Origin of the sequence: Niastella vici (assembly GCF_002077945.1) — a bacterium.
Classification (GTDB): domain Bacteria; phylum Bacteroidota; class Bacteroidia; order Chitinophagales; family Chitinophagaceae; genus Niastella; species Niastella vici.
In genome coordinates this window covers 1-57,671 of sequence record NZ_LVYD01000056.1, presented here as the reverse complement: position 1 = coordinate 57,671, position 57,671 = coordinate 1, and the positions used below count along the sequence as shown (strand labels likewise).

58 protein-coding genes and 1 tRNA gene (1 of these 59 running past the window's edge) are annotated in these 57,671 nt (G+C 44.4%); 33 read left to right on the top strand and 26 right to left on the bottom strand.

What is annotated here, in order from left to right:
• Positions 1-333: the end of an efflux RND transporter periplasmic adaptor subunit gene (locus A3860_RS23320; protein ID WP_081150501.1), read on the top strand. 837 nt of this gene lie to the left of the window's left edge; the window shows 333 of its 1,170 coding nt (coding positions 838-1,170); the start codon falls outside the window, past its left edge; its stop codon occupies positions 331-333.
• A gap of 130 nt (positions 334-463) precedes the next feature.
• On the opposite strand, the gene A3860_RS23315 is transcribed toward A3860_RS23320, so the two are convergent.
• The 7 genes from A3860_RS23315 to A3860_RS23285 form a co-directional block, all read right to left on the bottom strand.
• Positions 464-775, bottom strand: a complete 312-nt coding sequence (locus A3860_RS23315) for a hypothetical protein (protein WP_081150499.1) — start codon at positions 773-775, stop codon at positions 464-466.
• A gap of 19 nt (positions 776-794) precedes the next feature.
• On the bottom strand, positions 795-1,418 hold the full coding sequence (locus A3860_RS23310; RefSeq protein WP_081150497.1) for an alpha/beta hydrolase: 624 nt from the start codon (positions 1,416-1,418) through the stop codon (positions 795-797).
• Positions 1,419-1,422: 4 nt separating this feature from the next.
• A complete protein-coding gene (locus tag A3860_RS23305) occupies positions 1,423-2,361 on the bottom strand; it encodes a ring-cleaving dioxygenase (protein ID WP_081150495.1) in 939 nt (312 codons plus the stop codon).
• A 109-nt stretch (positions 2,362-2,470) separates the two neighbouring features.
• Positions 2,471-3,007, bottom strand: a complete 537-nt coding sequence (locus A3860_RS23300) for a YceI family protein (RefSeq protein ID WP_081150493.1) — start codon at positions 3,005-3,007, stop codon at positions 2,471-2,473.
• Positions 3,008-3,205: 198 nt separating this feature from the next.
• Positions 3,206-3,748 (bottom strand): YceI family protein, encoded by a 543-nt coding sequence (locus A3860_RS23295; RefSeq protein WP_081150491.1) that lies wholly within the window; start codon positions 3,746-3,748, stop codon positions 3,206-3,208.
• 192 nt (positions 3,749-3,940) lie between these two features.
• Positions 3,941-4,813 (bottom strand): AraC family transcriptional regulator, encoded by an 873-nt coding sequence (locus A3860_RS23290; RefSeq protein ID WP_081150489.1) that lies wholly within the window; start codon positions 4,811-4,813, stop codon positions 3,941-3,943.
• A 48-nt stretch (positions 4,814-4,861) separates the two neighbouring features.
• Entirely contained in the window at positions 4,862-5,518 is a 657-nt protein-coding gene (locus A3860_RS23285; protein ID WP_081150597.1) for a metal-dependent transcriptional regulator, read from the bottom strand.
• A 121-nt stretch (positions 5,519-5,639) separates the two neighbouring features.
• On the opposite strand from A3860_RS23285, the gene A3860_RS23280 reads away from it, so the two are divergent.
• From A3860_RS23280 to A3860_RS23265, 4 genes are all read left to right on the top strand, one after another.
• Complete coding sequence (locus A3860_RS23280; RefSeq protein WP_081150487.1) at positions 5,640-6,839, top strand: di-heme oxidoredictase family protein; 1,200 nt, start codon at positions 5,640-5,642, stop codon at positions 6,837-6,839.
• A gap of 17 nt (positions 6,840-6,856) precedes the next feature.
• Complete coding sequence (locus tag A3860_RS23275; RefSeq protein WP_081150485.1) at positions 6,857-7,306, top strand: QcrA and Rieske domain-containing protein; 450 nt, start codon at positions 6,857-6,859, stop codon at positions 7,304-7,306.
• Positions 7,303-8,529: a hypothetical protein gene (locus A3860_RS23270; RefSeq protein WP_081150483.1), complete on the top strand. Its 1,227-nt coding sequence runs from the start codon at positions 7,303-7,305 to the stop codon at positions 8,527-8,529. The genes A3860_RS23275 and A3860_RS23270 overlap by 4 nt, the downstream gene beginning before the upstream one ends.
• A gap of 93 nt (positions 8,530-8,622) precedes the next feature.
• Entirely contained in the window at positions 8,623-9,189 is a 567-nt protein-coding gene (locus tag A3860_RS23265; protein ID WP_081150481.1) for a dihydrofolate reductase family protein, read from the top strand.
• Positions 9,190-9,317: 128 nt separating this feature from the next.
• On the opposite strand, the gene A3860_RS23260 is transcribed toward A3860_RS23265, so the two are convergent.
• The 7 genes from A3860_RS23260 to A3860_RS23230 all read right to left on the bottom strand — a co-directional run bounded on the left by A3860_RS23260 (position 9,318) and on the right by A3860_RS23230 (position 17,337).
• Positions 9,318-10,436 carry a vWA domain-containing protein gene (locus A3860_RS23260; RefSeq protein ID WP_081150479.1) on the bottom strand — a complete coding sequence of 373 codons (1,119 nt, stop codon included), beginning with the start codon at positions 10,434-10,436 and terminating at the stop codon, positions 9,318-9,320.
• Positions 10,437-10,568: 132 nt separating this feature from the next.
• Positions 10,569-11,471: an AAA family ATPase gene (locus A3860_RS23255; protein ID WP_081150477.1), complete on the bottom strand. Its 903-nt coding sequence runs from the start codon at positions 11,469-11,471 to the stop codon at positions 10,569-10,571.
• A 108-nt stretch (positions 11,472-11,579) separates the two neighbouring features.
• Positions 11,580-12,413, bottom strand: coding sequence for an FAD binding domain-containing protein (locus tag A3860_RS23250; protein WP_081150475.1), 834 nt, complete (start codon positions 12,411-12,413; stop codon positions 11,580-11,582).
• 24 nt (positions 12,414-12,437) lie between these two features.
• Entirely contained in the window at positions 12,438-14,813 is a 2,376-nt protein-coding gene (locus tag A3860_RS23245; protein ID WP_081150474.1) for a xanthine dehydrogenase family protein molybdopterin-binding subunit, read from the bottom strand.
• A 115-nt stretch (positions 14,814-14,928) separates the two neighbouring features.
• Positions 14,929-15,414, bottom strand: coding sequence for a (2Fe-2S)-binding protein (locus A3860_RS23240; RefSeq protein ID WP_081150472.1), 486 nt, complete (start codon positions 15,412-15,414; stop codon positions 14,929-14,931).
• A 37-nt stretch (positions 15,415-15,451) separates the two neighbouring features.
• Positions 15,452-15,904, bottom strand: coding sequence for a CoxG family protein (locus tag A3860_RS23235; protein ID WP_081150470.1), 453 nt, complete (start codon positions 15,902-15,904; stop codon positions 15,452-15,454).
• Between the two features lie 227 nt (positions 15,905-16,131).
• Positions 16,132-17,337, bottom strand: coding sequence for an exo-beta-N-acetylmuramidase NamZ family protein (locus A3860_RS23230; RefSeq protein ID WP_081150468.1), 1,206 nt, complete (start codon positions 17,335-17,337; stop codon positions 16,132-16,134).
• Between the two features lie 351 nt (positions 17,338-17,688).
• Between A3860_RS23230 and A3860_RS23225 the strand changes: the two genes are divergently transcribed.
• Both A3860_RS23225 and A3860_RS23220 read left to right on the top strand, forming a co-directional pair.
• On the top strand, positions 17,689-18,297 hold the full coding sequence (locus tag A3860_RS23225; RefSeq protein WP_081150467.1) for a Crp/Fnr family transcriptional regulator: 609 nt from the start codon (positions 17,689-17,691) through the stop codon (positions 18,295-18,297).
• Positions 18,298-18,398: 101 nt separating this feature from the next.
• Positions 18,399-19,055, top strand: a complete 657-nt coding sequence (locus A3860_RS23220) for an NADPH-dependent F420 reductase (RefSeq protein WP_081150465.1) — start codon at positions 18,399-18,401, stop codon at positions 19,053-19,055.
• Here A3860_RS23220 and A3860_RS41200 read toward each other — a convergent pair.
• Positions 19,052-19,192, bottom strand: coding sequence for a hypothetical protein (locus tag A3860_RS41200; RefSeq protein WP_158085334.1), 141 nt, complete (start codon positions 19,190-19,192; stop codon positions 19,052-19,054). The two genes, A3860_RS23220 and A3860_RS41200, sit on opposite strands and share 4 nt — an antisense overlap.
• Before the next feature lie 42 nt (positions 19,193-19,234).
• Here A3860_RS41200 and A3860_RS23215 point away from each other — a divergent pair, with 42 nt between their 5' ends.
• The 5 genes from A3860_RS23215 to A3860_RS23195 all read left to right on the top strand — a co-directional run bounded on the left by A3860_RS23215 (position 19,235) and on the right by A3860_RS23195 (position 27,761).
• Positions 19,235-20,872, top strand: a complete 1,638-nt coding sequence (locus tag A3860_RS23215) for a serine hydrolase domain-containing protein (protein ID WP_158085333.1) — start codon at positions 19,235-19,237, stop codon at positions 20,870-20,872.
• A gap of 105 nt (positions 20,873-20,977) precedes the next feature.
• The gene (locus A3860_RS23210; protein ID WP_081150461.1) at positions 20,978-21,490 is read left to right on the top strand and encodes a DUF488 domain-containing protein; all 513 of its coding nucleotides are present in this window, start codon (positions 20,978-20,980) and stop codon (positions 21,488-21,490) included.
• Between the two features lie 311 nt (positions 21,491-21,801).
• Positions 21,802-23,325: a hypothetical protein gene (locus A3860_RS23205; protein WP_081150459.1), complete on the top strand. Its 1,524-nt coding sequence runs from the start codon at positions 21,802-21,804 to the stop codon at positions 23,323-23,325.
• Positions 23,326-23,615: 290 nt separating this feature from the next.
• On the top strand, positions 23,616-26,555 hold the full coding sequence (locus A3860_RS23200) for a M16 family metallopeptidase (RefSeq protein WP_081150457.1): 2,940 nt from the start codon (positions 23,616-23,618) through the stop codon (positions 26,553-26,555).
• Between the two features lie 378 nt (positions 26,556-26,933).
• The gene (locus A3860_RS23195) at positions 26,934-27,761 is read left to right on the top strand and encodes an MBL fold metallo-hydrolase (RefSeq protein WP_081150456.1); all 828 of its coding nucleotides are present in this window, start codon (positions 26,934-26,936) and stop codon (positions 27,759-27,761) included.
• 76 nt (positions 27,762-27,837) lie between these two features.
• Here the strand turns inward: A3860_RS23195 and A3860_RS23190 are convergent, their stop codons facing one another.
• Positions 27,838-28,671 carry an MBL fold metallo-hydrolase gene (locus tag A3860_RS23190; RefSeq protein WP_081150454.1) on the bottom strand — a complete coding sequence of 278 codons (834 nt, stop codon included), beginning with the start codon at positions 28,669-28,671 and terminating at the stop codon, positions 27,838-27,840.
• Between the two features lie 107 nt (positions 28,672-28,778).
• Between A3860_RS23190 and A3860_RS23185 the strand changes: the two genes are divergently transcribed.
• Positions 28,779-29,156, top strand: coding sequence for a winged helix-turn-helix transcriptional regulator (locus A3860_RS23185; protein WP_081150452.1), 378 nt, complete (start codon positions 28,779-28,781; stop codon positions 29,154-29,156).
• A gap of 289 nt (positions 29,157-29,445) precedes the next feature.
• A tRNA-Lys gene (locus tag A3860_RS23180) sits at positions 29,446-29,518 on the top strand.
• Between the two features lie 79 nt (positions 29,519-29,597).
• Here A3860_RS23180 and A3860_RS23175 read toward each other — a convergent pair.
• From A3860_RS23175 to A3860_RS23165, 3 genes are all read right to left on the bottom strand, one after another.
• Positions 29,598-30,038 (bottom strand): hypothetical protein, encoded by a 441-nt coding sequence (locus A3860_RS23175; protein ID WP_081150450.1) that lies wholly within the window; start codon positions 30,036-30,038, stop codon positions 29,598-29,600.
• 15 nt (positions 30,039-30,053) lie between these two features.
• Positions 30,054-30,356 carry a hypothetical protein gene (locus tag A3860_RS23170; RefSeq protein WP_081150448.1) on the bottom strand — a complete coding sequence of 101 codons (303 nt, stop codon included), beginning with the start codon at positions 30,354-30,356 and terminating at the stop codon, positions 30,054-30,056.
• A gap of 336 nt (positions 30,357-30,692) precedes the next feature.
• Positions 30,693-31,763 carry a methyltransferase gene (locus A3860_RS23165; RefSeq protein ID WP_081150446.1) on the bottom strand — a complete coding sequence of 357 codons (1,071 nt, stop codon included), beginning with the start codon at positions 31,761-31,763 and terminating at the stop codon, positions 30,693-30,695.
• Between the two features lie 813 nt (positions 31,764-32,576).
• Between A3860_RS23165 and A3860_RS23160 the strand changes: the two genes are divergently transcribed.
• Entirely contained in the window at positions 32,577-35,591 is a 3,015-nt protein-coding gene (locus A3860_RS23160) for a TolB family protein (protein WP_216823492.1), read from the top strand.
• A 121-nt stretch (positions 35,592-35,712) separates the two neighbouring features.
• Here the strand turns inward: A3860_RS23160 and A3860_RS23155 are convergent, their stop codons facing one another.
• Positions 35,713-36,087: a hypothetical protein gene (locus A3860_RS23155; RefSeq protein WP_081150443.1), complete on the bottom strand. Its 375-nt coding sequence runs from the start codon at positions 36,085-36,087 to the stop codon at positions 35,713-35,715.
• A 251-nt stretch (positions 36,088-36,338) separates the two neighbouring features.
• Between A3860_RS23155 and A3860_RS42305 the strand changes: the two genes are divergently transcribed.
• The 13 genes from A3860_RS42305 to A3860_RS23100 all read left to right on the top strand — a co-directional run bounded on the left by A3860_RS42305 (position 36,339) and on the right by A3860_RS23100 (position 47,723).
• Positions 36,339-36,449 carry a T9SS type A sorting domain-containing protein gene (locus A3860_RS42305; RefSeq protein WP_143774234.1) on the top strand — a complete coding sequence of 37 codons (111 nt, stop codon included), beginning with the start codon at positions 36,339-36,341 and terminating at the stop codon, positions 36,447-36,449.
• A 176-nt stretch (positions 36,450-36,625) separates the two neighbouring features.
• Complete coding sequence (locus A3860_RS23150; protein ID WP_081150441.1) at positions 36,626-36,838, top strand: putative signal transducing protein; 213 nt, start codon at positions 36,626-36,628, stop codon at positions 36,836-36,838.
• Between the two features lie 470 nt (positions 36,839-37,308).
• The gene (locus A3860_RS23145) at positions 37,309-38,433 is read left to right on the top strand and encodes a substrate-binding protein (protein ID WP_081150439.1); all 1,125 of its coding nucleotides are present in this window, start codon (positions 37,309-37,311) and stop codon (positions 38,431-38,433) included.
• A gap of 411 nt (positions 38,434-38,844) precedes the next feature.
• On the top strand, positions 38,845-39,522 hold the full coding sequence (gene aqpZ, locus A3860_RS23140; RefSeq protein ID WP_081150437.1) for an aquaporin Z: 678 nt from the start codon (positions 38,845-38,847) through the stop codon (positions 39,520-39,522).
• Positions 39,523-39,683: 161 nt separating this feature from the next.
• Entirely contained in the window at positions 39,684-39,824 is a 141-nt protein-coding gene (locus A3860_RS40620; protein WP_143774229.1) for a hypothetical protein, read from the top strand.
• Positions 39,825-39,841: 17 nt separating this feature from the next.
• The gene (locus A3860_RS23135) at positions 39,842-40,081 is read left to right on the top strand and encodes a LytTR family DNA-binding domain-containing protein (RefSeq protein ID WP_245843600.1); all 240 of its coding nucleotides are present in this window, start codon (positions 39,842-39,844) and stop codon (positions 40,079-40,081) included.
• Positions 40,078-40,761, top strand: a complete 684-nt coding sequence (locus A3860_RS23130; RefSeq protein ID WP_081150433.1) for a ligand-binding sensor domain-containing protein — start codon at positions 40,078-40,080, stop codon at positions 40,759-40,761. The genes A3860_RS23135 and A3860_RS23130 overlap by 4 nt, the downstream gene beginning before the upstream one ends.
• Positions 40,762-40,769: 8 nt before the next feature.
• Positions 40,770-41,399, top strand: coding sequence for a hypothetical protein (locus A3860_RS23125; RefSeq protein ID WP_143774228.1), 630 nt, complete (start codon positions 40,770-40,772; stop codon positions 41,397-41,399).
• 215 nt (positions 41,400-41,614) lie between these two features.
• A complete protein-coding gene (locus A3860_RS23120) occupies positions 41,615-42,496 on the top strand; it encodes a sensor histidine kinase (RefSeq protein ID WP_081150430.1) in 882 nt (293 codons plus the stop codon).
• 128 nt (positions 42,497-42,624) lie between these two features.
• Positions 42,625-43,518, top strand: a complete 894-nt coding sequence (locus tag A3860_RS23115) for a hypothetical protein (RefSeq protein WP_081150428.1) — start codon at positions 42,625-42,627, stop codon at positions 43,516-43,518.
• A 41-nt stretch (positions 43,519-43,559) separates the two neighbouring features.
• Positions 43,560-44,045 (top strand): hypothetical protein, encoded by a 486-nt coding sequence (locus A3860_RS23110; RefSeq protein ID WP_081150426.1) that lies wholly within the window; start codon positions 43,560-43,562, stop codon positions 44,043-44,045.
• A gap of 159 nt (positions 44,046-44,204) precedes the next feature.
• Complete coding sequence (locus A3860_RS23105; RefSeq protein ID WP_081150424.1) at positions 44,205-45,512, top strand: M43 family zinc metalloprotease; 1,308 nt, start codon at positions 44,205-44,207, stop codon at positions 45,510-45,512.
• Positions 45,513-45,794: 282 nt separating this feature from the next.
• Positions 45,795-47,723 (top strand): gliding motility-associated C-terminal domain-containing protein, encoded by a 1,929-nt coding sequence (locus A3860_RS23100; protein WP_081150423.1) that lies wholly within the window; start codon positions 45,795-45,797, stop codon positions 47,721-47,723.
• 88 nt (positions 47,724-47,811) lie between these two features.
• On the opposite strand, the gene A3860_RS23095 is transcribed toward A3860_RS23100, so the two are convergent.
• Entirely contained in the window at positions 47,812-49,338 is a 1,527-nt protein-coding gene (locus A3860_RS23095; RefSeq protein WP_158085332.1) for an RICIN domain-containing protein, read from the bottom strand.
• A gap of 390 nt (positions 49,339-49,728) precedes the next feature.
• Between A3860_RS23095 and A3860_RS23090 the strand changes: the two genes are divergently transcribed.
• On the top strand, positions 49,729-50,244 hold the full coding sequence (locus A3860_RS23090) for a hypothetical protein (protein ID WP_143774225.1): 516 nt from the start codon (positions 49,729-49,731) through the stop codon (positions 50,242-50,244).
• Positions 50,245-50,248: 4 nt separating this feature from the next.
• Here the strand turns inward: A3860_RS23090 and bluB are convergent, their stop codons facing one another.
• The 5 genes from bluB to A3860_RS23065 all read right to left on the bottom strand — a co-directional run bounded on the left by bluB (position 50,249) and on the right by A3860_RS23065 (position 54,923).
• On the bottom strand, positions 50,249-50,902 hold the full coding sequence (gene bluB / locus A3860_RS23085) for a 5,6-dimethylbenzimidazole synthase (RefSeq protein WP_081150419.1): 654 nt from the start codon (positions 50,900-50,902) through the stop codon (positions 50,249-50,251).
• A 40-nt stretch (positions 50,903-50,942) separates the two neighbouring features.
• On the bottom strand, positions 50,943-52,250 hold the full coding sequence (locus tag A3860_RS23080) for a cobyrinate a,c-diamide synthase (protein WP_081150418.1): 1,308 nt from the start codon (positions 52,248-52,250) through the stop codon (positions 50,943-50,945).
• 97 nt (positions 52,251-52,347) lie between these two features.
• Complete coding sequence (locus tag A3860_RS23075) at positions 52,348-53,355, bottom strand: MlaD family protein (protein ID WP_081150416.1); 1,008 nt, start codon at positions 53,353-53,355, stop codon at positions 52,348-52,350.
• Positions 53,356-53,358: 3 nt separating this feature from the next.
• Complete coding sequence (locus A3860_RS23070) at positions 53,359-54,126, bottom strand: ABC transporter ATP-binding protein (RefSeq protein WP_081150414.1); 768 nt, start codon at positions 54,124-54,126, stop codon at positions 53,359-53,361.
• 14 nt (positions 54,127-54,140) lie between these two features.
• Complete coding sequence (locus A3860_RS23065; RefSeq protein ID WP_081150412.1) at positions 54,141-54,923, bottom strand: MlaE family ABC transporter permease; 783 nt, start codon at positions 54,921-54,923, stop codon at positions 54,141-54,143.
• 273 nt (positions 54,924-55,196) lie between these two features.
• Here A3860_RS23065 and A3860_RS23060 point away from each other — a divergent pair, with 273 nt between their 5' ends.
• Genes A3860_RS23060 through A3860_RS23045 form a run of 4 tightly spaced genes read left to right on the top strand, consistent with a single transcriptional unit; the run spans position 55,197 to position 57,498 of the window.
• On the top strand, positions 55,197-55,577 hold the full coding sequence (locus A3860_RS23060) for a DoxX-like family protein (RefSeq protein ID WP_081150410.1): 381 nt from the start codon (positions 55,197-55,199) through the stop codon (positions 55,575-55,577).
• A gap of 1 nt (position 55,578) precedes the next feature.
• On the top strand, positions 55,579-56,319 hold the full coding sequence (locus A3860_RS23055) for a DUF2071 domain-containing protein (RefSeq protein WP_081150409.1): 741 nt from the start codon (positions 55,579-55,581) through the stop codon (positions 56,317-56,319).
• On the top strand, positions 56,310-57,062 hold the full coding sequence (locus tag A3860_RS23050; protein ID WP_081150407.1) for a class I SAM-dependent methyltransferase: 753 nt from the start codon (positions 56,310-56,312) through the stop codon (positions 57,060-57,062). The genes A3860_RS23055 and A3860_RS23050 overlap by 10 nt, the downstream gene beginning before the upstream one ends.
• Before the next feature lie 22 nt (positions 57,063-57,084).
• Positions 57,085-57,498, top strand: coding sequence for a hypothetical protein (locus A3860_RS23045; protein WP_081150405.1), 414 nt, complete (start codon positions 57,085-57,087; stop codon positions 57,496-57,498).
• The last annotated feature ends 173 nt before the right edge of the window (positions 57,499-57,671 follow it).

Below are 57,671 nucleotides of genomic sequence, written 5' to 3'. Positions count from 1 at the left end.
GCTCTCGACAACCGCCTGCGTTCGCAACGGATTGAAATGGACGTGACCAATGATAATAAAAAATTATTACCGGGAATGGTAGCGAATGTAAGTATACCACTGTCAACCAAGGACAGTACCTATATTCTTCCCAAATCGGCCATCGTAAGCTCGCAGGAACGCGTGTTTGTAATTAAGGTAGTCAATAATAAAGCAGAATGGGTTGATGTAAAGAAGGGCCGCGAAAATGATGGAAAGGTGGAAGTGTTTGGCGAACTGGCTGCCGGCGACCTTATCGTAAAGCAGGGGAGTGAAGAAGTGCGGAATGGTTCAACTGTAACAGTTAAGCAATAGATAGTAAGTTTTTAGTTTGTCGGTTATTAAGTTTTGAAAAAAAGCAAATAAGCCGTGCCACGGTTTGAGAAATCAAGCTGTAGCGCGGCTTTAAAATTGCTGAACCAACTAAGAACTTATAACTAAGGTCTTAGAGTTTTTGTATTCTCTCATGTAACTGTTGCAAAAATTCTGTGTTCTTATCATCGGCATAGGTACCGTATCCATTCACTAAAATACCCTTTGCACCGGAAGGCGCTTCAATGGCATAAACCACTGCTTCGTCAGCGGGATCGGATTCTCCTTCAAAGCGGTACACTTCTATGATCTCAAAATCATCGTGTCCATAATGCTCACCCAGGTGATCGCTGGCAAGGCGGTTGTCGCGGATATTGAAATCGTATGTATAACCGCGTTTCTTTAATTCGGCAACCGCTTCGGTAATGGTATCGTATGCGTACATAACTATGGTTTTTCCAAAGTTACAATTCTTTAAAGATCAATTCATTCACCAGGTTTATCTCATCCTGGCTAATGGTGTGCCCCATATTCTTGTAAATTTTCTTTGTCACCTTTGCGTGCATGCCCGATAAGATCTCAGCCGTGGCATGCACTCTTTCAACCGGTACATGCGGGTCGGGATCACTGGTGCCAATGAAAACGGGTGTTCCGGCAAAATCACCGGCATAATTTTGATCATATATTTTATCGCCTATCAGTCCGCCGGTGAAGGCTACCACCCCGCCATATTTAGTGGCGTTGCGGGTAACAAATTCCAGCGTTAAACAGGCGCCCTGCGAAAAGCCGAGGAAATAGATGTTTTCTGTTTTAATACCGGTGGCCTGCACGTCTGCTACTGTATCTTTCAACACCGCCAGGGCGCTGGATAGCCAGGGTTCATTTTCTTTGGGGGGCGTAAGAAATGAATACGGATACCAGGTATTATTGGTAGCCTGGGGCGCAAACAAAGCGAAGTCGTTTACCGGCAAATAATTCGCAAGCCCCAGAATGTCTTCTGCACTGCCGCCTCGTCCATGTACCATCACCAATGCTTTTGTGGCTTCGCCTGTTTGCTTTCCAGTTTGTATAATTTGTTTTGTATGCATAGTATTACTGTATCAGTTGGGGTAACACTTTTTCAATTGTGGCCCGTTCGGGTTCATACTGCACAGGCAGTTTCAAATGCGTACCCAGTTCATTCACCGGCTCATCGATCGCAAAACCCGGATTATCTGTAGCCAGTTCAAACAACACGCCGCCGGGTTCGCGGAAATACAAAGAGTAAAAATAATTACGGTCTATCTTCGGTGTTATATTATGTCCCTTGCTGACAATTTTTTCACGGAAGTTCATAAGTACTTCCTCATTCTTCACGCGGAAGGCTACGTGGTGGTTGGTGCCACCGGCTACCAGTCCATGGGTTACTTCCGGTTCTTCAACCAGATCAACTATAGCGGCGTTCTCTATGGCATCAGTTACAAAGCGGTACCTGTTACCTTCCTGTTGTAACAATTTATAACCGAAAATATCGGTGAGAATGCTGGCGGTGGGTTTTATATTCCGCAACGTCAGCACAATACTGTGAAATCCTTTTATCGCTACATCCTTGCTTACCTCACTGGTTGCCCAGGGTGTGCGGTTGTCGGCCTTTTTAGGCTCAACCAGTTGTATACGTAAACCGTCCGGGTCTTCAAAACGAAGGATCTGTTCGCCAAACTGTTCGTCTTTTTGTCCGAACCGTACCTGGTATTTCTCAAAATGATCGCTCCAGAAATCGAGACTGCCGGCGGGAACCGCATAGCCGATATCGGTAGCCATACCCGTTCCAACACGTCCCGGTTTTACATGCGTCCAGGGAAAAAAGGTAAGAATGGTACCAGGGGTACCGTTTTCATTACCATAATAGAAATGGTAAGTGCCCGGGTCATCAAAGTTCACCGTTTTCTTTACCAGTCTTAAACCGAGCACTTTTGTATAGAAATCGTAGTTGCGCTGGGCGTCACCGGCTATCGCCGTAATGTGATGTATGCCCAAAATTTTATCTTCCATAATTGTAAATTCTTATATGAAGCTACGATAAGGTTTAATATGTTGTATCACCGGATGAAACACCAGCCTTGTTGAAAGCCGGTGTTTCACCGGTTTGGGATGGTACAACTTAGGCCGCTTGTTTAACCAGCTGTATTTCAGCAGTGATCTTAATATCATCACCTACCACTACATTACCAGCTTCAGTCACTGCACTCCAGGTTAAACCAAATTCTTTTCTGCTCAATTTACCGGTTACGGTAAAACCAGCTTTTGTTTGTCCATATGGGTCAACTACCACACCGCCGTTCTCTACAGTCAACACTACAGGTTTGGTAATGCCTTTAATGGTAAGGTCGCCATGGAGTTTGCCTTCATCACCTTTAACATCCAGTTTGGTTCCTTTGAAGACGATCTGGTTGTGGTTGGCGGCGCTGAAGAAATCTTCTGATTTCAGGTGGCCATCTCTTTGTTCGTTATTGGTATCGATAGAGGAAACGTCGATGGTTACATCTATTGAACCGGGCTGACTGAAATCATTGCCAGCTGTTTCTGCTGTTACATTAAAAGCTCTGAACTGACCGGTAACAGTACTGATCATAAGGTGTTTTACTTTAAAAGTAATTTCACTGTGCATCGGATCGAGGGTCCATTTAACTTGTGCCATTGTTTTTATTTTTTTGATTATTTATTGTTTAATTGACATCACAAATGTCGTCAGGAAACAGGGGCTGGAGAATAGTGATATACTGGAATCTGTTGTACATTTTATGGAAGCCCCACAACTTCCTGAAGAAGAGCCATTAAAAGCGAATGGCGAACAGGACCCCTGCTCGCCACTCATATATGCTATTTAATAATTGTGTTAAGAAAGCTTTAACAATTGCAGGTCACAATGCACCCTTACTTCATCGCTTAATAATAAGCCGTTCTTATCGAACAACTGGTTCCAGGTAATATTGAAATCCTTCCGGTTCAACACGGTATCCATTTCAAATGCGGCCTTTGTATTGCCCAGGGGATCGGCACACATACCTAGGAAAGTGGCATTAAATGTAAAGGGATGCTCAATGCCTTTTACCGTTAATATGCCGGTTACCTCAATACGTTTATCGTTGGTGGTAACTGCGGTTGAGCGAAACTGTATAGTGGGGAATTGCCGGGCATCGAAAAAATCGGGTGAACGCAAATGGTTATCGCGTTCATTATTGCCGGTATTCAGCGAATGGGTATATATAGTAAGCTGAATTTCACTGTTGTTAAAACCAGTACAGTCGCTCAGCAGGGTTCCTTCAAATTCCCTGAACCAGCCTGATACCGACGTGATCAACAGGTATTTGGCATCGAACCTGATGGTTGAGTGAACGGGATCGATGGCCCAGGTTGCTTTATTTACTGTTGTACTCATAATTTCAACTGTCAAAATAACAAAAAATGGGGCCCGCAGGCAATTGATGATCGCAGGATAATGTTGTACAAATCATGGATAAGATTTTGGGGATTTTTAGATTTCGGGATTTCGGGATTTTGAGATTGGAGAATTATAGTGCGGCCCTGATTTTAAATAAATCCCAAAATCTCTAAATCTCTAAATCAGCAATTATTCCTTCTGGTTCCGGCTCCGGAAATCCGAAAAGCTTTCCCCTGAAGCGTTTTTGAAGAACTTGCTGAAATGGGCCGTGTCATCAAATCCCAGCTCATAGGCGATCTCTTTCATGGTAACCCGTGAATACACTGCCTGGCGTTTTGCTTCCAGGATAATGCGTTGCTGAATATGATGACTGGCGGGGGAACCGGTTATTTTTTTCACCACTTCATTCAAATGGTTAGGCGTAACAGCCAGCGCTTCGGCATAATCGGTAACCATTTTCTTTGTGGTGTAATTTTTTTCAACCAGGGCAAAGAATTGTTTTACCAGGTCAATGCTTTTTGATTGTGCTTCAGTTTCGCGTGGTCTTTCGAACTGGCGGGTAAGGTATATGAGAAATATCTTCAGAAAACCACGCAGGATCTCGGCCCTTAAAATAAAAAAGTTATTGTACTCTTTCAGCATTTTGTCAACGGCATCCTGCATTTCGGCACTCATTTCCGCGTTCACTTTTATCATCGGTGAATTGGAAAAGGTATAGAAGAGCCCGGTATTGAACAGCAGATCGTAATTTTCTTCAGCCACACCCAGGAACTCGGCCATGAACGAGATCACATATCCTTCAGTTTCACCGGTAGTGTTCAGCTGATGCACCTGCCCGGGCGTAATGCAATAAACGGTATTGTCTTCCAGCGCATATTTTTCCAGGTCGATCAGGTGTTGGCCTGTTCCTTTTTTTACCCAGATGATCACAAAGTAATTATGCCGGTGCGGGGTTTCATTTTGTTGGAACCGGTTCTGGGCTATCCACTCCATGGTATGTATCTCGAAAGGTACATTTACCACCGATTGGGGTAGCTCCAGCAATGGATTAGTAACGGCCATGGTATTGGTTAACAGGACCCAATAATAAATATTTTTTATGGTATTGATCTACTCGCTGATCAATAAACTGTTGGCTACTTTAAAACTCACCACCACTGCTTTCTTTCCTTTAAGCATCAGGGTATAGTTCTTATCATATTCTTCCACCTCTTTCACTTTCACCGGGTCGCCAAGTGACAGGCCGATCTTGTCGAGGTAATTTAAAAAAGCCGAGGAGTGGTCGGTAACCCCCGTGAATTTGCCCTGGCTGCCGGGCGGTAAAGCCGCCAACAGCACCGATTTGTTAAGGGCAAAATTGCCCTTGGCATCGGGAATGGGGTCGCCATGGGGGTCGGCTTTGGGAAAATCGAGATAGGCATCCAGCTTGTCGATCAGTTCCTGGCTATGGATATGTTCCAGCTGTTCCGCGATCTCATGCACCTCATCCCACCGGAAACCCAGCTTGTCTACGAGGAATACTTCCCACAGGCGGTGTTTGCGAATGATGCCAATGGCCGCCAGCCTTCCCTTTTCGGTAAGCTTGAATCCTTTTGATTTTTGATAGGCTACCAATTTTTTGGCGCTCATCTTTTTAAGCATGTCGGTCACCGAGGCCATGTGGATGCCTAAAACTTGCGCCAGGGCAGAAGTGGCAACCATTTCGCCGTTGGCTTCCTGTAATTTATAGATGGCTTTCAGATAATTTTCTTCGGCAGATGAATGCACGGGCTCCCAATTTTCGGGCAAATTAGGGAAAGATGCACAAAAGTTGCAAAATTAGGCTTGCCTAATTTTTATTGTTTTATTGATCTAATTATATATTTTTGGGCAACTTTAATTCTTCTGTATGACAAAGAAATGGGTGGTGATGGGCTCGCTCGTTACTATTATACTGGCTGCGCTGGCTTGTGATAAAGTGCTTACAAAACAGCCGGCTAATGATGCAATCCTCGACGGGCCGGTGGAAGGGCTCACCGGCGAGCAGCACCAGATCTTCCTGCGGGGCGATGTAGCGTTTAACGATGATGTATTTACCGCCGCAAACGGACTGGGGCCTTTATTTGTTTCCACTTCCTGCGGCAGTTGCCATGCAGGTGATGGCAAGGGCCACCCGTTTACCACGCTAACGCGGTTTGGGCAAACCGATAGTACCGGAAATCATTTTAAGGACCAGGGCGGTCCGCAATTGCAAAACCGCGCCATTCCTTCTTTTATGCCGGAGCAAATACCTGTTGGCGCCACTTTTTCCAAATTCACCCCACCCGCCAATACCGGGCTTGGTTTTCTGGATGCGGTGCCCGACAATACCCTATTATCAATGGCTGACCCTAACGATGCCGACGGCGATGGAATATCGGGGCGGGTAAACTGGATAACGCTACCCTCGTATATTACTTATCGCCCCGGCACCGTGGAGCATAATAACAGATACATCGGGCGCTTTGGTAAAAAAGCAGCCGTGTACGACCTGATGCAGCAAACGGCCAATGCCTACAACCAGGATATGGGTATTTGTTCTTATTATGAACCATACGATTCGTATACCCACGAGGTAGTAGATCCGGAAGTAACAAACCAGAAAGTGCTTGATCTGGTATTTTATTTAAGAACGCTGAAAGCGCCGGTACAACGCAACCAGAACAATGGCGATGTAATGAGCGGAAAACAACTCTTTATCAATATCGGCTGCGCCAAATGTCATACCCCCGAATTGAAAACAGGTACTTACGCCATTGCTGCGCTGGCCAATAAAACATTTCAACCTTATACTGATCTGTTGCTGCACGATATGGGCAGCGGCCTCAACGATGGTTATACTGAAGGTTCTGCATTGCCTGCTGAATGGCGTACGCCGCCGCTGTGGGGACTGGGGCTTTCGAAAAACTCGCAGGGCCAGCAATACTTCTTGCTGCACGATGGGCGTGCTACCAGTATTGAACAGGCGATCACGCTGCATGGTGGGGAAGGGCAGACCAGCAATACGCGTTTTCAGCAATTATCGGCGGCCGACAGATCGCTGCTGATCAAATTCCTTGAATCATTGTAATCACTAAATACAAGTAGATGAACCGCAGAGAATTCATTGTAAATAGTTGTTCAGCCTGTTTGGGTGCTACTGCTGTATCGGGTTTGTTGTCGTCCTGCGCAACCACCCGCTATGCAAAAGGCACCATGGGAAAAGATGGATTGACCGTTGGGCTGGAAGAGTTTGTAATAAAAAAGAAAGGCAAACCCGCCGGTTACCGGCCGTTTATCATTGTGAATAACGAAAGCCTTCAATATAATATATACGTCTATCGCTTTGGTGAAACCGAATACAGCGCTTTATGGATGCGCTGCACCCACCAGGGAGCGGAACTGCAGGCTTCGGGCGATCAGCTGCAATGTTCGGCGCATGGAAGCGAATTCAATAACAAAGGAAAAGTGACCAGCGGCCCTGCCGATAAAGACCTGCGCAACTTCCCTGTTACGGTAAACAATAATGAGTTATTTATTGATCTCAGAAAAGTATGAAAAAGTATTTTACACTGTTAGTAGCCCTTTATACAGCTTCTGCATCGGTTGCCCAAATAGATCCAACATTGTTGCGGCGCACGCCCAAAGATACCGGCGGCGTACAAATGAATATGGATGCGGTATATAACCGCCCATTCCTGCAGTTGGGCAAACTGCCCGTGGCGTTGGGCGGGTATGTGGAAGCGAATTACCAGTACCTGAAAACAAATGGCATCAGTGAAGGCCACCAGTTCCAGATGCGGCGGATGACCCTGTTTGTTTCTTCTTCTATTTACAAACGCATAAAATTCCTGAGTGAGATTGAGTTTGAGGACGGCGCAAAAGAGATCAGTATAGAATTTGCTTCGGTTGATTTTGAGCTGTCGCCCCTGCTGAATTTCCGCGGTGGGGTGATCATGAACCCTATTGGTGCATTTAATCAGAACCATGATGGCCCCAAATGGGAGTTTATTGACCGGCCGATTTCTGCCACTCAAATGTTGCCCGCTACCTGGAGCAATGTGGGGTTTGGCGTTTTTGGCAAGAAGTATTCAAAAGACTGGGTATACGCCTATGAAGCCTATTTCACCAATGGGTTCGACGACAAGATCATCGATAATAAGACTGGTAAAACTTTTCTGCCGGCATCAAAAGAAAATCCCGACCGGTTTGAAGAGAGCTTTAATGGCAGCCCGCTGTTCACCGGTAAAGTAGCCGTGAAGAACCGGAAAATAGGGGAGTTGGGTTTGTCGTACATGGGCGGCGTTTACAATAAATACCAGGAAGACGGCCTCGTTATTGACAAAAAAAGAAGGGTGAATGTAGTGGCGGTTGACTTCAATACCACTTTACCAAAAATGAATACCTACATCAATGGCGAATGGGCCTGGGTGCATGTAGATGTACCCGATACCTATACCGAACAATTTGGCCGCAAACAGCAGGGTGGTTTTGTAGATATTGTTCAACCTGTGCTTAAAAAGCCGATGATGGGTTTTGAAAACGCCATGCTGAACCTTGCGGTTCGCCTCGAGTATGTTGACTGGAACAAAGGAACGTTTAAATCAACCGGTGGCAATATTTCTGATGATGTATATGCGATCGTTCCCGCCATCAGCTGGCGGCCAACGTCACAAACGGTGATCCGGTTAAATTACCGCCGCAACCAGCAACAGGATATATTAGGCAATCCTCCAGCGACTACGGCAGGTTTTCAATTCGGGTTCTCTACTTATTTTTAATTGACGGAATTGCCCCGCGCGATTGTCGCAATACACCCCCGGTAAAACCGGTTTTCATGTATAGCTTTGTTCTATCAATTAAAACAAAAGTATATGCGACCACTGGTTCAATTTATGCACGTTTCTCTGGATGGTTTTGTAGCCGGCCCAAATGGTGAAATGGATTGGATAAAAGTAGATGATGAAATGTTTGACTATGCAGGCCAGCGCACCAATGAAAGCGATACCGCTTTATATGGCCGGGTTACTTACCAAATGATGGAAGCTTACTGGCCAACGGCAGCCGATCAGCCCAATGCCAGCAAACATGATAAAGAGCATTCTGCCTGGTATAAAAAGGTTGACAAAGTTGTCATTTCAAAGACCATGCAGGGACAACAATTGCCGAATACCATTATTATCGGCGAGGATATTGCTCACCGCGTGAAGGCATTGAAACAACAGGCAGGCAGGGAGATCATTATTTTTGGCAGTCCCGGCGCCTCGCATACGCTTATGCATCATGGCCTCATAGATGAGTTCTGGCTGTTTATAAATCCTATTATACTGGGCCAGGGCATTCCCTTATTTAAAGATGTAAAAGAGGTCACCAAATTGAACCTGGTGAAAAGCTATCAATTTGCTTCGGGGGTAGTGTGTTTGCATTATAAGAAGGGTTAGTTTGTGGTCTATGAATGTTAACTGCTAATAATGAACCTTTGAGATTATAGGTTTATGAAGTAGGAGGTAAGAAGTAGGAATTCTAAAATTTCGGGAACTTCATACCTCTTACTTCCTACTTCGGTTTTTTATATCCACTTCGAAAGCCTTCTCAAGCTTTCAATATTGTATACCCCAGCAAAAACATCAATGAACGGCATGGCAGCTTTCATGCCGGCCACCTCGGGCCGGTAGGCTGTGTAGCCGGCCAGTGGATTTAGCCAGATCACTTTTTTCGATCTGTAGTGAATATGATGCATGCTTTGTTTCAGCAGCTCGATATTACCTGTATCCCAGCCATCGCTTAGAATAATGACGATGGTTTTTGAGTCGATCAGTTTGTGGCTGTATTCGTTCACAAATGTGTTAAGCGATTCGCCGATGCGGGTGCCGCTGTTCCAGCCTTCATTGGCCGTGCTCAGCAGTTCAAGGGCTTCCCCGAAATGTTTTTGTTTCAGCATGGGCGTTATCCGTTGCAGGGAGGTGCTGAAGATGAATGTTTCCATGCGCTGGTATACCTGTTGAAAGGCATACATGAACTGCAGCAGGAAGGAAGAATACAATTCCATTGATTTACTTACGTCGCATAACATCAGCAGCTTTACGCGGTTGCGTTTGGGGCGGCGATGCATAATGTCGATGAGCTCACCGCCGCGGCGCAGGTTCTTGCGCAGGGTTTGCCGCAGATCGGGCAGGTCGGTCTTATTCGATAACTCATACCGGCGGTTCGCTTTGGCTGCCAGCCGCCGCGATAAGCTCCGGATGCATTTCATCAGTTCCGCTACTTCATTATCGGGAACGGCAGAAAAGTCTTTTTGCGACAGGGATTCCTTTACACTGTAGCTGGCGGTTTCTTCTGTTTCTTTATTAGGCCGGCCTTTTAACCAGGCATTGAGCGCCGCAAATTGCGCTTTGGGGGTGGGCGGTTTTTTCTTTTTTGTGCCTTCTTTTCGTTTGGCATCAAGTAGTTTGTCAAGTTGTTTCCAGTACTGGCGGAAAAGCTCATCAAAATCATTCAGGTTACTCTTGCTGCGGCAGATGATCATCTTCAACAACAGGAAAAATGATTCGTGACTGGTATAATCAAAATGCTGCAGCGATTGCAGTATCATCGTTTCTTCTTCTATGCCCACAGTAAACCCCTGCAGCCGCAGGAAGCGGGCGAATTGGACTATATTCTGGGAAAGTGCTGTAAGACGCGTGCTCATAGGTAAAAGAAATAGGATGTAAGAAGTAAGAAATTTAGAGATTTCGGGATTTAGAGATTTATCGGAAAATACAATCCTGTACAAATCCCAAAATCAAGAAATCTCAAAATCAGCAATTTTCCTACAAGGCTTTTATGTTTCAATTTTTGCAATTATCCCTGTTTTCTCCAACAATTCCCCCAACGAAACCTGCACCTGCCTTGTATCCTGCCATTCTTTTAGCACAACGCCTAATGTTTGCTCTATGATTGTTTTGTCAAGGTGCTCTATGTGCAGGGCCGATAGCGCCATGGCCCAGTCGAGGGTTTCGGCCAATCCGGGTGTTTTCTCCAGTTTCATTTTACGCAATTCCTGCATGAACCGGGTGATCTGTTCACTGAGGATTGCATCAATACCTGGTACTTTATTTTTTACGATCAGCCATTCTTTTTCAAAATCGGGATAATCGATATACAGGTAAAGGCATCGCCGCCGCAACGCTTCGCTTAATTCGCGGGTGCGATTGCCGGTCAAAATTACCTGGGGAATATGCGTGGCCTTAATGGTGCCGATCTCGGGGATGGTGATCTGCCAGTCGCTCAGCACTTCCAGCAAAAAACTTTCAAACTCTTCATCGCTTCTGTCAACTTCATCTATCAGCAGTACCGGTTTTTTGGGTTGGCTAATAGCCTGCAACAAGGGCCGCTTCATGAGGAAGGGTTCGCTGAAGATCGTTCTTTCCTTTTCATCAATGGTGTGGGTGTCGTGTTCCGTCATTTTCAGGTGCAGCAACTGGCGCTGGTAATTCCATTCGTACAGGGCATGCGTGGCATCAAGTCCTTCGTAGCATTGCAGGCGAATTAGATCGGTTTGCAGGGCATTGGCCATCACTTTGGCAATTTCGGTTTTACCCACGCCGGCCGGCCCTTCAATTAACAGGGGTTTATTCAACTGCAACGAAAGGAACACCGACATGGCAACGGATTTGTCTGTAATGTACCCCTGTTGTTGTAGCATCGACTGAATGTCGGAAAGTTGTAAATTATTGCTGGGCATGAATGTTACAGGTTGCAGGTTACAAGTTTCAGGTTCTCCAATCCCTGCAACCTGAATCCTGTAACTTGTAACAGTTTTTGATCACAGCGGATCTTTCTCAAACCCATATCACTTTACCATCATCAAAGCTTTCTTAAGGTAAACTTTAGCCAAATGTTTTCTGTAAGCTTCCGACGCATAATGATCGCTCATTACAGTTACTCCCTCTAATGCTGCATTTACAGCCGCGTTGATGGTGTTTTCATCAATTGCTTTTCCGGTAATCGCCTGTTCGGCGCCCGTATCGCGGAATGCATTTTCTCCTACGCCGGTGAATGCTATGTTCGTTTTACCATCGGCAAAGCGCATTACGGCACAGGCAGCCAGGGCAAAACGCGAGGCGGGTTGCGCAAATTTTTGATAGGTGCTTTTGGCGCCATTGGCTGGAACCGGAATGCGAACGGCGGTGATGATCTCATTTGGTTCAAGAGCTGTGGAGAACAAACCCGTAAAGAATTCTGTAGCAGGAATTCTTCTGCGGCCATTGGGGCCCTGTACTTCAATGGCTGCCCCGGCTGCCAGCACCATGGCCGGCCAATCGGCTGCAGGATCGGCATGGGCCAGGCTGCCACCAATGGTACCATGATTGCGCACCTGCATATCGCCGATCATGGCTGCGCCTTCGGTAAAAAGGGGCAGGTGATGCCTGATGAGTGTGTGGTACATAATATCGGCATGCGAGGCTGCTGCGCCGATCACTATTTCTCCATCTTCTTCTTTAATATCTTTCAGGCCCCTGATGCCGCCAATATCAACCAGTTTCGCCGGACGGTTCAGTCGCAGCTTCATGGCTGGTATCAGGCTATGGCCACCGGCCAGTATTTTGGTATCGTCGTTCGACAGGGCCGCAATGGCCTCATCAACTGTTGTTACTTTTTCGTATTCGAATGTTGCTGGGATCATAACACTAATTTGCTTGTTTGAGAATTACGCATCTACCATGGCATGCCAAACCCTTTCAGGTGTCAATGGCATTCTTATATCCTTCACCTTGTGGCCGCCGCTCCAGAGCGCGTCTATCACGGCATTCACGATGGCTGGGGCAGAACCAATGGTGCCGGCTTCTCCCGCACCTTTTACGCCCAATGGGTTGTGCGGACAAGGCGTTACCTGGCTGGCTGTTTCAAACATCGGGAAGTCATCGGCCCGCGGCATGCAGTAATCCATATACGAAGCATTGGTAAGCTGGCCGTTGTCGTCGTATTCAGCGCCTTCGAACAAGGCCTGCCCAATGCCCTGCACTACACCGCCGTGAATTTGTCCTTCCACGATCATGGGGTTTATCACATTGCCCACATCATCAACCGCAATAAAGCGCTTTAGCGACACTTTGCCGGTTTCCTTATCCACTTCTACCACCGCAATATGGCAACCGAATGGATACGTAAAGTTGGCCGGGTCGTAAAAGCTGGCGAAATCAAGGCCCGGTTCCAGGTCTTTCGGATATACATGCGGTACATAGGCCGTAAGGGCTACTTCGCCAAACCCGATCGATTTGTCGGTTCCTTTTACGGTGAAATTGCCCGATTTAAATTCTATATCGTCTGCACTGGCTTCGAGTTTATGGGCGGCAATTTTCTTTCCCTTTTCTATTATTTTATCAATGCTTTTCATAATAGCGCTTCCGCCTACTGCCAGGCTCCGCGATCCATACGTGCCCATACCAAAGGCCACCGCTTCGCTATCGCCATGTACAATTTCCACATCATCGAGGTTGATGCCTAATTTATCGGCCACTATCTGGGCAAAGGTGGTCTCGTGCCCCTGACCGTGCGAATGCGAACCGGTATACACACTTACCTTGCCGGTAGGCTGCACCCGTACCTGTGCCGACTCAAACAAGCCGGCCCGGCAACCCAGTGAACCTACAATGGCCGAAGGGGCAATGCCACAAGCTTCTATATATGTGGAGAAACCAATGCCTACCAGTTTTCCATTGTGCGCCGCTTCCTGTTGTTCGCGCCGTACATCGGCATAATTCACCATTTCCAACCCTTTCTTTAAAACGCCTTCATAATTACCGCTGTCGTATTGCAGCGCTACCTGGGTTTGATAGCCCGGTTGTTGCACCCCATCAAACGGCGGAATGAAATTCCTGAAACGCAATTCGGCCGGGTCCATATCCATTTCATGTGCGGCCAGGTCTATCAGCCGTTCCAGTAAGTAGGTGGCTTCGGGGCGGCCGGCGCCGCGATAAGCATCCACAGGAGTGGTATTGGTGAATACGGCCGTTACATCTACATTTATTTTGGGTGTGGTATATAAGCCCTGCAGCAAAGTGCCATGTAAATAAGTAGGTACGCAGCTGCTGAAGGTAGAAAGATAAGCGCCGAGATTGGCATAGGTCTTTACCCGTAGCGCCACTATTTTTCCATTGGCGTCGAAACCCATTTCGGCTTTGGTAACGTGGTCACGGCCATGCGCATCCAGTAAAAAACTTTCGGATCTTTCAGAAGTCCATTTTACCGGGCGGCCGATCTTTTTGCTGCACCAGGTGAGCAATGCTTCTTCGGTATAATGAAAGATCTTGCTGCCAAAACCGCCGCCTACATCGGGGCTCACCACGCGTACCTTGTGTTCCGGAATGCCCAGTACAAAGGCGCACATCAGCAGACGGATCAGGTGCGGATTTTGCGAGCTGGTATATAAAGTGTACTTCTCACTAACAGGATCGTACGAACTGTTATAGCTGCGGGGTTCAATGGCATTGGGCACCAGGCGCTGGTTCACAAAATCAAGCGTGGTCACATGTGCTGCCTTGTCCATGGCCTCGTTCACTTCTTCAATGGGATTGCCCAGTACCCAGTCGAAACTTTTATTGTTGGGCACGTCATCGTGCACCAGCGGGGCGCCGGCCTGAACCGCTTTGGCGGCATCTACCACGCAGGGCAATTCTTCCATCTCAACCTTTACTGCTTCGGCGGCATCGGTGGCCTGTTCTTTTGTTTCGGCAATAACGACGGCAATGGCATCACCGGCATGCCGGGCTTTATCGGCCACCAGCAGGGGATGCTTGGGTTCCTTCATGGTATCGCCGTTCTTGAAATTCACCTGCCAGCCGCAGGGAACGCCATTTACTGCTGCCAGGTCGGCGCCGGTGAAAATGGCGATAACGCCCGGCATTTCCTTCGCCGCACTGGTGTCAATATTCAGGATGCGTGCGTGGGCATACTGGCTTCTTACAAATGCCGCATAGGTTTGATGCGGCAGTACAATATCATCGGTGTAATTACCATGGCCGGTAATGAACCGTTTATCTTCAACGCGTTTAACGGCTCGGCCTATCAGTCCGTTGGTACTCATATATAATAATGTTGAATCGTTATTAATGTTGCTTTGAGGGCATGATGAATGTTACCGGTTACTGGTTTCCTGTTACCAGGCCCGGCAACCGGTACCTGGGTAACTGGCAACTGGTTTAATGTACCACAGCAGCTTCACTTATTTTCTTAGCTGCATACTGTACAGATTTCACTATATTATGATATCCCGTACAACGGCAGAAGTTGCCTTCCAGTGCATGGCGAATATCCTGTTCCGTTGGCTGGGGGGTATGTTGCAGCAGATCGGCAGCCGTCATGATCATGCCTGGTGTGCAAAAGCCGCATTGCAATCCGTGGCATTCGTTAAATCCTTCCTGTAGCGGATGCAGCTCACCGTTGTGCGACAATCCTTCAATGGTAGTTATTTGGCAGCCATCGGCCTGCACGGCCAGCATGGTGCAGCATTTGGTGGCTTTGCCGTTCACGTGTATGGTGCAGGCGCCGCAGCTGCTGGTGTCGCAGCCCACATGGGTGCCTGTCAGCCGCAATACATCGCGTAAATAGTTTACGAGCAGTAAACGGGGTTCAACAAAGTGACTGTATTCAACACCATTGACCGTAACATGTATTCTGGTGCTCATGTAGTGTGGTTTAATTATGTATGAACAATATTATTTTCTAAGATGCTGATGTTTTGGCCAGTTCCTTTTCGAGGTTTGAAAAAAATTGTTTGGTGAGCGTGTTCGAAACCCCACCCATGACCCGTTGTCCCAACGAAGCCAGCATGCCGCTGATTTTAACATCGCCATCAAATGCGATCTCCGTGTCGCTGTCGCCTATGGGCGACAGGTTAATTTTAACGGCGGCATTGGCATTGCCTATTTTACTGTTCTGTTGTGCTTTTAGGGTAAATGCATTGGGTTCCTGCAGGTCGTCGAGTTGCAGGTTGCCGGTAAAAGAGCCGCTAACCGGACCCAGTTTAATATCGAGAATTGAGTTAAAGGTATGATCGCCTGTTTTTTCAAGGCGTGAAATGCCGGGCACAATGTGGGCGAGGGTATCAGGATTCATCAGGGCCGCCCAAACTTTGGGTGGTGCTGCATGTAATACATATTTCCCCGCTAGTTGCATATGGCATGGTTTTAAAGACCGCAGGGAACGGACTAATGATAATGAGCGTTGAAGGCAATCGTTTAATACTCTATTAAGTTAAGGAAAAAAATGAAGGGAAGAAAAAATAAGCAGCAGGCAGGAAGTAAAATATTCTGAGATTTGGGGATTTAGAGATTTTGAGATTTGCCGAAAATGTTCAAGCCTGAGCAAATCCCAAAATCTCAAGATCAGCAAATACTTTCTGCTTACGGGTATAACAGGTACTTTTTCCGCATTATTTTGTATTGGGAAAGCCCGGGCTCCCAGGAATTCTGGATCTGTTTTACGGTTTTTCCTTCCATAATTTGTTTTTTGAATTCGGCCGTGCCGGCGAGGAAGTCGATATTGCCGATCTGTTTGCTGATGGAGCGGTCGAAAAAGCGTTCTTTTTCGGGGTATGCCTTATATAATTCGATCATCCATTCAATATTGATCCTTTTGCTTTTGCGCAATTTCGAAACATCGTAGGGGCGAAGGTCGAGTCCATAACAAACCTCGTTCATATACAGCGGCGATTCGGCCATGCCGGGAATGCTAACCGGGGTAAAGGAGAAGGCGTATTTGCCCTTCAATGCAGGAGCGCCCAGAACGGTGAACGGAAATTGGGTACCGCGGCCATGGTTTAATGCCACGCCTTCGAACAAACAGGTGGAGGGATACAGCATAATACTTTGCTGGGTATTTAAATTGGGCGAGGGTTTTACCGGCAGCACGTATTCCATGTCATGGTTGTAGTTCTTTACCGGAATAATGGTGATCTGGCATTTCTTTTTGCCGGGCAGCCAGCCTTCGCCATTGATCATTTGGGCAAATTCGCCAATCGTCATGCCATGCGCAATCGGGATGGGAAATTGTCCGATCCCCGATTTATAATTCATATCGAGAATAGGCCCATCAACCAGGTAACCGTTGGGATTGGGCCGGTCGAGTATCAGCAGTGGTTTGTTGTTCTCGGCACACGATTCCATTACATCGCGCAGAATATTAATATAGGTATAGAAGCGGCAACCTACATCCTGTACATCGAAGATCATGATGTCAACATCGGCCAGATCGGCTTCTGTTGGTTTTCTTTTATTACCGTATAAAGAGATAATAGGGATGCCGGTTGCCGCATCGGTTTCGTCTGATACATGGGCGCCGGCGCTGGCCTTGCCCCTGAAACCATGTTCGGGACCAAATGCTTTTACGAATTTGATACCGCGGTTAATGAGGCTATCGACCAGGTGTTTTTTACCGATGGTGGTAGTAGGGTTGGCGAGAATGCCTACACGTTTGTTTTTAAGAAGATCAATATATTTCTCCGTTTGATCGGCGCCGGTGATTATTGGGTGAATGGCGAGTGGTGAATGATGAGTGGGCGATGTCCAACTTACAATCAACAGTATTGCGATTATACAGTATAGCTTCATAAAAATATATTGAGTATATGCGTATTTAATTACTGTTCTTTTTAAAGTCTGCTAATGGAACAGGCTTCCGGCAACTGCTAAGATAACTTCTTCATGATTGCGAGGTTGCCAGCCGGGTAATTTTTTTGCTTTTTTATTGCTTGCTTTCTTGTTTCTGCAAAACCGGGCAATAATATCGGTAAGCACGGGGTTGAGCACGGCAAAAAGGTGCACGGTTGTTTTTACGGTATAACCCAGTTGCAGTAATTGAATAATGCAATAAAAGCCAACGAACCCATGCCGTAGTACGGTTTGCCGGGGCCACGTTTTTTATTGGCTAATTGGTATATTTGACTCCATCAAAAGCCAGTTATGCCCGCACAGGATTCCATTGATGCACTGATCAGCTATTTCGACAAGATGATACCGTTGAATAATGATGAAAAGGAATTGGTGAAAAAGACGTTTCATCACCGCCTGTATCGAAAACGGCAATATGTATTGCAGGAAGGCGATGTATGTGTTCACATAAATTTTGTGGTGCGGGGCTGTTTACGGATGTATAAAATAGATGACCAGGGCAATACGCATGTTCTGCATTTTGCCGCCGAAAATTACTGGATCAATGATCTGGGTAGCTTTCATGGCTTGCACCCCTCTGGTTTGAATATAGATGCCCTGGAAGATACCGTTGTTTTACAGATCAGCCGGGACGACATGATCACGCTGTATACCCAGGCGCCCAAGTTCGACCGCATCTTTCGCGTACTGATTGAAAACAGTTATGTGCGGTTGCAGCAACGATTGTTACAGAATATTAGTTCCACCGCAGAAGAGCGGTATAAGTCCTTCCTCGAGGTATACCCCCACCTGGCCAACCGGTTGGCACAGGTACAAATAGCTGCTTTTTTAGGGATTACGCCCGAGTTTCTGAGCCGGTTACGGAACCGGATGAGCAAACCGCCAAAGACAAAATCTTAAACCAGATCAATACTTTTTCTTAATTCAGGTCATTGGACGCAGGACAGTCTTTGCCGGAAATTTGTGTCATCAAACAACTATTAAATCTCAAAAAATTAGTTATGACACAAAAGATCGCAGTTATAGGATTAGGCAATATTGGCCAGATAGTGGCCACCAACCTGGTAAAAGGAAACCGTTCCGTAATTATAGCCGACCGCACCTTGTCAAAAGCACAGGAACTGGCAGGCAAACTGGGCAAGCTGGCAAAGCCATCAGATATTCCATCCGCTATCAAAGAAGCAGATATTGTTGTTTTGTCGGTATGGTTCTCCGTTATTAAAGAGTTCCTCGTGCAATATGCGGCTGAACTGCAGGGAAAGATCATCATTGATCCTTCGAACCCCATTGCGCCGGACGGCAAGGGTGGTTTTGTAAAAGCGATAGGGGAGAAGGAGTCGGCCGGACAGATCCTTTCCAGTTTATTACCCAAAGGCGCCAGGCTGGCCAAAGCATTGGGTACATTGGGCGCTGCAACATTGGCCAGTGCGGCACATCAAAACCCCGAAAATGTTCTTTTCTATGCAACAGACGATACCAGCATCAATGCGGCTATTGAAGAACTGCTCCACGACAGCGGTTTTGCACCGGTGCGGGTGGGCGGTCTTGATCAGTCAATTCGCATTGAAGTTTTTGGCGACCTGCACGAATATGGAGCGCTGGGAAAAACCGTTACGTTAAGTGAAGCGAAGGAGAAAGTAGAAGCAGCTATTGCTTAGTAAAAAGTATTGACATAGGTGAGCGTGATCCCGGTTTGGCCGGGATTGCGCTTTTTGGTGCCCGAGTTGTTAACGATTTGTAATTTTTGTGGCAACGGCCACGCAGTGCTCAAATGAGCCCTTGATTTGGCTTGCATTGCGTATATTTATCGCACACACTTACCGGTATGACTTTTATCATGAAAATTATTTATAGGAGTCGCATCCTTTTCCTTCTTTGTACAATTATTCCGTTTGCTTCCTTTTCACAGGCATTTTCAGATACCGCCATTTTAATAGAAAAGATCTTTTCCCGCTATACACCACAAAATCCAGGCTGTCAATTATCGATCAGTAGAAATGATGAGGTTATTTTTTCCAGGGCCTGGGGAAATGCTGACCTTGAAAATAATGTCCCGCTAACGACAAGATCTATTATTGAAGCAGGCTCTGTATCCAAACAGTTTACTGCAGCAGCGATCCTTTTATTGGAACAACAGGGAAAGCTTTCCGTGAATGATGATGTTCGGAAATTTATCCCTGAATTGCCCAATTACGGAATAGTGATCAGGATCAAACATCTGATACACCATACCAGTGGACTGAAAGACTGGGGAAGCATTGCGCAAATGACAGGGTGGGCGCGCGGCACAAAAGCTTACCGCAATGAAGATGCGTTGGAAATAGTGGCACGGCAAAAGACATTGAATAATGTGCCCGGTGCAGAATTTCTTTATAGCAACTCGAACTACAATTTATTAGCCATCATTGTTCAAAGAGCCAGTGGAATGAGTCTGGCAGCGTTTACCAGGGAATATATTTTCATACCGGCTGGAATGACCCAAACGCAATGGCGGGATAATTACAAAAGAATTGTTCCCAACCGGTCAATAGCGTATGTAAAAGTTGATTCAGGCTATGAGGCTGATATGCCGAATGAGTATGTATATGGCAATGGCGGGTTGCTTACAACAACCGAAGATCTGCTTAAATGGAATGCCTGGCATTTTTCAGGAAAGTTTGGAAATCCATCATTGTTGCAAAAGCAAACTGCCGTGGATACGTTTAACAATAAGCTTATAAATTATTATGGCGCTGGATTATTTATTCAATCGGTTGGTGGCATAAAAGTTATAAGGCATACCGGTGCCACCGGTAGTTACCGGTGTTATTTGGGGTATTATCCTGAGCTGAAGTTGTCTATAGCGTGGCTTAGCAATACTTCGCAGTTCGATACATCAAAATATAATGTCGTTGGAGAAGTCGAAAAACTATTCTTCAGGAAAAAAGCTCCCTTGTTGTCAAAAAAAGACGAACCACAGACTGTTCCGTTGGAGAAAATTAAAGTTTATTCAGGGCGGTATCGTAATGAGAGAACCGCCAATGTCATACAGCTGGAAATAAAAGACGGGCAATTATTTATTGATAATAGAATGCCTCTTAAACCGGTGGGGGTAAATGTTTTTAAAGTACAGAACGATTTATTATCCTTTGATAAGCCGGATGCGTTTTGTTGGGGGAATGAAGATCAGGATACGGTCAGATACATTCGAGTTGAGCCTGCAGACGTTTCAGCAGCCACCATTGGAGCGTACACCGGAAAGTACTTTTCAGATGAAACCCAGTCGGGCCTCACCGTTGCCCAACAAAACGGTACATTGCTTGTGCAGGTAAACAGTTATACTTCTTACGATTTGAAACCGATATATAAGGATGCTTTTCGCATTGTAGATGCGGATGGTGTGATCACCTTCGAAAGGAATGAAAAAAGCAAGATCGTAAAGATGAAGATCAGTGTTAGCAGGGCGAGGAATGTGGAGTTTATGAAGATGGATTAGATATGTTCGGTGTATGTTGTGTGTAGGAGATGTCGGCTAATATTCCCATTTTCTGATAATGGTTACGCTTTTTAGCAGGCACAATTAATGCAGTAATTTTGCATTGTGAACAACCATCCACTATACACCATCGGCCATGGCAATCGCAAAGCGGAGGACTTTCTTGCCCTGCTGAAAGAGTATGGTATTGAATACCTCGTTGATGTTCGCTCTGTTCCCTTCTCCAGATTTCATCCCCAATTCAACCGGAATGCATTGGAGTCATTCTTAGCGCAGCATGGCATTCGTTATGTTTTCATGAGCGATGAACTGGGCGGCCGGCCTAAAGATGTTTCCTGCTATATAAAAGGAAAGGTCGATTATGATATATTGAAGACAAAGGAATTTTTTAAAAGTGGTATTGAAAGACTTAAAACAGCGTACAATAAAGATCTCAACCTCGCCATCATGTGCAGTGAAAGAAATCCCTGCGAATGCCATAGAAGCAAACTGATTGCTCCCGTATTAACCGCCGGTAATATCATCGTTAAGCATATTGACGAACAGGGAAAGCTTAAAGACCACGCCACCGTTATAAACGAAATCAAAGGGCCGGGCTTGTTCGGTAACACTTATTAAGTACTACAAGTTGTTAAAAAAAATGACCATGATCATTAAATCTTGCGAATTCATGTTCTTCCATTAATTTCCCGTAGTATTACGTTTTGTTTCCCGTGCTAGTACGGGTTCATGTTTAAATAAAATCATGAACCTTTGTACCATCCACGTAAGTAATCTCTCTCTGGTTAATGGCATTTATTTTATTTGTAGCCTGATCCGCTTCACCCTGCTTCCCGAACATTGATCCAACCATATACTGTAACAGTTGCATGATGAGCTGCCATGTCATGTTTTATCACTATTGTCAATAACCAACAAATCTCCCATTTATGCTAACAGAAGAGAGTATCTCCCTATCGCACTCATTTACCGCTGCTACAGCGTTGATCAGTAAGTGGACCGAATCTCCGATCGATCCTACCACCTCCGTTATGGACAGCGCCTGGAACGGGGCCGGTGAATACCAATTCCCCAAAGGTTGGGTATATGCCAAGAACGATGCTAAGTTCCTGTACATGGTACTCGATGTTACTGCCGATACCGGAAACGACTTCGGCACCAACGATTATTACTGGCTTAGCTTTGATGTTGATGAGAACCGCGGCATCTCGGCCAATAAAGACGTGAACTATGGCCTGTTCCCCGGCTTCCCCAACAAAATGGGTATCCAAAAATACCTGGGCCCCGGCGTGTGGACCGGCATTTCTGAACCGCCCGAATCAAAGAGCCGCGTTGAGTTTGGCCCTTCGCCAAAATCTGCGATTCCGCACCGCATCTGGAAATTCAAAATTGCGTTAACTGAAATAAGCGCCAGCCTGTTCTCACCATTCGGTTTGCCCTATACGTATTTTGGTTTCCGCGTAAGTTCTTCCAATCCCGCCTTTACTGCCGATGATCCCGTCAACTTCTACCAGAACTTTTCCAATCTTACGAAGTTGTACTTTGCCCGCAAACCAGCGGTCAGTCCGGCATTGCTGGGAGCCATCATAGGTACGGTTGGCCTGATCCCTACTTCCGCTTCTGTATTGAATGCTGTTACCGGTCGCGCAACTACTACACCCGGTTATTATGTAGAAGCGCATAACGCCGCTTTTGGCGATGTGCTGAATTTTATCGGCAATCGTGTAAATGTTACCGCGCTTATTGGCATTGGCGCCAATAAATACCGCATTCTGCATGCAGTACCCGGCAGCGCTACCTTCCTTCCATTGGTATCGGCGTGGACCAATTACCGTTGGACGGGCTCGAACTATGTGCCGGAATCATTTTCGGCCGATGTCAATAAACAATATACGCTGGTGAACCCGGCTGCAGAATACTCGATCGATGACCTGTTGATCCAGTTCTCTACCTACGGCATGGATACCGGTTTGCATAAATTCAGGGTAGAATTCTTTAAGGCCGACGGCGTAACACCGGTACCTTCTGCTCCACAGGTATTGACGCTGTATATCGATAACAATGTGCCCAACGTCAACATCAATAGTATAAAACATGGCGCTACGGAAGTAACGGCCTGCGCCATTGAAAAAATAGGCCCGGGAGCAGATGGCATAAGTTTCAATGTTACAGCCAATGATCCCGAAGGCAATCTGCGCGCCTGGAGCTTTAGCGCAACATATGGTGAGAACCAATCAGTGGCCATTTACAGCCAGGCCTATGAATCGGCCGTTCCGCCGGGAACCAATTGGGCCGGTGTGCTGAACTTCGCCGTTCCTACGGTGCCTGCAGCCTGGCGGCCGCCCGTTCAATGCGCCTACAGCTTTATTGTGCAGGCCTGGGCCCGCACAACCAATGGCTATGGCTATGTTGGCTATTCAACCTACCATCGCAATTTGACCTTGTTGGTATAATTTCCATACAAATAGGGAAAATGCCCTCCCGATACATCGGGAGGGTTTTTTATTAATATATGTAGTGTTGCTCGCTTTTTTGGGTAATGTTTGCTTTCAATGACCGTTCGTATGGGATATAAACCAGTTATACAGTTTCCGGAAAAATATTTTTGTCACCGGCTAATACATTGCACACCGCCAAGCGTCTTAATAGATAGTCTTATTTTTTCACCTGCTGACCCCAAGTGCCTGCTTTACTACATGATTGCACGCCCGGTCAGTTTAAATGAAGTAAACCACGTATTATTATGCAATTAAACAAGGTTTTTGCTCTACTACTGCTCCTTTCGGTCGCCTGCGGAAGTTTTGCGCAGAACAAGTACCAGTGGAAACAGGCATCCGCTGGTGGTTACACCTATAAATATGTAACCAATGATCCCATTCAGACAAGGTTCTATACCCTGAAAAACGGGTTGTCTGTTATTTTGACTGTTAATCACAAAGAGCCGCGCATTGTGTATCGTATGGCCGTGCGTACCGGCAGCAACAATGATCCTAAAGATCATACCGGGCTGGCCCATTACCTCGAACACCTGTTGTTCAAAGGAACCGATAAATTCGGTACGCTCGACTGGTCAAAAGAAAAACCTTATTTAGACAATATCGACGGCCTGTACGAACAATACGGTGCTACCAAAGATGTAGCAGCCCGCAAGGCGCTCTATAAAACCATTGACAGCATTTCAGGCGTCGCTTCCCATTTTGCCATTGCCAATGAGTATGATAAAATGATGAGCAATATTGGCTCACAAAAAACCAATGCCCATACCTGGGTTGAAGAAACGGTTTATGAAGAAGATATTCCGGCTAATGCCATCGACAAATTCCTGACCATACAGGCAGAACGTTTCCGCAGTCCGGTCTTCCGCCTTTTCCATACCGAGCTCGAAGCAGTATATGAAGAAAAGAACCGCACACTCGATAATGATGGCGCCAAAGTGCAGGAAGCCATGATGGCCGGTTTGTTTCCAACCCATAATTATGGTCAGCAAACAACCATTGGTACGGTTGAACATTTGAAAAATCCTTCCCTGATAGCCATCAGGAACTATTACAACAAATATTATGTACCCAATAACATGGGTTTAATATTGTCGGGTGATTTTGATCCCGATGTAATGATCAAAAAGATTGATGAGGCATTTGCCTATATGCAAGCCAAACCGGTACAGGAATATAAAGCTGCCTCCGAGAAACCCTTCACCGCACCTGTTGTGAAGGAAGTGTTTGGACCATCAGCCGAGAACATGCGTATTTGTTTTCGCATACCGGCTGCCAGCACGCACGATGCCATGGTGCTTGACCTCGCTTCTTCCATTTTATCGAATGGTAAGGCCGGTTTGTTCGATCTGAACCTGAACAAACAGCAAAAAGCGCAGGGAACACAGGCTGGTGTACAGCAATATAAAGACTATGGCATTTTCATGATGGTGGGTGCACCCAAGCAGGGGCAAAAGCTGGAAGAAGTGAAAGACCTGCTGATGGGGCAATTGGAATTGCTGAAAAAAGGAGCGTTTGAAGAATCCATGATAAAGGCAATCGTTACCAACGAAAAATTAGGCATGTTGCAAAGGCTCGATAACAGCACCAACAGCGCACAGCAATTGATGGATGCTTTTATCAAGAACCGTGGCACGCAATGGGATAAAGAGGTATCGTACCTCGATGATATGGCGAAAGTAACGAAGGCTGAACTGGTAGCTACCGTAAACAAATACATGGGCGAGAATAGCTACGTACTCATCTATAAAAGAAAAGGTGATGACAAGAGCATTGCAAAAGTGGAAAAGCCACTGATCACCCCCATAGAGACGAATGCCGGCAAATCATCAGATTTTCTGAAGAAAATGGAAGCGATCCCTGTATCAGACATTCAACCGCTGTGGCTCGATTACGATAAAGACATCACGCTTTCCAAATCGGGCATTGCCGATGTATTGTATGTACAGAACAAATCGAACGAACTGTTCTCTTTGTACTATCAGTTTGATATGGGTACCTGGAACAATAAACTGTTGCCCCTGGCTGCCCAGTACCTGCAATTCTTAAGCACCGATAAATATTCTGCCGAACAGATCAGTAAATCGTTTTACAATATTGCCTGTAACTTCAGCATAAACGCAACCAATGAAGCTACTACAGTAACCATCATTGGTTTGCAGGAGAATTTTGATAAGGCGGTTGGTTTGTTTGAAGAAGTGCTCACCAATTGCAAACCCGATGAAGCGGCACTGGCAGCATTGAAGACCCGCCTGATGAAGGCCCGCGCAAACGCCAAAACCGATAAGCAAAGCATTATGCAGGGCCTGATCTCCTATGCGCGGTATGGCGCCAAAAACCCGTTCAATGCCGGGCTTTCTGATGCTGAGATAAACTCGTTGAAAGCCGATGACCTGGTGAAAGTATTGCATGATCTCATGAAGTATAAGCATCGCATTATGTATTATGGTCCGCTCCAAAATGGCGCCTTCACAGCGGCTGTGGCTAAATTGCATCCCTTACCGGCTGCGTTCACTGATTATCCCGAAAAAGTGAATTTTGCCCCTGCGGTACAATCATCAAACCAGTTGTTGTTTGCCAATTATGAAATGGTACAAAGTGAAATTACCTGGGTAAGAAATGATGTGGGGTATGATGCCAGTAAAGAAGCGGTGGTGAATGTGTTCAATAATTATTTTGGTGGTGGTATGGGTTCTGTGGTGTTTCAGACCATTCGTGAATCAAAAGCGCTGGCCTATTCAACTTATGCTTATTATAGTACGCCAACAAAGAAAGAGTATCCTTTCTACATGGTGGCTTATGTAGGTTGCCAGGCCGATAAAATGAACGAGGCTATCAAAGGCATGAATGAGTTATTGAATGAGCTGCCTGCATCGGATCAACGTTTTGAGCTGGCGCGTACCGGCTTTAAGAAAGACCTGGAAACGGAACGCATTACCAAGGAAGGTATCATTGCATCTTACCTGAAAGCCCAGCAAAAAGGCTGGAAAGGCGATTACCGCAAGGATGAATACGCTTCCCTCTCGAACCTGAAATTGCAGGACATTCAGCAAATGCATAAGGAACAAATCAGTGGCAAGCCGTATACTTATTGTGTAGTGGCTTCAGATAAAAAAATAAAGCTCGATGACCTGAAGTCGATCGGTGAAGTGAAGCAGCTGAGTCTGGAAGAAGTGTTTGGATATTAAGTTCCCGGGCATCGGGATTAGTAGTTATTATATCCGGCAGTTTGAAGCACCCTGGTGCTTTGAGCTGCCGGTTTTTTTATGTTTGTCCTAAGAGAAGACACTTATTGTTTCGATATAATATCTGCCAATGTCGCAGATGTCATTAAACATTGACTAACTCAAGGTCAGTGGGTATAACATAAAAATGGGGAAAAAATAAACGTTAAGAGAACAATATATAAGTCCAATGCCTCTTATTAATAAAACAGGCATATAAGTTGTAATATCATCCCGACTTTAAACGGGACTTTTTTTACTAATTGCTGCTAATTAGTAAATTTGTTCGCCGTATGATCAGGGCGGTGAGCCCACCCCTTTAAATAGCATTTAATCAGTACTATGAAAAAAATCCAGTTGATTCTGTTAGGGTTATTTATTTCGTGTGTCGCTATTTCCCAAACCACTCCAGTTGAAGTATATGCATTGAAATACGCCTCTTTTGTGCATGATTCCCTTGCTACAAGAACAGAAAAAGACAGTGTGAGCATTGATTTTATGATCTGGCTCATTAAAGGCAATGGCAAGAACATTTTAATGGATGCCGGTTATTTGTATAGTGTGGAATCGGCAAAGAATTTTGATATGATCGATGATCTGCGGCCTGATTCTACTTTGCAAAAGATTACTATTCGCCCGGAAGAAATTACAGATATCATTTTAAGTTATCCGCATCTTGACCATGTGAACAGCATCGACCAGTTCCCCAATGCACAGGTATGGGTACAGCAGGATGATTACAATTATTTCACGACCACTGCCTGGCAGAAGGGAGGAACAAATGGTGAGTTCAATAAGAAGGAAGTGAAGAAACTGATAGAGCTGCATTCTGCCGGCCGTGTATCGCTGATAGAAGGGTATAACAAAGAGATCATTCCGGGGCTCAGGATGTTCCCCGGTTCCAGAAAACCTTCATTGCCTCAATATGCGCTGGTAAAAACGACCCTTGGCAATATGGCCCTTGCTTCGGATAATGTATGGATCTATTACAATTCAAATTTTGTAACGCCGGCGCCTACTTTCAGCAGTTTTGATGCCAATGGGTATATAAAGGCCATGCAGAGGATGCAGATGCTGGTGACAGATGAAAAACTCATTATGCCCGGTTATGATGCCGCCACTTTTTCGAAGTTTCCGATAATAACGGAGGGGGTTATCAGGGTGAAATAACCGCCAGAGTAAGGTAAAATATATAAAGCAAAAGGCATCGGTTCGAAAGAATTGATGCCTTTTGTTTCTGCAGTGGTCAATGAGATTGGCTTACGAGTTCTTTTCCGATACGGTCTGCCGAAAGAGCCACCATGAACTGGCAGCCATAATGGGGGTATGCCGAAAGCATCGCCTGCTCAAATGAGCTTTTTGTTTCATCGGTAAAAATACCGGTGCCGTTTGTTGCTTTTAATACCTGGGCACAATAAGTAATAAAATATTCTTTCTGTTTGTTGATTGACTGGTAATTACAGGGAGCGCCATGGCCTGCATAATAAGTGTTGAATGCTTTTAAAATGGGAGCATATTTTTCAAGATTGCCCAGCCAGCGAAGGATGCTGCCGTCATTCATATACGTGTGATTGTTATTGTAAATAAAATCACCGATAAATGCGGCTTTATTATCATCCTCCATCAGCCAAAGGGAGTTGGCATCACAATCTCCGCCGGAGCCAATATCCAGCACCGTAAAGTTTACTCCCGCAATAGAAACTGTTTCACCGTCACGTACCAGGTGATTGGGGTAAACCCATCGGGGGATCCATTCATTGCCAAACAGGGCAGACCATTGGCTGTGCTTGGCAGCTTCTGTTTCTTCCATCAGCTTTTTTACGGAGGATAACGCATAGATCGGGACCTCGCCTTCAGGAGCAATGTTGTAGGTGCCGGCAATATGGTCTGGATGACCATGGGTAAGAATAATACCTGCAACAGGTTTGTCCAGGCTGTTGGTCATTTGTTTAAGCGCTTTACTATCGCTCATCGTTAACGTAGTATCAACGATAATAAGTTCCTTAACGGTTTCTACAATATAAGCATTCACCTGTAGCATAGGTTCCTTCGAAGTGTATGCATGAATTTTTGTCAACATTGATAAATATTTAATTTGAACTATACTTTTTACAGTAGCAAAAATGAGTATTGTATATTTACAAGACAATAACTGTCAAAATTGACAGGTTAAAATAATTGCTGTTTATGATCATCAAGGGGAAAAATGTTGCCTATAAACTACAGGGAAAAGTGTATCACTGCGCCATGGATATTACCATGGATTATATTGGTGGAAAGTGGAAAAGTGTAGTGTTGTGGTATTTGAAAAATGGTACGCACCGTTTTGCGGAACTGAAAAAGTTAATTCCGGATATAACGGAAAAAATGCTGAGTATTCAATTACGGGCGCTGGAGGAAGATGGGCTGATTGTGAGAAAGGTTTATGGAAAGAAACCGCCAATGCGGGTTGAATATTCACTTACAGAATTCGGGGCTACACTCATTCCTGCATTAAATGCAATTGCCAAATGGGGAAGGGGATTGGGAGAAAGCGGCGGGGAATTGATTGATGTAGCCGATTAAACCCATGAGCGCCGACATTTTTTTGAATTTTAAGCGAGATATGCATCAAAATGCGGGCTGAATGTACCTGTTACACTCCGTTTTCCTTGCAAATCAGCAGCTTAAAATAACAATTTGTTCATTTTTCGACCTCAGGATGTTGGCGGGAATGAATTAACTCCTTATTTTTGCAGCCCTTTCCACCCGGATATACCGAAAGGAAAGTTTTCGTCTCTGTAGCTCAGTTGATAGAGCATCCCGACTTTTAGTCGGGAGGGTTCAGGGTTCGGAAAACGAGATTAGATAAAATGTCTCCGTAGCTCAGTTGGTAGAGCAATTGACTCTTAATCAATGGGTCCAGAGTTCGAGTCTCTGCGGGGACACATAGTAAAAAGCTAACTGATTGATCTTCAGTTGGCTTTTTTGTTTTATAAAAGTTCGGGGGAATGCGAGGGAACATTATTACGACTTCCCTTTTTCAATATAGGCGATTAACTTTTTAAGGTACCCTGCATTATCATGGTTGGTATATCTGGAATCAACTATGTAGAATGCCCGGTCATGGCCATTGCCGGTATCGGTACTTAGCGCAACATTGAGCCTATCCCCATAGGTCCATTTAACCACCCGGATCGTTAATAAAGTAGAGCCAACATTCCACTTGACTTCATCGTACTTTTCCCTGGCAACCTGTTTCAGCCTTTCCCTGATTAATTCCAATTTGGCTATCAGTGTATCGGTATTCTGTTTCTCGACCGCAAAAAAGCCTTTATCCATTTGCGCCTTTGTAATGGTGTCTGCCAAACGGAGCGGCTTCTTTAGCTTTCGATCAATAATTACATATCGCTGAGCAAAACAATTTGAAGCAAGCAGCGCAAGTGTTATAAGTGCTATTAATTTCATGATATGTTTTTAGATTTACCAATCCTTTTTCATAATCACCGGCTTGTCGTCCGGGGTCCAAATATCTTTTAATTCTTTCCTGCGAGGGCTGAGAAACTTCACATACTTCCCGCCCTCCATTATCGCATAGGCTTTCGTGTAGATCAACATCCCGCCATTCATATACACCTGGTTGTTCTCTATCTGTTTGCTGATGCCTAACGCGCCATCGGCGGGGATCATCACCTGAACGTAGCATTTAATGGTGTCAGTTCGCTGTTGCGCAGCGGCACCTTTGCAAAGTAAGAGGGCCACACAAGACAAGTACAGTCTATTCATATAGGTTATAGTTAGTATATTAATTAATCCTACCCTTAAACTGTTTGGGTATATTGGACATATAAAAGTTAAAATGTGATTAAGTGAATAAGATTATATGATTTATATCATTTATTCAGTAAATTTATTATCCCTCTATATTCGGAAAAATTGTATAAGTATTATAGGGGCTTGCATTGATGCGGGCAGAAGATTGTATCAACACAATAATGGTCATACAAAATTTACAAGTACAGGATTGCATGGAAGCTCTTATACACAGAAGAAACGGGAGTATGAGTTGTTTTATAACTATGCGGCTCAATACGGTATGATTATAGAAACCAACTTCGTAAATTACTTGTATGCAACCGCTGCATTGGTTGGTCCCGCCAGGGAAATAAGTTCTGTGCGTTTGAAACCGGCGGCATTTGTCCAGCGCTCAAAATCGCTCAGGGTATAATCAAAAGCATCGCCGTTTTCAATCAGCATATTTAAACTCATAAGCAGACCGAAGGTGTTTTGGCGCCGTTCATTGTCAATAATGTTTTCAATGGCTACCAATGCACCACCATCGTTCAGAGCTTGATATGCTTTGTTGATTAACTTTTGTTTGGTTTCTTCATCTACCCCATGCAAAATATTTCCCATGGTAATCACATCGGCTTTTTGAAAGTCATCTTTCAAAAAATCACCACTTACTACATTAATGCGATTGGATAAATTGAAATATGCAATTCTATTTTTTGCCAGCGGCTCAACAGGAGGCAAGTCAAACGTGGTGCATTGAATGTTGGGATGTTTCAAACAAATTTGAATGCTCAGCCATCCGTCGGCGCCCCCCACATCAAACAACGTATTGTACTTGCTGAAATCCAATTTGTTTGCCAATGCAGTGAAGTTGCCGATTTGTATGCTGGTCATGGCATCAACAAACTCTTTTAGCCTAATTTCGTCTTTATATAGTTCGGTAAAAAATTCCATGTTGCCACGGCCTTTGCCTTTGCCTTCGTTTTGTGGCAGCCCTGTTTTTAATCCTTCATCCAAATCGCCCCAGAATTTATATAGGCGATTGTTTGCCATTTCCAGGATGCCGCCCATGTAAGAGGGCTTCTTTTTATCAAGGAACAAATCTGTGTCTTCGGCATTGGAATAGATTGCATCATCTAATAAACCTTTACGCTGCAAAAATCCCAACGATACCAAGGCGTCTAAGAAATCATACACATGGCGGTCGGAACAATGCATGCCAAGTTTTTCTTTAATTTTCTTGCCCGATGAAGGTTCATTTGCCAGCAAAGTGAACAGCTCAAACTTTACGGCGGTTAGCACTACTTTCGATGCCCAGTAGCCCATGCCCACTTGCATGATTTTGGAAGGATTGAGAGTCTCCACAACTTTTTTTTCGGGTATTGCTTCTGCCGGCATAATCGTTGATTGTTAGGTGAAGAATAAATGATGTATTTGTATAAAGTTAAAACTATCGTTACAAACTTCTATCAATAAAAATTTTTCTTCAACATGTTTGTGTTCTGTTATAAAACACTTCATTTCTTTAACCTAACAAAAGCTGCCAGGTGCAGCAGCATATTTGCTGAAGTGTAGGCCGAAGGCGGTTGTGATATACGTGTGTCCTGGCACACGAAAAATTTTCTTTTTTACGGTTTGGTAAGACTACTTTTCTTTCAATGGTTGCTGGCAGACGTTTTTTCGGTCAGATAAGGAGGCCAAAAGACAAAATACAGTAAGTTTGAACATGTTTGATTATCAATGAAATACGCAACCCAGCTTAAGCAATCATATTGGCCAAGAGCTTCAAATCCGACAGAAAAAAGTTCGAAATCTGTAACTTAAGGTACACAAAACAGAACCAGCTTGCAAAAGCTGGTTTTTTTATTGGTAAATCCTTTGTTGGAGTGCGTTGACGTTAGTGGGCAGCTCTTTCACCTTTTTTACATGAGCTCAAATCGCCCCGTTACCGGAAACCGGGAATTATAACCACAAGCCAAAAGTATTGCTGCGGATAGTCCGGCCTCAACCCCAAAATTCACCACGAACTTTTTTTGTTGCGATTTGCACCCAATTGCTTCAAAAAATGCACCCAATTTCACCAAATCAAGCAGCAAAAGGTTCGAGTTTTCAATTCTCAGGGACACAGCTTTAAAAGCCTCTCTTTTTGAGAGGTTTTTTGTTTTATGCTGTTTTCCCCTTTGCTACAATTTTAAAGAAGTAATTCAGGATTTGAATATACCTTCAGGCATTGCTTATAGCATTTATGCCTTAGTGATTACCATTGTTGCGATTGGTAAATTCAATTATTTTTGTTCAGGTATGCTTTTGAAATACACTTTTCTTGTATTTTGGTTCTACCCCTTCGTACTTCGGGCACAAATCATCGAGTCGCCAGGCCAATCGCCCTGGAAGCTGAAATGGCGGCAGATCCAGACACCTCATTTTCGTATTATCTATCCGGAAGAAATGGATTCGGTAGCACAGCGAACAGCCAATGCTATGATGAATGCTTACCGCGACGTGGCCAAATCTTTAAACGTACTGCCCAGGAAAATACCCATAGTACTACAAAACCAGACAACAGATAACAATGCCTTTGTGACATCAGAAGGAAGGAGGGCCGAATTTTTTTCCACTCCTCCCCAAAACCCACAAAATATGGGGATGAACAACTGGTTTGATGAGTTATCGCTGCATGAGTACCGGCATGTAGTGCAGATGGATCACACCATACAGGGCTGGGGAAAATACATCTTTTATTTATTTGGTAACTCCGGAACATCTGTTATGCAGGGGCTTACCAATCCCTGGTGGTTTTGGGAAGGTGATGCCGTGGGAATAGAATCCGTTTTAGGCTACGGCGGCAGAGGCCGCATTCCTGCATTTGATTTAACATTTCGTACCCAGTTGCTTTCCCGGGGTGCTTTCTCTTACATCAAAGCCTCCTGCGGCTCAATGAAAAATGCGATTCCAAATCATTATTTGCTCGGTTACCTGATGACCACTTACGTCAAAAATCATTATGGTGCCGATGTATGGGAAAAAATCCTCGACCGCACTTACCGAACGCCACCCCTGCCTTTTTGTTTTTCGAACAGCATGAAAAAAATCACCGGGCTTAACGCCAATCAAGCCTATGTTGCCATGACAGAAGAACTGAAAGACCTGTGGGGGCAACAGGTAAGCAACGTTAAAGAAACACCGGTAACATATTTTCATCAGCCGAAGGAAAAGGTATTTTCCAATTATAAATTTCCGCAATACCTGTCAGACGGCAGCATTGTAGCGCAAAAAGCAGGATTGGAAACCGGAAGCTTTCTTGCCTACAAGTCAAGCATCGTAGATCAGTCGGCTTTTGTATTGCTCACGAATGACGGCAAAGAAAAAAGGATCTGCATGTCGGGTGTGCTGGATGATAATGGCATAATGAGCTGTGCCGGTAACAAAGTAGTATGGACAGAATATTCTTACGATCCGCGGTGGGGCGCCCGCAACTATACCGTAGTAAAAACGCTGGATGTAAAAACCAATAAACAAAAACAGCTCACTCACCGCAGCCGCCTGCATGCCCCCTGTTTTTCACCGAATGGAACACTTATTGCTGCCATTGAATACACTACTGCCTGCAAATATTTTCTTGTATTGATGGATGGGAATACCGGTGCACTGATCAGAAAATTTCCCAACCCCGAAAACCTGCAATTGCTTCAGCCACATTTTACCAGTGATGGCAAAAATATTCTGCTGATAATAGCAGAAGCGGGATCAAAAAGTATTGTGAAAGTAAACCTCGAAACCGGAACTGTTTCAACAGTGCTGCCTTCTGTTCCGGAAAATATTTCCGCCCCGGCGGATTATAAGAATTACGTATTGTTCAATTCTCCGCGATCAGGTACCGATAACATTTATGCCATTGATACCATTACAGGTCAGCAATACCGGGTAACAAACAGAAAATACGGGGCTTTTAATGCCTGTGTTTCTCCCGATAATACAACGCTCTGCTTTCAGGATTTTATGCCCGACGGATTTCGTATCGCTACCATACCCATAGATGTAAATACATGGGAAAAGATAGATACTGCGGAGAATTCCGCGAACAAAGTAGAGTATTATAAAAGATTTGCGCAGCAGGAAGCAGGCAATATATTATCCCGCATTCCCGATTCGGTGTACCCTTCTGCTCGGTATAACAAACTTAAACATGCCATTAATATTTACAGCTGGGGTGCTGAGCCCCTGTCCAATCTGCCCCGGTTGTTGAACATCGGCGTTAAATCGCAGGATATGTTAAGCACAACGTTACTGGAAGCGGGGTTTAGTTATGACAACAATGAAAAACAGTGGGGGAAATATGCGAAGCTGAGTTATAATGGTTTTTATCCGGAATTTTTTATTTCTTATACCGATGGAAAGCGAAAGGCCATTTTTTCAAAGGGAGAAGCCGGGGCCGGTTTGGCGTATTCCGTTTATTACGATCTCATCGCATTCAGGAATTTTAATTTCGGGACAGCCTTGCCGCTCAATTTTTCAAGCGGTGCGTATATCCGGAATCTGGTTCTGAAATCACAGGTTGTATACAACTCTTTTAACAAACTGGTGCACCAGCCTGATGAAAATCAATATAAACGTGAATACTTTGGGAATTTTTTTTCTCTTCAACATGATATATCATTTGAATGGCGGCTGCGGCAAAGTATCCGGGATGTGGGGCCAAGGGCAGGCGTCATCACCGCCTACAGTTTCCGGAACGCACCTTTCCATAGTTTTTTCAACGCTTCGCAAACTGCGGTAAATATAAACGTGTATCTACCCGGCTTCTTCAAACATCATGCTGCAACGCTCAGGGCCTGCCTGCAACGTGATGATAGCAGTAATTATCATTTCGAAAACCGCTTTTTATTTGTGCGGAATGTGAGAGACCAGTTGTTCCATCATTTGCAGATCTATTCAATTGACTATAAACTACCACTGTGTTATCCTGATTTGTCTGTATTGAATGGCTTCCTCTATTTTCAGCGGCTGAAACTGGATGTGTTTTCCGAATGGGCTGTCGGAAAATCTTTGTATAATGACCTGGTTGACGGGCATCTGCGCCGCTATACTAATGTAGGAATGGAATTCATGGCAGATGTAAATTTTATGCGTTTCCTGATTCCTTTCGAGGCCGGCATCCGCAGTACTTACCTGGCACAGGATCATTCGCTGCATCATCAGGCTATTATAAAGTTGCCCGTTTTCTGAGTATAAAAAAGATCAGGAGCCTGAGTAGATAAAGCCGCCCGGGCAGAAGCTGTTGAATAGCAGCAACCTCGCTGTTGATATTTTTGGTAAATGGAAATTGAACCTTACTGTTATATACCCTCTACTTGGCCGGAACAAAATAACAGCAGGATATACCTTCTTTGCAGCTAAATAATACATTTGCTGTTTTCATCCTTAACTCCCGCAAGTCCTGGTAATGTTGCTGCCTTTGGGCATCCTTATTCATGAATTGGTAAAATTCAAGGTCTTTTTGCAGGTCGGTTCCCTGATGGCCTATTCCTGCGCGGTTTAATTGTTGCTTTAACTCTTGTCGGTCAATTGGTGATAATTCAATAGCCGTATACACCTTAGCTTCAATTACGGCTTGTGAGTAAAAGAATACCTGCTCCCCTTTATAAGCAATACATATCATTTTATATTGTATCAGCTCGTTCAGTTGTTCGGTGTATTTTCCATTGTTGTTAGTCAGTCGCATAAAGCTGTTGAGTTTATCAGGAAGCAAGTAAACATACAGATGGTCGAACTGCTCCTGTTTATTTATTTGGAATGTAACCGGTTGGTATTTGAACGTGGCGGTTTTGCCGGTTGTAGAATCAGTAACATTGAGCGTTGTACGGCTAGCCGTTGATTCGTATACAGCCCGGTCAATATTATACCAGCCTGTTGCAATAATATCGGCTTTATATACGGGCGTATTGGGCTGGCGCGGAGTAATGCTGGTATCGTATCATAACTGATGATAAGCGTTTTTCAGGTTCTTCGGGTCCTGCAGGGGTTTACCTGGTTAAAATTGTTGGCGGTAAACAACATATAACCAAACAGATCATCAAGTTGTAACTATTCACCAATTCGATGTAAAGGGTGGCTGGGATGCATTCTCAGCCACCCTTTCAATTATAGATGAATTGCCTTTTTTAGAATCCATTTTATACTCCCTGAAACGGGCTATCTTTGTATGGCTATATTCTTTTTAAATAGCATTTTCATAAACATAAATTAATAAACCATATTCAATGGCCACACATATGACACATGACACGACCATCGTACTTTGTACATTCAATGATACGCTGGAAGCTACTTTCGTTCAGGAAAAACTGAAGGCAAACGGAATAGATTCTTTTCTGGAAAATGAGAATCCCATCGGTTTAAACCCTTTGGGCGGAATAGAGCTGAAAATATTTGCTAAGGATAAAGAGAGAGCCGAAATAATTCTTGCGGTATAAAAAATCAGGTCAGCTTTACATTCAGGAACGACAGCTTTCCATTGATAAAAAGTTGGAAAGATTGAATACCCCAAAATATTCCTCGAACTATTTCTTAATAGTTTTACAAGACTGAATTAAATAACTGCTGCTTGCGTATCTGGGATAATAGTTAAGGTAACCCGGATATAAGATTTTTTGGAGTTGATATGCCTTTTCGGTATATTTATTAGCCGAGTTCTATTCTACCAGCTTTCTTTATAAAAGTTTTTTGTACTTAAGAATCTTCATTTGAATAAGACGCCTGTTCCAGGCCGCCGCCTTTCAGCAAGTATGTTTGGCGGATAAACATTAGTCATTTACCCCAACGGAAAATAGGTATTTGCTGCGCGAACGCTGTAAATTAAAAACAAAGATCGTGCAATGCAGTTAAGTTATCTTATAAAGCCGAAGTCTATTCACTAGAAGCAAAATTTAAAAAGGAGGATGCAATGAAAAAAACAACTGCTTCAGATGGTAGAACCATCAGAGTTGGAGTCATCACCGATCAAACAGGTGCACTCTCGTTCATGGGTACAGCCGATGCAAACGTAGCTAAGATGGTGATTAATGACATCAATGCAAAGGGTGGCTTGTTGGGCCGACACATAGATCTTTACCTTGAGGACAGTGCAACTACAGATAGTGTTGCGGAAGCCAAAGCTACCAAGCTTGTTCAACAGGATCATGTAGATGTGATCTTTGGTGGCATTTATAGCTCTACGCGACAGGCAATAAAGGGGCCTGCTGTAGTGAAGGGTAAGAAATTGTACATTTACCCCGAGCAATATGAGGGCGAGGAATCTGACCCGCTCATCTTCTGTACCGGTCCCGTGCCATCGCAGCAGGTTGACCCGCTTATTCCCTGGCTGATGAAGGAAACAGGAGCAAAGAAATTTTACCTGCCGTCGGCTGACTATATTTGGCCACATACGATGAACAGGAAAGTGCGTGAAGCTGTCACGGCCCACGGTGGCGAGATAGTGGGAGAAGAATACTTTCCCCTTGATCACGCTGATTATAGCAAGACTGTTCACAAGGTAATGTCTGGTGGTACAGAGGTAGTATTTAATACGATCGTTCCGCCCGGGCTCACGCCATTCCTCGAACAACTTTACAAAGCAGGTTTCTCGAAAAAGGGTGGACATATCGTCTGCACGTATTTCGACGAGAACTTCTTCAATTTAGTGCCACCCGAACATGTGGAAGGGCTGTACAGTTGCCTCGACTACTACCAGAACGTCAGCGATCCGTTCAGTAAGAAACTGATCGATGAGTACAACAAGCTCTATCCGGGCAGCGCCAGGTTCACTGCCGGCAGTGCGTGTTCAGGCATGTACCGGGGATTAAAACTATGGGAAGCAGCTGTTAAAGAGGCTGGCTCGCTAAAGCAGGAAGATGTGATCAGGGCACTGGACCACGCAAAGATTGCTGAGGGGCCGGGTGGTGCTGCTGAAATGGTGCCCGGTCAGCATCACGTTCGAATGAACATGTACATTGCCCAGGCGAACAATGGTAAGTTCAAAATTGTAAAGAGCCTCGGGATCATTGATCCCAAAGAGCGTATGCTAAACTAAACAAACAGGATCTCCAATCCATCGTTGGAGAACAAGTGGAGCAGCAATTACGCAGGATTTTAGTGGAATAAAAATATAGATTAGATAATTCACTGCTGTTAAAAGGCTTTAAGTCGTTGCACTTAAAGCCTTTTTTGGTCGATAGCGTGTATTTGGGAGTCTGAAGAAGGAATGCTATATTGCTATAGAATCCCGCAAACATTGAAAATAACGGTGGTATTATTTGAGCCATCAGTATCCCAACCAAAGTATTGATTGATTCCCTTCTTTGTTCCGGATTAAGTTCAGCGTATTAATATCAACTATTTACTATCCGTCCTCATCTGTTATAGAAAGTAGTGGATATCCGGCATATAAAAAACGGGGTATCACCAGATAATCACAAGAGCAGAAAAACTAAAATCAGAAAAAATGAAAAAATATCTTGCAGAATTTATCGGGACTTTCTGGCTCGTCCTGGGCGGGTGCGGTAGTGCAATGCTGGCCGCAGGCTTTCCAAATGTTGGGGTTGGTTTATTAGGTGTTTCTTTAGCATTTGGTTTGACCGTATTAACAATTGCCTATTCATTTGGACATATCTCCGGAGCTCACTTAAATCCAGCCGTTACAATTGGTTTATGGACGGGTGGCAGAATTAGTTCTAAAGAAATAGTACCATATATTATTTCACAAGTAGCAGGGGGAATAACGGCTGCGGCTGTTCTTTACCTGATTGTAACCGGCAATGAAAGTTCTATTGGCAACTTTGCTGCTAACGGTTATGGAGAACATTCACCAGGGAAGTATAGCATGCTTGCAGCTATAGTTACAGAATTTGTAATGACGTTTATGTTTTTACTAGTGATTTTAGGTGCAACTGATGAAAAGGCACCTAAAGGATTTGCTGGTATCGCAATTGGACTTTCGTTGACATTGATTCATTTAGTAAGCATTCCTGTAACAAATACGTCCGTTAATCCGGCAAGAAGTATTAGCCAGGCATTGTTTGTGGGCGGCTGGGCGTTGTCTCAACTTTGGCTTTTTATTTTAATCCCTGTAGCTGGTGCGGCACTGGCAGGATTAGTATATAAATATTTCAAGACCGAATAATCCTGGCTTTATATAAGATACAAAAAAGGCTTTAAGTCGTTGAACTTAAGGCCTTTTTAGTTTAAAACGGGTTTTCACCCCCCGGTGAAACAGATAAAACGCCTTCAAGTCGTTCGATTTGGAGGCGTTTTTAGGTTTGAACAGAATTTCTCGATATTCACATGCCCGGAGCAAATGGTTTCAATTTACTGGAACGCTTTCCTGAAAAAAACTTTTATACCGTATTAACTACCGGCCACCCTGATTATGGCATAAAAGCTGTGAAGGCAGGGGTGTTCGACTATATGCTGTCGTTTGCCTGAAAGCAGAAGGCAGCTATGTGAGAATATTTCTCGCGAATGCCCCATCCATAATCTCTGCAAAAAATATTAAACAGGTAACAGCCGATTTACCGGCGGGTTGGTTTGTACGCATACATCGTTCGTATGTAATCAACACCCGCTATATTACCAGCTATAGTACTTCGGGAAATGACTGGATAGTGCAGTTGAACGGAACCCTGGAAGCCAGGGTTTCAAGGCAATACAAACCCATTATTAAAAAGATACTGGCACTATGAGGTATCTGCTCTGCCTGTTTATTGCCTGTTTCTCCATTGTTGTATCTGCCCAGGATTTACCTGTTCAAAAATTCACCACCCGCAACGGATTGAGCAATTCTATTGTATATCGCATTACACAAACACGCGATGGTTTTCTCTGGTTCTCTACCGACGATGGACTCATGCGTTACGATGGTTCAGATTTTACCTCCTACTCAACTAAGGATGGCCTGCAATCAAGTTTTATTTTCGGCACACTCGAAACAGACAGTTCACTGCTTGTATCTTCATATGGTGCAGGAGTGGTTAATTTTTTACCGGATACCTGTTACCGGATAAGCAGCGACAATGATGAACTGAAATACCCGATTGACCTTTTTCGCAACAAGGCAGGGCTATGGTCAATCGACCGCAATGGTATTGTTTACCGTTTCGGGGGAAACAGGTTTAAACGGTTCCTTGTTCCGGGAATGGAAAAATGTATTGCTTCAAAGTTATTGGAAACCAGCTCCGGCGACTTGTTCCTGGCAACAGGTGGTTATCTGTGCAGGTATGTTGCCGGAAATAAATTGGAAAAACTCAGTATACCAGGGCTGCCGGTCAATGTTATGTTCAATGCCTTACTTGAGCTAAAAGATCATACGATCCTCTCACTACCATGCTTTGCACAGGTAATGAATATATCACCGGTGGTTTAAAAAAAATATTGTTTCGTCAGCGAAACAACCATATTGACAGCATATTGCTAAAAGGGGTGGTTGCTTCTATTTATAAAAGCGAAGATGGCTACTGCTGGGCAGGGCTGCGCATTGGGCTGGTAAAGATACATCCCGATTTTAAACAGATCACCCTGTTTAAGGAATTCGATGGTTATATTGTTCGAAGCATTGCTGGAGATGGTAATGGACGTATACTGACAGGCACGAATCATGGGCTCTTTTTGCAAAGCGAAAAAGTATGGAAACACATTGACCGGCTTAACGGACTTCCCGATGATTATGTAAACGCAGTGTTCTTTGACAGAAAAAATAACAGCCACTGGATAGGTACCAATGCAGGAGTTTGTTTGTTGCAGTATGGGCGAAAGGTCATCAATTTTAACGACCCATTGGCGAAGCTGCGTTGCAATGCCTTTGCATGCGACCGGCAAAACAATGTATGGATTGCAACCACAGCAGGGCTGGTGAAGTATGCTCATGGCATATTTTCTCTCTTTAACGAAAAGGATCGTATGCCATCAGATATTTACAAATTGTGTTACAATGAGGAAGAAGATAAGCTGTACATGCTTAGCCCTAATCAGCTATTGGAAATTGACGTAGCGCAATTTTTGTAACAGCAGTCTAAACGTATTCCTGCGGTGACAGTCGATGCAATTCTGCCAGATGGTAAAAATATACCCCACTCCAGGGGCGTTATCTCGTTTTCACCTATTCCTGAATATGTAAACCTGAAAATATCGATACCTGTTCTTAAGAACAGGGGGCATGGAATATTTACAGCCGTATTAATGGAAGGGAATGGCAGCTATCGGAAAAAAAGAATGAGCTGTTGTTTTACAAACTGCCTTTCGGGAAGTTCAATATTGAATTGAAAGCAATGGATAAAGAATTGCGTGCGACTCCTGTGGCGACAGTGCAATTTAATAATCCAAAGCCTTTGTACCTGCGGTACTGGTTTCTATTACTAACAGGTTGCGCTTTATTGTTGCCGGTAATACTGGTTACCAGGTATATCACCAGGCGAAATAGCCGGCGAAAGGAACAGGCATTGCTGGCAGGGCAGCAACAGCTTGAACTGGAACAGAAAGCATTGCTCAATATGCTGAACCCGCATTTCATGAACAATGCATTGAATTCTATCCAGACCTTTGTAACCCGCAATGACCAGCGTGCAACGCTGAACTATCTTTCGCGGTTCGCAAAATTGATGCGTGTAAATCTTGAATTGCTGGAAACCAATACCATTACGCTCGAAAAGGAATTGCAGAATGTAACATTATACCTCACATTTGAGAAGCTGCGGTTTTCAGATAATCTTACCTATACCATTGAACTGGAGCCTGGTATCAATGCCGATGAGTTGCTGATACCTTCCCTGGTGCTGCAACCATTTGTAGAAAATGCTATATGGCATGGCGTTCTTCCAGCACAGATGCCAGGCTGTGTTTCAATCAGGGTTTTACGCAAAGAGCACAGTTTGTATATTCTTATTGAAGATGATGGCATAGGATTAACAACATCTCTAAAAAGAAAGGAAGCGGAACAACGGGAAAAACCTTCCCGTGGATTAAAAATTATCCAGGGCCGGTTTGCATTGCTGAATAAAAGCAGAAAAGGACATGCGTTTACGATCCGGGATAAACAGGAAATGGGTTATTCCCAAAAAGGAACAAGGGTAGAGATTATACTACCTTACAGTCGCATTGAATAACACTTCATTTCTGAATATTAATTGCTGCCCAATCCTTTATTTGGTCATTCACAAAGAATAATCATCCATTCAGTGGTTTGTTTTAAATAACAATAGCCCCCATATTACATTTGCGCTTAAATCTTTATATGATCAACCCAATGAAAATTAAAAGCGCACTAACAGCAGTAGCCTTCATTCCATCGTTGATTTTTGCCCAAAACTATGATGTAAAGAAAGGGAAGATATCGGTAGAGAAAAACCTTATAGCAACTTATGATGGCAAGGGTAGCATCTTTAAACTTTTTGACCTTACTGTTAGTTCACCCAGCAAAAAACCACTCATTCATATTCAGGAAAAATGGGTTGATTTTAAAAATCCCCTGCGTCGTGATGGCGATCGCTGGGCCGAAATAACCTTTCTGAATGATCCGGAGAAAAAAATGAACTACCATTTTCCTAATGATGGCCGCTTAATTGAAAGAGACCTGATCGGCTTATTATTTAAAGACGGTACTACCTCACTGGTTCAGGGTGAAGCTTTGAATGAACAGGCTGTAAATGATTATATAAAAGCGAATAATTTCGATTTTGTAGCCGACTCTCAGTACATCCGGCAGTTCGAGAAAGATAATAAAGACCGGATCATGGAACCGCTGAGCCGTAATAAAAAGGTGGCCACCACATTGAATGTAGTTGGAAAAAGCAATCAAACATCAGGTCGCGGCACGGAATATACTGTTAGGTATGATATATACCAGGATGGCGTTTTATTAGGACAGGTAGAGAAAAAGACCATCCCCAGCCTGAACTTTGGCATCAAAGCCTATTATGTCATCTGGAAACGGGTACTTACACCTTATACATTCGAAGGAAAAACAATGAAATTTGGCATACTTGCCTTCCTTGAAGACGGTAGCAGCGAATTTGATAATGAACTGGTGCTTATGACCGACAAAAGCATAATCAAGTTTAAAACAAGCGACCACACCAATGCTGAATACCAGATTGTAAACCTGCTCATTTCAAAGGGAATATTATAATCACCATTATCCAATAAATAACTATGTGCAAACCTCTATTAATGGCATTGGGGCTACTTTTACCGTGCCTGTACGTTGCTGCCCGGCAGCCTTTATCCAGCCGTTCACTGGCTACTGCCAATGTGAAAACAGCGAGGCCGGAGAACCAATATCTGAATAATGTTAATGTGCGGGCCATGCGTGATTTTATAAGCCGCTATGGCGATGCGGAAGAAGCGGAATGGCATCAAACCAATACCAGTTATGTGGCGGTGTTTACCCGGTATAGTGTACGGTACCGCGTTATATATACCAATCGCGGTGAATTAAGTTATACAATGAAGTATTATGAAGAGAAAAAGATGGCCCGTAATATTCGTGCCCAGGTAAAAAGCACTTACTACGATTACAAGATCTTTATAGTGCAGGAAATAGAAACGCCCGATCATCCAACCATATACATCATCAATTTGCAGGGTGATGCAGGCTGGAAAAAAGTAAGGTTATGCCAGGGTGAAATGGAATTGATGGAAGAGAAGAAGGGGTAATAAAGCTGGGAACTGCTAAGACCTTGTTAACGTCAGGTGATATAAAGGTGGTAGCTCCATTGTTGATTTATTAGAAAATGATAGTTATGAAGGTTTATGCAACCTTATTCGAAACTTAGGTGTCAGCCATAGAACTACAAATCTATTCAATTGACATCTTTGAGTTACCATCTGAAAAGGATCATATATGTAAAAGTAATCAGCCGTTTGGCAATTTTGAGTGTCTGTGTGCTGGGTAACAGGAATTGCTTACTTGCGCAGGAAAAGGGATTGATTCGTTCATGCGGCGCCATGCAGGTATTGGAACATGCCTTCGGGAATAGTCCGTTACTGAAAACAAAATTTCAAAAACAAACCGTCGAATTTCAGCAGTCAGTAAATAAACGAAAAACAACAGATCCCTCTTTTCGTATTGAGGGAAATGTTATCTATATACCGGTTGTATTTCATGTTGTTCTCACCAACCCGGCTGTAATTACCGATGCACAAATACAGGCCCAGCTGAATGTCTTGAATAAAGATTTTGCAGGTATGAACAGTGATTCAGTAAACATACCTGCCGCTTTTAAACCCTTGTTTGGCAAAAGCCAGATTCAGTTTAAACTGGCGCAACGAACACCCGGTAATGAACCTTCTAAGGGCATTGTACGCGTTACTGCTGCGCGTTCTGTATATAGCACTTTTGATACAAGTCTTAAATACAGCACGCTGGGAGGAGATGATGCCTGGGACCCCAACCGGTTCCTTAATGTATGGATTACCAACTTATCTGGTGGTTATGTTTTAGGGTATAGCACGCTGCCCGGCAGCAGCGTGCCTGCCGAAGAGGGAATAGCTATTCATTATGCAACACTGCCCGCCGACTCCCTTACTCCCATCAATAGAGGGCGTACGCTTACCCACGAAGCCGGTCATTTTTTTTATCTGTATCATATATGGGGCGATGAAAATGGTTGCACTGGAACCGATTTTGTAGATGATACCCCTAACCAGGCGACACTCACCAGCGGTTGCCCTGGAGGAGTTATGGTAACGGATGGCTGCAGCCCTGCTGCTCCGGGTATTTTGTACCAGGATTATATGGATTATACAGATGATGCCTGTATGTGCCTGTTTACCTGGGGACAGGTTGCACGTATGGAGACAGCCTTAAACAATTACCATGCGGGTTATTATACTTCCAATGGCGCCGATCCGGTACCCAATCCCAATCTTATATCAAAAGGTTTTATGGTTACACCGAATCCTGCTACCGATGCCATTACGGTGCAATTTTATCCATATCCGCTTACTTTAAAAGCCATTATTTTATATAATAGTGCGGGACAAAAAATAGGGGAGCAGGTTGCCAGGGAGAATGGTACAGGCCAATATACTTTTAACATGAGCCGTTTTGCCCCCGGCGTATATTTTGTACAGGCAATTTGTTCCGATAAAAAACTTATGCAGAAGGTGATTAAACAATAGGTGTTGGCGACATACTCCAGCCAATGCGAAGAGCGCTGCTAAAAATTTTTTTGCTGACTGCTAACTCATTTTTTACTGGCAGATCTATAGCAGTAATAACACCTGACTTATTATCTTATTTCAATGGACGTTTTCCTGGTATTAAATTATTAATGAAAGTGAATCAATAAAATTGGCCTCTTTCTCCAAAAGTTCTTAACATAATTGGTCTGTAGGTAAAACTGGCTTTTAAATTGTTGAAGTGAATGATCCTGTTAATTCGCTTATCCGTACCTGTATCATATGAAAACGCTTATCCATACCTACACCATAACCGTTCTATTTCTATTGATCACCAACCTGGCGAATGCGCAGCTTTGCCAGGGCAGTCTGGGAGATCCTATCGTAAACATCACCTTTGGAAGCGGCCCTAACCCGGGCCAACCATTTTCTGCAGCTACTACTACCTACGTGTATACATCGGCTGATTGTCCTTCAGACGGTTATTATGCCATTCGCAATAGCACCAGTGGTTGTTTTGGCGCCTGGCATACGATCGCTGCCGACCACACCGGTGATCCCAATGGTTATTTTATGCTTGTCAACGCCTCTTACAACCCCAGCGCTTTTTACCTCGATACCGTGCATGGGCTTTGCAGCAATACCACTTTTGAATTTGCCGCCTGGATAGCCAATGTGCTGATGGCTGGCCAGGGCTGCCAGCCCAGTATACAACCTGATCTTACTTTTACTATAGAAAAAACAGACGGTACAGTATTAAAAACTTTTAATACCGGCGGTATTCCTGAACAAAGCACTTTCACCTGGCAACAGATGGGTTTTTATTTTACAACACCGCCGGGTATCCAGGATGTTGTATTACGTATCGTAAACAATGCTTCGGGAGGCTGTGGTAACGACCTGGCGCTGGATGATATTACGTTTCGTCCCTGCGGGCCCACCATTATGGCGAGTATTGACGGATCACCGGCTACCAGCCTGTCTTTATGCGCAGGAAGCCCGCACTCAGTAACGTTTACGGGTAATGTGATGTCGGGTCTGTCTAACCCGGTTATGCAATGGCAGCAGAATATCAATGGCGGCGGCTGGCAGGATATCCCAGGTGCAACAGGCACTACTTTGTTGCAGAACTACGTTGCCGCTCAAACACCTGGCACCTTCCAGTACCGGCTGAGCGCGGTAGCGGCAGGCAGCCTTTCCATATGCAGAACTACTTCACAGGTATTGTCAGTAACGATTATGCCAACACTAACAGGCGCCGTCAGCAGCAATGCTCCTTTGTGTGCAGGCAGTACCCTGTTGTTATCAGTTACAGGCAGTGCAACCTATCAGTGGACGGGTGTTAATGGGTTTACCGCTACCGGCGCCTCCGTTTCCATCCCTAATGTTCAGGCGGCGCAATCGGGTAAATATTATGTGCAGGCAAACGCTCCTGGCGCCTGCCCGTATTCAGATTCTATTGATGTGAGCATCAGTCCGGCCCCGGTGGCAACCGTAAATGCCGATACCAGTATTTGCGAAAATGAAAGTGTGCAGTTAACCAGCAGCGGCGGTACCACATACCAATGGCTGCCATCCACCGGCCTATCTGCAGATAATATTGCCAACCCGGTAGCCAGGCCAGCCGATACAACCAGCTATATGGTAATTGTATCAACAGCCCCTACTTGTAGGGATACCGCTTATGTAGTGATTAATGTGGGTGCCAGGATAACCGTAAATGCCGGTCCCGACAGAAGCATTTTAAAAGGAGAAACCACAACATTGAACGGTACCCTAAATGGCGCGAATAGTATATTCAATTGGACGCCCACTGCCTACATAATGAATGCAACCTCGCTTACACCCCAGGTTAGCCCTCCGGCGGATATTGATTACATTTTATCAACCACCTCCAATAGCTTTTGCGGTATAGCGAGCGATACTGTGCACGTATTTGTTTTTCCCGATATTTATATACCGAATGCGTTTACACCTAATAGAGATGGCCATAATGATACCTGGCATATTCCTGCCTTAAAGGCCATTCCGGTCTTTGAATTAAGTGTTTTTAACCGCTGGGGCCAACTGATCTATCATGTTAAAAACAATGATATAAGCTGGAACGGACAGTTCAAAGGCATCGATCAACCCTCCGGCGGATATGCATATATGCTTAACATTGGCAATGGCAAAAGGATATTGAAAGGTGTGGTGATGTTATTGAGGTGAGGGGAAGGCCCGGCCTTTTGAACATGAGTTCAGAAGGCCGGGCTTATTCTTTGACAAAATCTTAAAAAAGCAAAAGGGGAATGATCCACTATGGAACTATAAAACGCTTTGAAACCCGTTTATTATTTTGCGACAACGTTAATATGTACACCCCCGTTGCCAGCTTCTTCCCATTTAAAAGAGCCGAATGATAGCCTCTTTGCAAATTGGTATTCACCAGTACAGATACCGGTCGCCCCGCCATATCATAAAGTGTAAGATTAACGGGCCCATCCTGTTCAATGTAAATATTTATTACGCCCGCACCTGGTAAGGGATTTTGAAAAGCCATTGTTCCTTTTTCCGCATCCGGTAAGGTGTTTGTTGCTGTTTGTGCTATACGGGCGCTGCTGATATTTTCGAGCAGGAATTGCTGATTTTCTCCACCATTCCAGGTAGCCTGATCAACGGTTGCACCATTGTCTGCAGAGCTACCGGCTACTTCCACTACCTTGCCACTGTTCCTGTTTACAATACGATAATACGACCCACCGGCGTTTACCAGTTGCCATTCATCATTCGTGGTGCTGCCACCGTAAGTATATTGAATAATGGCCGCTCCATCGCTGGTTGAAGCACTTTGAACAACCATATCTTTACTGCTGTTACGATTGATGATCCTGTAATAGCCGCTGCCTATGCTCATCAACTGCCATTCATCGTTGGTGGCGCTACCTCCATAAGTATATTGAATAACTGCTGCGCTGTTGCTGGTAGAAGCATTTTGCACCACCAGGGCTTTGCCGCTATGCCGGGGAGTTAACCGGTAAAATCCCGAAAACGTACTACCTCCTGTGCCTGCATCTGACGGGCATTGGGTCGCACTGCTTTCTGAGATACAAAAATCGGCAAAGCGAACCTGTTCATCGCGCAGGCCCGTGCTGTTTTTAGAGCGGTACATGCCCCATTTTGGGTGGTTGCGGGAGGCACCGGTACGCCAGAGATCAATGCCACTGGTTTTGCTATAGCTGAGCAGGGTAGCGCCATCGCTGATCCTTTTCAAAGTGATCTCGAAAGATCCATTATCACTGCTTACATACTTTATATAACCCTCTACCCAGGTACCTTTAAACGGTGCCAGGTCTACCGACACCAACCGCCCAAGATCAACCGAGCCTGCTTCATCACCTCCGTCATGGATCACTTCCAGAATACTGGCCCTGGGGGTAATTGTAATAAGCGGAGAACCGGTATCATCACCGCCTACAGCTTTGATCTGGAAGATGTGGCAGAAGGAAGAACCACCGATAAAATTGGCGTCCAGCTTAAATTTCCACCTGAAATAGCCTGTTTCTCCCTGTGCCTGCTCTTCTGTGCTGCCTCCTCCCTTGATTTCCATGCGAACCCGGTCAAGATTGATACAGCGATCATTGTCATCAACGATATGACTATGAAAAACAAATACGTTCTTTCCCAGATCCGAATCAAAGGCCTGGGTAACATGGGGGCCGAAAGAGGTATGTATGCAATCGGGGTTTTCATTGCCAAAACCGGCCGCTGAAATTACCGGGTAGGCGCTACCCGAACTGGCTGTGGCCGTTAATGTAGCCTGTGCGTGCAGATGAAATGTCTGCATACTAAACAAAAGCAGAATGCAACCTTTTTGTAATAGCTGGAAAAATATCTTTGTGATCCTGTAACAATGGCATTTGCAATTGAATTGGTTCATTTGATAATATTTAATGATTAGGAAATAAGCGGTAGTGAAGTAAACCGGTGGCGTACTTTGGAATGGTATGATCGTGCAGAATAAGCAGTGCCAGGCAATCGTTTTATTTGATACTAACTAACGAAAAGATCTGTAACGAACAGAGGTCTCTGTTGGCGTTTTATTCACTGATGTTAGCGAAAAAAAAGGTGAAACAAAGTACAGTAAGCGTTATTAAAGTGGAAGAATCATTGACGTATAGTCGTTATCTTTAACCTTGGTCCTTAAAGTGATCGTCAATTTATAATTCAACTGCTTATGAAAAGTTTGACTAAGGTGTATTCATTACCAGCAATCTTTGCATTAATAATTATTAATGGGTGTACTCCCAATATGATGGCTCTTAAAGGCAATTATGGGACCAGCCAATTCGAAATCACCTCAAATAAATCAGCAGATACACTTTGGTTAACGGTAACGAAATTGTTTGCAGAAAAAGGGCTGGCTATTGACAAAGTCGACAAAAAGAAAGGGCTGATTGTTTCAAAGAAAACCTCCTTTATTCCTGCTTATACATTCGAAGATAATAATGGGAAAATAAGTAATGGGGATGCCTGGGTAGTTTTAAATAAAGTATCTGTAAAAGAAAAAGAATGGATCCCGAAAACAATATACAGTCAATGGAACATCCGGATATTGGAAACAGGAGCAGGTGCAACCACAATAAAAATAGATCCTGTTGTAATTTGCAGGTATTACCCCAATTCGTTCACGAAAGTTGAAGTTCGCGGGCAGTCTACAGGTAGGTTAGAGGCCCTTATTAAGGGGTCCTGAACGCCTAATACCTTTCATAGAAAACAGCTTTCTCCACAGCTTTCCGTTTCTCCCAGTGTACCAGCTCCAGTTCTGGTTGCGTATAAAAGCCGTCTGTATAACCTACGCACAGGTAAGCAACGAGTTTATTTTGTTCCGGAGCCTTTACAATGCGTTTCACCTTTTCGGCATCCAGGATACTCACCCATCCGATACCCAAATTCAATGCCCGTGCCATTAGCCACATGTTCTGGATGGCGCAAACCACGCTGTACATGCCTGCTTCTTCCATCGATGTTTGCCCCAGCACCGGCCGGTCAGCAGGTTTATAAAAGACGGCGATGTTGAGTGGCGCTTCCATAATGCCTTCCAGTTTCAGGTGAATATACGTTGCCTGTTTCTCCGCTTCAAAGACAGGGGCTGCTTTTTCATTTTCTATAATGAAACTTTCCTTTACCTGTTGTTTAATGCCGGTGTCTTTTATCAATACAAACTCCCAGGGTTGAGAAAAACCAACGGAAGGCGCATGCATAGCGGCATCCAGCAACTGTTGCAGCACATCTTCTTCAACCGGCCTGTCGAGAAAACGATTGCCGCGTACATCACGCCGGTTACAAATGATATCGCGCAATATAGCCACGTCTTCGGGTGTAAATAATTTACCGTTTAATGGTTGCATATAAGGCTGTTAAAATAGCAACAATCCGTTAAATGGAATGTCATGGTAAATGAAATAATGAATCAATAAGATCAGGGTTTTCGCCCCAATACAAATGGATATAACTGGCAAACAATTGCTCATTACTAAACACTACGGCATCAACAGGCTCATTACGCACGCTGTATACCTGTATGTTTCCGCGTTGTGCAACAGGACCGGTAAACCGGGAATAATGAAATTCATGCCCTTTAACAGAAAGATCGCCCGCCCTGATGGTACGGTAACCAAGACTGATCTTTTTGTGCTGCATGCTGGTAGTAATGTCAAGAATACCCGTCATGGGATAGGTTTTCCCCTGTTCATCGGCTATGGATTTGCCGAGATACATCATGCCACCGCATTCTGCAAGAATTTTACCTCCATTGGCATAATAGCGCTGCAGTTGTTGCTGCATGAACTGGTTTGCTGATAACTGTTGCAGGTACAACTCAGGATACCCTCCCGGCAGATAAATAAGATCTGCAGCTGGTAATTGGTCACTGGTTAAAGGACTGAAAAATTGCACCGTGCCTTTTTTTTGTAGTGCACGGATGTTTTCAGGATAAATAAAATTGAATGCTGCATCCCTGGCCACGAGTATCTTCAGCTTACCAGCCGAAAGAGCTGGGGTAGAAGAGGGAACAGGCTGTTCTCTTATTTGCGTTGACTGTAATAATGTATCAATATCAATATGTTTTTCGATGTGGATAGCTGCGGCTGCTATCATCGTTTGCATTTTTGAATCGGAACTGGCGTCAAGCCCCAGGTGCCGGGAAGCTATGACCACCTCTTCATTGTAAGGAAGATAGCCAAGCGCTTTAACACCTGCATCATTACAGGCTTCTTCCAGGATCCGGTAATGCGATTCTCTTTCAACGAAATTGAATATTACGCCGGCAATATGAATGTCCCGGCAAAAATTTTTCAACCCATATAAAATAGCTGCGGCCGAATACGCCATGGCTTTGGCATTGAGTACCAGTATAACCGGCATTTGCAGCAACCTGGCAATGTCTGCGCTGCTGCCTTCCATTTTAAGTGAGCCATCAAATAAACCCATTACCCCCTCGGTTATACATACAGCTGCATTGATACTGTTATCCTGATACAATTGCAGTATATGACTATCGCTCATCATAAACCGGTCGAGGTTGATACTTTCATTATTGCACGCTGCAAAATGATGTTTGGGGTCAAGGTAGTCGGGCCCGCATTTAAACGGCTGAACAGGGCAGCCTCTTTTCTGCAAAGCCCTTAATAAACCAAGCGTAACAGTGGTTTTGCCGGCGCCACTATGCGCTGCAGCAATCAGGAACCGCGATTTCATGCGGCTAAAGTAAGTAAGTATGATGAAAATTCAGTTGAAATTTGGGAACAGCTGGAAACCCTGGTAATACAAAGCGAGTGAAAGGGATAGGCATGTTTCACTTATTCGCTACCTTTTGCTCCTGCTGCTTCTGCTGTTGTTGTTGTTTCGCCCTTTTTCTGAAGAATCCCCTGAACAGGAAATTGTGCTGAAGCGCCTCCATATTCTCATCGAATTTTTTGGTGCCGGCCTGCAGGTTTTCAACCGTTAGTCGTAAGTTGTTGGCGCTGGCCGTATCATTGAAAAAAACGCCCGCTAAATTGCTGCTGTCTTTTAAATTGTAGCTGATGTATTTTAAGTTATTGGTAAGTTCCTTTGCGTTCTCTGATGCCTCCTGTATTTGCTCTGCAGCCCCTTTTAATTTGCTGAAAAACACGGTATCGGTCACCAGGTCATTGGCAAGCGCCCCTTTCGTATGCAGCTTTGAGGTGAAATCTGAAACATCCGTTGCCATTTTTTGCACCTGCAAAGACCCCTGCTTTAACCTTTCTGCTGTTGATTGTAAAATGTTCAACAGGCTGTCTTCTGTAAGCAGGCGGCCAAGCGTGCCCTGGCCTTCCACCATTCGCTTGCTAACGATCTTGAAATCACCGGTAATGGCACTCAGGTTTTTACTGCTTTCATTCAACGTGGTCATCATTTGTTCCCCGTCGCTGCTACTTTCCGAGAACAGCGTATCTTCTGGTTTAACAGGTTTAACGCCTGGTGTGCCGCCATAAATGATAACGATCTTATTGCCCACCAACGCATCGGTTCCTATCCTTGCTTTGGCATCCCCGTAAATAAGCTCCTGCGATTTTTTATCTATATTCATTGATACCAGTACCTTGTCGTACCTGATGAGCAGTACTTTTTTGACGATCCCTATTTTTACACCTGAGCACCAGATGTTATTTCCTTTTTGCAGCCCGTTCGCATTGTCAACAACGGCATGTAAGCGGAACGTTTTATCAAAGCTGCTCCTTTTTTCGCCTACCATAAACAGGCCTGCGATCAGGAACAGGCCGCCCAGCAAAACGAAGATGCCCACAATAACGGCCCGTTTTTTTTGTGCTGGTTTCATCATATGCTATTTTATAAAGTAATAATCATAGAATCCTTTCACTACCTCATTATCCGTATCAAACACTTCTTCAAAATTTCCCTTCCTGATAAACTTTCCTTCGTTCAGCATTAATATACTGTCGCCAGTGGTCCTTGCACAGGTAAGGTCATGGGTAATGATGATAGATCCTGTTTTGTATCTCTTCTTCACCTGGTTTATCAGGTTGTTCATTTCTACACTGGTTATAGGATCAAGTGCGGAGGTTGGTTCGTCGTACAGGATGATCTCAGGTTTCAGGATAAGCGTGCGCGCAATGGCGATCCGCTTTTCCTGTCCGCCCGAAAGCTCCGATGGATATTGATCGGCGGTTTCTGCCAGTCCTACGGCATCTAACACATCGTCTACCGCTTCATTAATTTTATCCTGCGTAATATTCCGGATGTTTTTGATCAATGGAAATTCAAGATTTTCCCGTACCGTCATGCTATCGTATAAAGCGTTATGCTGAAATAAAAAGCCGATCTTTAAACGCAGTTTTATCAATTCCTTCCGGTCAAGTTTATCAACTTCCTGTCCAAAAACTTTTACCATGTCTTTATCCGGTTCTACCAAACCCGCAATGATCCTGATGAGCACCGATTTACCGGTACCCGATTGCCCCATGATCACTACATTCTCGCCCTTGAATAAATCAAAATCTATTCCTTTCAGAACATGTTTATTTCCGAACGATTTGTACAGGTCGCGGATCACCAGGACCTCCTCTTTATTACCTTTCTGCTGGCTATTCATAGCTGCACATATGATTAACGGAATAATTTCACAATGGTCATCTCCTCAATAAATATCAACAACATTATAATTACCACTGCCGAGTTGGCTGCCTTGCCCACCCCTACAGTGCCTTTGGTGGCATTAAATCCTTCATAACAACCGATCAAACCAATAGTGAATCCAAAAAATACAGTACGCACAACCGCTGAAATGATCTCTTTCCAGTCGATCTTAATAAACACGTCGTGAATGAACATGGTAAAGCTGGCCTGATCGGCAAAATGTATATCCATAAATGACCCTGTCAATCCTATAAAAGCGCTGTAGAACATTAAAACAGGCACCATGAACGTAGTGGCTATAATACGGGTCACCACTAAAAATTTAAAGGGATTGATGCCAGAAACTTCCATGGCATCTATTTGTTCAGTAACCTTCATTGATCCCAGTTCGGCGCCTATTTGGGAGCCTATTTTACCGGCACAAATCAACGAGGTGATCAGGGGCGCCAGCGCTTTTATAATAGCTGCTCCTGTTAAGGAAGGCAACCAGGAAGTGGCGCCAAAATCAGCCAGCGCCGGCCGGGAGTGATCAGTGAACACCATTCCTATTATAAATGAGGTTACAGTGATCAGCCCCAGCGATTTAAAGCCTATATAAAAGCATTGTTTTATAGTTTCCTGAAATTCATAAGGAGGCGTAACGGCTTCCTTAAAGAAAAGAAGGGCGAACCTGGTGACCGAATAAAGATCAATGAAGAACCGGTCGACCCGTTTTGAAATAATGTTTTTGTCTGGTTGGGACACTGTATTCATTTAAACTTGCTTTAAATGAATGAAATATGATCGAGGTACCGGGCAAAAGCCCGTAGGCCTGGATTGTCATCTACAAAGTTGAAAAACGCATGCCATGGGTGCTGAGTAAAAAAAGCAACAGGTGGCCTTACCGGGCCATTATTTTTTGTAAGGATATGGCAGGTGTTGTATATCTTTGCACCATCAGACAAAGGCGTTAGGTCGAAAGACTTAAGGCCTTTTTTTCTGTCAGAAAAATAATAACTGCTAAAAACAGTTTATACATATTGACAGATGACAACTTACAGATTGTTAAACCTTCTTATTGCCGCTGTTTGGATAGCAAATGGCCTTTTTTGCAAACTGCTGAACCTTGTACCCCGTCACCAGGAAATTGTTGCCAGAATTCTTGGTAATGCCCATGCAACCCTGCTGACCCGGCTTATAGGAATGGCTGAAATAGCAATGGCCGTTTGGATCATCAGCGGTTACCGGGCCAGGCAGAATGCCCTTACACAGGTGCTTATCATTGCTACAATGAATGTACTTGAATTTATACTGGCGCCCGACCTGTTATTGTGGGGCCGGTTCAATTTATTGTTTGCCTGCCTGTTCATGCTGCTGATATTGTACAACGAATATTTTTTGAAACCTGAATTAAGCCCTAACCCCTGACATGCTTTCATTTCTGAAAAATCACCCCTTTGCGGTTGAAGCATTTTTTGAACAATCGTTGGTTGTTACCTACGCCATTCCTAAAGGGCAGGTGCAGCCGCTTATACCACCATGCCTTGAGCTGGATACGCTGAACAACCAGTGGGCTTTCATTGCTGTGGCCATGGTTCAAACAAAAGGGCTGCGGCCAAAAGGTTTTCCTGAAATGCTGGGCAATGACTTCTTTTTGATCGGTTTCAGGGTATTTGTACGATATATAAACCGCGCCGGCAAAAATTTGCGCGGTTTGTATATCCTGAAATCAGAGACAGACAAAAAGAAAATGACCTTCTTCGGGAATATTTTCACGCATTATAATTACACAACAACCGATATTGAACAATCGGTGCAAAACGGGGTAACCGCCATTCAGTCGAACAGGTCGGCATTCCATATACAACTTGAAGAGGGAGCCGATGACAATATTTCTTTACCCGCCGGTTCACCCTTTACCGATTGGAAGGAAGCGCGGCGCTTTGCCGGGCCCCTGCCTTTTACTTTTACCTATGATGAACCCAACCGGAAAGTGCTGATCATTGAAGGCGTACGGCAAAACTGGAAGCCGGCGCCCGTTAAGGTCATTGACTGTCGGTTTTCATTCATTGACAATTTGAAATTAACCGGTGTACAACTGGCCAATGCTTTTGTTATCCGCAATATTCCCTATTACTGGAAAAAAGGAAAAATTGAGCAATGGAAATAAGAAGAAGAAAATTTCAGGGCGTGCTGAATATTCTCAGCTTTAACCGGCACTTCTATATAATAGGATTGGGCGTTTTAGCATTACTATTTGCCAGCCGCTTGTTTTTTGCCTGGCCGCCCATGATCTTTGAATTGATCATCATCGCTTTTTTGTATGGCTTCATAATGCCGCTGCTGGTATCGGCCTGGGTATATGATTTCTCCGGTTATTATAATTTTCAATGGTTGAATAAACAGGTGAGGGGCGATGAGCCGGTAATGCAGATCGTAAATATTAACGCGGGTTTCGATGAAACCAGTTTTATTATAAAGAACAGGTATCCCGAAGCCGATTTGCGCGTGTTTGATTTCTATAACGCCCGGCAACATACGGAGCCGGCCATAAAGAGGGCCCGCAAAGTGAGTTGGGTATATCCCAATACCCAGCAAATAGCCTCCAACGCCATACCGTTGGAAGATGCAAGTGCCGATATTGTTTTTCTGCTGTCGGCAGTGCATGAAATTCGCTCGCACGAAGAGAAGGTCCGGTTCCTAAAAGAATGCTTCCGCATTTGCAAGCCACAGGGAAAAGTGATCATGGTTGAACACCTGCGCGACTTCCCCAACCTGCTGGCTTTTTCTGTGGGCTTTACACATTTTTTTTCGCGCGCAACCTGGAAGAACGCTTTTGAAAGCGCGGGCTTTTCTACTTTCCGGGAAACGAAATTCACGCCGTTTATGTCTGTATTTAACTGTACCCCATAAAACCCTAAACCCAGACCTGAAAATGGAAACTCATTTAAAAGTTATTGGTAGCTTATTGATCGTATTAGCGTTGATCCACGTCGTTTTTCCAAGGTATTTTAACTGGAAGCAGGAGTTAAGTTCATTGAGCCTGGCAAATCGCCAGATCATGTACGTGCATTCTTTCTTTATTGCCTTTATGGTGTTGTTGTTGGGTGTGCTTTGTATCTCTTCTGCTGCCGAACTGGTAAATACCGCTTTGGGTAAACGAATTTCATTAGGCATCGGCGTATTCTGGGGCGCCCGTTTGGTGATCCAGTTCTTTGGCTATTCTCCAAAACTCTGGAAAGGCAAGACGTTTGAAACCACCGTGCACATCGTATTCGCTATTTTCTGGACTTACCTTACTTCCATATTTATTACAGTTTATTTGGTAGGAGCCGGAAATGCAAGCTGATGATGCACAAGTAGTTACTGTATGTGTACATTGAATGTTGGCCGATGTGCCCCCGTTCTTTATATTTGTAATGAAAGACAAAGGCGTTAGGTCAAAACAAGACTTAAGGCCTTTTTTTTTAAAAACTGATCAGGTGCCATTAACCACAAGCGTTGCGTCTTTAATCAAAGATT

What these genes read in the sequence shown, in the direction of transcription:
- A3860_RS23315 (WP_081150499.1), bottom strand. Translation starts at nt 775, where the DNA reads ATGTACGCATACGATACCATTACCGAAGCGGTTGCCGAATTAAAGAAA.
- A3860_RS23310 (WP_081150497.1), bottom strand. Translation starts at nt 1,418, where the DNA reads ATGCATACAAAACAAATTATACAAACTGGAAAGCAAACAGGCGAAGCC.
- A3860_RS23305 (WP_081150495.1), bottom strand. Translation starts at nt 2,361, where the DNA reads ATGGAAGATAAAATTTTGGGCATACATCACATTACGGCGATAGCCGGT.
- A3860_RS23300 (WP_081150493.1), bottom strand. Translation starts at nt 3,007, where the DNA reads ATGGCACAAGTTAAATGGACCCTCGATCCGATGCACAGTGAAATTACT.
- A3860_RS23295 (WP_081150491.1), bottom strand. Translation starts at nt 3,748, where the DNA reads ATGAGTACAACAGTAAATAAAGCAACCTGGGCCATCGATCCCGTTCAC.
- A3860_RS23290 (WP_081150489.1), bottom strand. Translation starts at nt 4,813, where the DNA reads ATGGCCGTTACTAATCCATTGCTGGAGCTACCCCAATCGGTGGTAAAT.
- A3860_RS23280 (WP_081150487.1), top strand. Translation starts at nt 5,640, where the DNA reads ATGACAAAGAAATGGGTGGTGATGGGCTCGCTCGTTACTATTATACTG.
- A3860_RS23275 (WP_081150485.1), top strand. Translation starts at nt 6,857, where the DNA reads ATGAACCGCAGAGAATTCATTGTAAATAGTTGTTCAGCCTGTTTGGGT.
- A3860_RS23270 (WP_081150483.1), top strand. Translation starts at nt 7,303, where the DNA reads ATGAAAAAGTATTTTACACTGTTAGTAGCCCTTTATACAGCTTCTGCA.
- A3860_RS23265 (WP_081150481.1), top strand. Translation starts at nt 8,623, where the DNA reads ATGCGACCACTGGTTCAATTTATGCACGTTTCTCTGGATGGTTTTGTA.
- A3860_RS23260 (WP_081150479.1), bottom strand. Translation starts at nt 10,436, where the DNA reads ATGAGCACGCGTCTTACAGCACTTTCCCAGAATATAGTCCAATTCGCC.
- A3860_RS23255 (WP_081150477.1), bottom strand. Translation starts at nt 11,471, where the DNA reads ATGCCCAGCAATAATTTACAACTTTCCGACATTCAGTCGATGCTACAA.
- A3860_RS23250 (WP_081150475.1), bottom strand. Translation starts at nt 12,413, where the DNA reads ATGATCCCAGCAACATTCGAATACGAAAAAGTAACAACAGTTGATGAG.
- A3860_RS23245 (WP_081150474.1), bottom strand. Translation starts at nt 14,813, where the DNA reads ATGAGTACCAACGGACTGATAGGCCGAGCCGTTAAACGCGTTGAAGAT.
- A3860_RS23240 (WP_081150472.1), bottom strand. Translation starts at nt 15,414, where the DNA reads ATGAGCACCAGAATACATGTTACGGTCAATGGTGTTGAATACAGTCAC.
- A3860_RS23235 (WP_081150470.1), bottom strand. Translation starts at nt 15,904, where the DNA reads ATGCAACTAGCGGGGAAATATGTATTACATGCAGCACCACCCAAAGTT.
- A3860_RS23230 (WP_081150468.1), bottom strand. Translation starts at nt 17,337, where the DNA reads ATGAAGCTATACTGTATAATCGCAATACTGTTGATTGTAAGTTGGACA.
- A3860_RS23225 (WP_081150467.1), top strand. Translation starts at nt 17,689, where the DNA reads ATGCCCGCACAGGATTCCATTGATGCACTGATCAGCTATTTCGACAAG.
- A3860_RS23220 (WP_081150465.1), top strand. Translation starts at nt 18,399, where the DNA reads ATGACACAAAAGATCGCAGTTATAGGATTAGGCAATATTGGCCAGATA.
- A3860_RS41200 (WP_158085334.1), bottom strand. Translation starts at nt 19,192, where the DNA reads ATGCAAGCCAAATCAAGGGCTCATTTGAGCACTGCGTGGCCGTTGCCA.
- A3860_RS23215 (WP_158085333.1), top strand. Translation starts at nt 19,235, where the DNA reads ATGAAAATTATTTATAGGAGTCGCATCCTTTTCCTTCTTTGTACAATT.
- A3860_RS23205 (WP_081150459.1), top strand. Translation starts at nt 21,802, where the DNA reads ATGCTAACAGAAGAGAGTATCTCCCTATCGCACTCATTTACCGCTGCT.
- A3860_RS23200 (WP_081150457.1), top strand. Translation starts at nt 23,616, where the DNA reads ATGCAATTAAACAAGGTTTTTGCTCTACTACTGCTCCTTTCGGTCGCC.
- A3860_RS23195 (WP_081150456.1), top strand. Translation starts at nt 26,934, where the DNA reads ATGAAAAAAATCCAGTTGATTCTGTTAGGGTTATTTATTTCGTGTGTC.
- A3860_RS23190 (WP_081150454.1), bottom strand. Translation starts at nt 28,671, where the DNA reads ATGTTGACAAAAATTCATGCATACACTTCGAAGGAACCTATGCTACAG.
- A3860_RS23185 (WP_081150452.1), top strand. Translation starts at nt 28,779, where the DNA reads ATGATCATCAAGGGGAAAAATGTTGCCTATAAACTACAGGGAAAAGTG.
- A3860_RS23175 (WP_081150450.1), bottom strand. Translation starts at nt 30,038, where the DNA reads ATGAAATTAATAGCACTTATAACACTTGCGCTGCTTGCTTCAAATTGT.
- A3860_RS23170 (WP_081150448.1), bottom strand. Translation starts at nt 30,356, where the DNA reads ATGAATAGACTGTACTTGTCTTGTGTGGCCCTCTTACTTTGCAAAGGT.
- A3860_RS23165 (WP_081150446.1), bottom strand. Translation starts at nt 31,763, where the DNA reads ATGCCGGCAGAAGCAATACCCGAAAAAAAAGTTGTGGAGACTCTCAAT.
- A3860_RS23155 (WP_081150443.1), bottom strand. Translation starts at nt 36,087, where the DNA reads ATGCGACTGACTAACAACAATGGAAAATACACCGAACAACTGAACGAG.
- A3860_RS23150 (WP_081150441.1), top strand. Translation starts at nt 36,626, where the DNA reads ATGGCCACACATATGACACATGACACGACCATCGTACTTTGTACATTC.
- A3860_RS23145 (WP_081150439.1), top strand. Translation starts at nt 37,309, where the DNA reads ATGAAAAAAACAACTGCTTCAGATGGTAGAACCATCAGAGTTGGAGTC.
- aqpZ (WP_081150437.1), top strand. Translation starts at nt 38,845, where the DNA reads ATGAAAAAATATCTTGCAGAATTTATCGGGACTTTCTGGCTCGTCCTG.
- A3860_RS40620 (WP_143774229.1), top strand. Translation starts at nt 39,684, where the DNA reads ATGCCCGGAGCAAATGGTTTCAATTTACTGGAACGCTTTCCTGAAAAA.
- A3860_RS23130 (WP_081150433.1), top strand. Translation starts at nt 40,078, where the DNA reads ATGAGGTATCTGCTCTGCCTGTTTATTGCCTGTTTCTCCATTGTTGTA.
- A3860_RS23115 (WP_081150428.1), top strand. Translation starts at nt 42,625, where the DNA reads ATGATCAACCCAATGAAAATTAAAAGCGCACTAACAGCAGTAGCCTTC.
- A3860_RS23110 (WP_081150426.1), top strand. Translation starts at nt 43,560, where the DNA reads ATGGCATTGGGGCTACTTTTACCGTGCCTGTACGTTGCTGCCCGGCAG.
- A3860_RS23100 (WP_081150423.1), top strand. Translation starts at nt 45,795, where the DNA reads ATGAAAACGCTTATCCATACCTACACCATAACCGTTCTATTTCTATTG.
- A3860_RS23095 (WP_158085332.1), bottom strand. Translation starts at nt 49,338, where the DNA reads ATGCAGACATTTCATCTGCACGCACAGGCTACATTAACGGCCACAGCC.
- A3860_RS23090 (WP_143774225.1), top strand. Translation starts at nt 49,729, where the DNA reads ATGAAAAGTTTGACTAAGGTGTATTCATTACCAGCAATCTTTGCATTA.
- bluB (WP_081150419.1), bottom strand. Translation starts at nt 50,902, where the DNA reads ATGCAACCATTAAACGGTAAATTATTTACACCCGAAGACGTGGCTATA.
- A3860_RS23080 (WP_081150418.1), bottom strand. Translation starts at nt 52,250, where the DNA reads ATGAAATCGCGGTTCCTGATTGCTGCAGCGCATAGTGGCGCCGGCAAA.
- A3860_RS23075 (WP_081150416.1), bottom strand. Translation starts at nt 53,355, where the DNA reads ATGATGAAACCAGCACAAAAAAAACGGGCCGTTATTGTGGGCATCTTC.
- A3860_RS23070 (WP_081150414.1), bottom strand. Translation starts at nt 54,126, where the DNA reads ATGAATAGCCAGCAGAAAGGTAATAAAGAGGAGGTCCTGGTGATCCGC.
- A3860_RS23065 (WP_081150412.1), bottom strand. Translation starts at nt 54,923, where the DNA reads ATGAATACAGTGTCCCAACCAGACAAAAACATTATTTCAAAACGGGTC.
- A3860_RS23060 (WP_081150410.1), top strand. Translation starts at nt 55,197, where the DNA reads ATGACAACTTACAGATTGTTAAACCTTCTTATTGCCGCTGTTTGGATA.
- A3860_RS23055 (WP_081150409.1), top strand. Translation starts at nt 55,579, where the DNA reads ATGCTTTCATTTCTGAAAAATCACCCCTTTGCGGTTGAAGCATTTTTT.
- A3860_RS23050 (WP_081150407.1), top strand. Translation starts at nt 56,310, where the DNA reads ATGGAAATAAGAAGAAGAAAATTTCAGGGCGTGCTGAATATTCTCAGC.
- A3860_RS23045 (WP_081150405.1), top strand. Translation starts at nt 57,085, where the DNA reads ATGGAAACTCATTTAAAAGTTATTGGTAGCTTATTGATCGTATTAGCG.